This is a genomic window from Dyella telluris (assembly GCF_014297575.1).
Lineage (GTDB): Bacteria > Pseudomonadota > Gammaproteobacteria > Xanthomonadales > Rhodanobacteraceae > Dyella > Dyella telluris.
Window position 1 is genome coordinate 4748374 of the sequence record NZ_CP060412.1, and the last position, 57671, is coordinate 4806044.

Annotated in this window: 38 protein-coding genes (1 of these 38 running past the window's edge); 16 read left to right on the forward strand and 22 right to left on the reverse strand. The window is 65.0% G+C overall.

Features of this window, described 5'->3' with window-relative positions; all coding sequences use genetic code 11:
- From H8F01_RS20700 to H8F01_RS20710, 3 genes are all read left to right on the forward strand, one after another.
- Positions 1–583 carry the 3' portion of a class I SAM-dependent methyltransferase gene (locus H8F01_RS20700; RefSeq protein WP_187056887.1) on the forward strand. Its footprint begins 98 nt before the window's first position, so the window shows 583 of its 681 coding nt (coding positions 99–681); its start codon lies off the left edge, out of view; its stop codon occupies positions 581–583.
- A gap of 126 nt (positions 584–709) precedes the next feature.
- Entirely contained in the window at positions 710–2107 is a 1398-nt protein-coding gene (locus H8F01_RS20705; protein ID WP_187056888.1) for an amidase family protein, read from the forward strand.
- 129 nt (positions 2108–2236) lie between these two features.
- The gene (locus H8F01_RS20710; protein ID WP_187056889.1) at positions 2237–2692 is read left to right on the forward strand and encodes a helix-turn-helix domain-containing protein; all 456 of its coding nucleotides are present in this window, start codon (positions 2237–2239) and stop codon (positions 2690–2692) included.
- Between the two features lie 11 nt (positions 2693–2703).
- On the opposite strand, the gene poxB is transcribed toward H8F01_RS20710, so the two are convergent.
- From poxB to H8F01_RS20735, 5 genes are all read right to left on the reverse strand, one after another.
- On the reverse strand, positions 2704–4440 hold the full coding sequence (gene poxB, locus H8F01_RS20715) for a ubiquinone-dependent pyruvate dehydrogenase (protein ID WP_187056890.1): 1737 nt from the start codon (positions 4438–4440) through the stop codon (positions 2704–2706).
- 54 nt (positions 4441–4494) lie between these two features.
- Positions 4495–4878: a RidA family protein gene (locus tag H8F01_RS20720; protein ID WP_187056891.1), complete on the reverse strand. Its 384-nt coding sequence runs from the start codon at positions 4876–4878 to the stop codon at positions 4495–4497.
- Positions 4879–4983: 105 nt separating this feature from the next.
- Positions 4984–7884, reverse strand: a complete 2901-nt coding sequence (locus tag H8F01_RS20725) for an ATP-binding protein (RefSeq protein WP_222615699.1) — start codon at positions 7882–7884, stop codon at positions 4984–4986.
- Positions 7885–8126: 242 nt separating this feature from the next.
- Positions 8127–8768, reverse strand: coding sequence for a response regulator (locus H8F01_RS20730; protein WP_222615700.1), 642 nt, complete (start codon positions 8766–8768; stop codon positions 8127–8129).
- A complete protein-coding gene (locus H8F01_RS20735; protein ID WP_187056894.1) occupies positions 8768–11893 on the reverse strand; it encodes a sensor histidine kinase in 3126 nt (1041 codons plus the stop codon). Before H8F01_RS20735 ends, H8F01_RS20730 begins: the two co-directional genes overlap by 1 nt.
- A 176-nt stretch (positions 11894–12069) precedes the next feature.
- Here H8F01_RS20735 and H8F01_RS20740 point away from each other — a divergent pair, with 176 nt between their 5' ends.
- From H8F01_RS20740 to H8F01_RS20770, 7 genes are all read left to right on the forward strand, one after another.
- Entirely contained in the window at positions 12070–12456 is a 387-nt protein-coding gene (locus H8F01_RS20740) for a hypothetical protein (protein WP_187056895.1), read from the forward strand.
- Positions 12457–12552: 96 nt separating this feature from the next.
- The gene (locus H8F01_RS20745) at positions 12553–13113 is read left to right on the forward strand and encodes a cytochrome P460 family protein (RefSeq protein WP_187056896.1); all 561 of its coding nucleotides are present in this window, start codon (positions 12553–12555) and stop codon (positions 13111–13113) included.
- Between the two features lie 288 nt (positions 13114–13401).
- The gene (locus tag H8F01_RS20750) at positions 13402–14709 is read left to right on the forward strand and encodes an MFS transporter (RefSeq protein ID WP_222615795.1); all 1308 of its coding nucleotides are present in this window, start codon (positions 13402–13404) and stop codon (positions 14707–14709) included.
- A gap of 53 nt (positions 14710–14762) precedes the next feature.
- A complete protein-coding gene (locus tag H8F01_RS20755; RefSeq protein ID WP_187056897.1) occupies positions 14763–15548 on the forward strand; it encodes a DeoR/GlpR family DNA-binding transcription regulator in 786 nt (261 codons plus the stop codon).
- Between the two features lie 27 nt (positions 15549–15575).
- Positions 15576–16715: an MFS transporter gene (locus tag H8F01_RS20760; protein ID WP_187056898.1), complete on the forward strand. Its 1140-nt coding sequence runs from the start codon at positions 15576–15578 to the stop codon at positions 16713–16715.
- Between the two features lie 9 nt (positions 16716–16724).
- Positions 16725–17108: a VOC family protein gene (locus tag H8F01_RS20765; protein ID WP_187056899.1), complete on the forward strand. Its 384-nt coding sequence runs from the start codon at positions 16725–16727 to the stop codon at positions 17106–17108.
- Between the two features lie 72 nt (positions 17109–17180).
- Complete coding sequence (locus tag H8F01_RS20770; protein WP_187056900.1) at positions 17181–17978, forward strand: HAD family hydrolase; 798 nt, start codon at positions 17181–17183, stop codon at positions 17976–17978.
- Between the two features lie 319 nt (positions 17979–18297).
- Here H8F01_RS20770 and H8F01_RS20775 read toward each other — a convergent pair whose 3' ends face one another.
- The 6 genes from H8F01_RS20775 to dgoD all read right to left on the reverse strand — a co-directional run bounded on the left by H8F01_RS20775 (position 18298) and on the right by dgoD (position 25009).
- The gene (locus H8F01_RS20775) at positions 18298–18561 is read right to left on the reverse strand and encodes a helix-turn-helix transcriptional regulator (protein WP_187056901.1); all 264 of its coding nucleotides are present in this window, start codon (positions 18559–18561) and stop codon (positions 18298–18300) included.
- Between the two features lie 272 nt (positions 18562–18833).
- A complete protein-coding gene (locus H8F01_RS20780; RefSeq protein ID WP_187056902.1) occupies positions 18834–19160 on the reverse strand; it encodes a hypothetical protein in 327 nt (108 codons plus the stop codon).
- A 278-nt stretch (positions 19161–19438) separates the two neighbouring features.
- Positions 19439–20872 (reverse strand): sugar porter family MFS transporter, encoded by a 1434-nt coding sequence (locus H8F01_RS20785; protein ID WP_187056903.1) that lies wholly within the window; start codon positions 20870–20872, stop codon positions 19439–19441.
- Between the two features lie 78 nt (positions 20873–20950).
- Positions 20951–22288, reverse strand: coding sequence for a xylose isomerase (gene xylA, locus H8F01_RS20790; RefSeq protein WP_187056904.1), 1338 nt, complete (start codon positions 22286–22288; stop codon positions 20951–20953).
- Between the two features lie 46 nt (positions 22289–22334).
- Positions 22335–23849: a xylulokinase gene (xylB, locus tag H8F01_RS20795; protein ID WP_187056905.1), complete on the reverse strand. Its 1515-nt coding sequence runs from the start codon at positions 23847–23849 to the stop codon at positions 22335–22337.
- An 11-nt stretch (positions 23850–23860) separates the two neighbouring features.
- Positions 23861–25009, reverse strand: coding sequence for a galactonate dehydratase (gene dgoD / locus H8F01_RS20800; RefSeq protein WP_187056906.1), 1149 nt, complete (start codon positions 25007–25009; stop codon positions 23861–23863).
- Between the two features lie 252 nt (positions 25010–25261).
- Between dgoD and H8F01_RS20805 the strand changes: the two genes are divergently transcribed.
- Positions 25262–26428 carry a XylR family transcriptional regulator gene (locus H8F01_RS20805; protein WP_187056907.1) on the forward strand — a complete coding sequence of 389 codons (1167 nt, stop codon included), beginning with the start codon at positions 25262–25264 and terminating at the stop codon, positions 26426–26428.
- Between the two features lie 203 nt (positions 26429–26631).
- On the opposite strand, the gene H8F01_RS20810 is transcribed toward H8F01_RS20805, so the two are convergent.
- From H8F01_RS20810 to H8F01_RS20830, 5 genes are read right to left on the reverse strand one after another with little or no spacing between them, the layout of a single operon-like run.
- Positions 26632–29145 carry a beta-glucosidase H gene (locus tag H8F01_RS20810; RefSeq protein ID WP_187056908.1) on the reverse strand — a complete coding sequence of 838 codons (2514 nt, stop codon included), beginning with the start codon at positions 29143–29145 and terminating at the stop codon, positions 26632–26634.
- An 8-nt stretch (positions 29146–29153) separates the two neighbouring features.
- On the reverse strand, positions 29154–30758 hold the full coding sequence (locus H8F01_RS20815) for a GH35 family beta-galactosidase (protein ID WP_187056909.1): 1605 nt from the start codon (positions 30756–30758) through the stop codon (positions 29154–29156).
- Between the two features lie 8 nt (positions 30759–30766).
- Positions 30767–32668, reverse strand: a complete 1902-nt coding sequence (locus H8F01_RS20820; protein WP_187059413.1) for a sialate O-acetylesterase — start codon at positions 32666–32668, stop codon at positions 30767–30769.
- 35 nt (positions 32669–32703) lie between these two features.
- Positions 32704–34917, reverse strand: a complete 2214-nt coding sequence (locus H8F01_RS20825; protein ID WP_238481081.1) for a cellulase — start codon at positions 34915–34917, stop codon at positions 32704–32706.
- Positions 34918–34970: 53 nt separating this feature from the next.
- Positions 34971–37958, reverse strand: coding sequence for a TonB-dependent receptor (locus H8F01_RS20830; protein WP_238481082.1), 2988 nt, complete (start codon positions 37956–37958; stop codon positions 34971–34973).
- A gap of 181 nt (positions 37959–38139) precedes the next feature.
- On the opposite strand from H8F01_RS20830, the gene H8F01_RS20835 reads away from it, so the two are divergent.
- The gene (locus tag H8F01_RS20835) at positions 38140–38538 is read left to right on the forward strand and encodes a hypothetical protein (protein ID WP_187056910.1); all 399 of its coding nucleotides are present in this window, start codon (positions 38140–38142) and stop codon (positions 38536–38538) included.
- Between the two features lie 242 nt (positions 38539–38780).
- Here H8F01_RS20835 and H8F01_RS20840 read toward each other — a convergent pair whose 3' ends face one another.
- The 3 genes from H8F01_RS20840 to H8F01_RS20850 all read right to left on the reverse strand — a co-directional run bounded on the left by H8F01_RS20840 (position 38781) and on the right by H8F01_RS20850 (position 42359).
- Complete coding sequence (locus tag H8F01_RS20840) at positions 38781–40412, reverse strand: family 43 glycosylhydrolase (protein ID WP_187056911.1); 1632 nt, start codon at positions 40410–40412, stop codon at positions 38781–38783.
- Between the two features lie 251 nt (positions 40413–40663).
- Positions 40664–41107, reverse strand: a complete 444-nt coding sequence (locus H8F01_RS20845) for a DUF3592 domain-containing protein (protein ID WP_187056912.1) — start codon at positions 41105–41107, stop codon at positions 40664–40666.
- Between the two features lie 316 nt (positions 41108–41423).
- Positions 41424–42359, reverse strand: coding sequence for a DUF2268 domain-containing putative Zn-dependent protease (locus H8F01_RS20850; protein WP_187056913.1), 936 nt, complete (start codon positions 42357–42359; stop codon positions 41424–41426).
- 254 nt (positions 42360–42613) lie between these two features.
- Between H8F01_RS20850 and H8F01_RS20855 the strand changes: the two genes are divergently transcribed.
- The 3 genes from H8F01_RS20855 (at position 42614) to H8F01_RS20865 (ending at position 46726) form a co-directional block, all read left to right on the forward strand.
- Positions 42614–43543 (forward strand): LysR family transcriptional regulator, encoded by a 930-nt coding sequence (locus H8F01_RS20855; RefSeq protein ID WP_187056914.1) that lies wholly within the window; start codon positions 42614–42616, stop codon positions 43541–43543.
- A gap of 417 nt (positions 43544–43960) precedes the next feature.
- Positions 43961–44485: a hypothetical protein gene (locus H8F01_RS20860; protein ID WP_187056915.1), complete on the forward strand. Its 525-nt coding sequence runs from the start codon at positions 43961–43963 to the stop codon at positions 44483–44485.
- A gap of 120 nt (positions 44486–44605) precedes the next feature.
- The gene (locus H8F01_RS20865) at positions 44606–46726 is read left to right on the forward strand and encodes an FUSC family protein (protein WP_238481083.1); all 2121 of its coding nucleotides are present in this window, start codon (positions 44606–44608) and stop codon (positions 46724–46726) included.
- A gap of 16 nt (positions 46727–46742) precedes the next feature.
- On the opposite strand, the gene H8F01_RS20870 is transcribed toward H8F01_RS20865, so the two are convergent.
- The gene (locus H8F01_RS20870; RefSeq protein WP_187056916.1) at positions 46743–47216 is read right to left on the reverse strand and encodes an Lrp/AsnC family transcriptional regulator; all 474 of its coding nucleotides are present in this window, start codon (positions 47214–47216) and stop codon (positions 46743–46745) included.
- Between the two features lie 162 nt (positions 47217–47378).
- Here H8F01_RS20870 and ald point away from each other — a divergent pair, with 162 nt between their 5' ends.
- Positions 47379–48497: an alanine dehydrogenase gene (gene ald / locus H8F01_RS20875; RefSeq protein WP_187056917.1), complete on the forward strand. Its 1119-nt coding sequence runs from the start codon at positions 47379–47381 to the stop codon at positions 48495–48497.
- Between the two features lie 183 nt (positions 48498–48680).
- Here ald and H8F01_RS20880 read toward each other — a convergent pair whose 3' ends face one another.
- Both H8F01_RS20880 and H8F01_RS20885 read right to left on the reverse strand, forming a co-directional pair.
- Positions 48681–55730, reverse strand: coding sequence for a two-partner secretion domain-containing protein (locus H8F01_RS20880; RefSeq protein ID WP_187056918.1), 7050 nt, complete (start codon positions 55728–55730; stop codon positions 48681–48683).
- Between the two features lie 13 nt (positions 55731–55743).
- Positions 55744–57438, reverse strand: a complete 1695-nt coding sequence (locus tag H8F01_RS20885; RefSeq protein ID WP_187056919.1) for a ShlB/FhaC/HecB family hemolysin secretion/activation protein — start codon at positions 57436–57438, stop codon at positions 55744–55746.
- Positions 57439–57671: the final 233 nt, after the last annotated feature.

Sequence of the window (57671 nt, forward strand, 5' to 3'; positions counted from 1 at the left end):
CAATAGCCATGCCTGGAAATGCCCGACACAGTCCGTGCTGCTGCCATTCTTCCGCCAGCACCTCAGTGCCAACCATCTCGATGTCGGCGTGGGCTCGGGCTATTACCTGGCCAACAGCGCGTCGCCGCCGGGGCAGAAGGTGACGCTGCTCGATCTCAACGACAACAGCCTCCGCGCCGCCGCCGCACGCATCGCCCATCTGCAGCCGACCATGGTGAACGAGGATGTTCTGCAACCACGTGGCGCACTGGGTGACCGCCGCTTCGACTCCATCTCGCTGTTCTACCTGCTGCACTGCCTGCCGGGACAGATGGCGCACAAGGGTTCGGCTGTATTCGATCTGCTTCGCCAGCACCTCAGCAGCAACGGCACGCTCTACGGCGCCACCATCCTGGGTGACCAGTCCGGCCACAACTGGATCGGCCGTCGCCTGATGAAGCTCTACAACCGCAAGGGCATCTTCGGCAACCAGCAGGACACGCTGGTGGGGCTGGAGTCTGCGCTCCGTCGTCATTTCGCCAAGGTCACCATCTGGCAGCAGGGCCACGTCGCGCTGTTCCGCGCGGAGATTCCCCTGGGCTGACGCCAGGGCCGCGCCAGTGAACGTTGCCCGCAAGACGCGCACTCGCGTTCTATGCCGGGCACGCGGCGCTGCCTATGCTCGATCGCCTGATATCCATTCCGGCGATCGAGCCACTCAGGAGGCAGCATGACCGAACTCTGGCAACTGTCGGCAAGCGAACTTGCCGCGCAGGTCCGCTCCCGCAACGTATCGGCACGCGAGGTGGCGGAAGATGCCCTTCGTCGGCTCGATGCAGTGAATCCACGCATCAACGCCGTGGTCGAATGCCGCCCCGACGCCGTACTTCGACAGGCGGACAACGTGGATGCCGCACTGTCCCGGGGTGACGATCCCGGCCCGCTGGCCGGCGTGCCGGTCACTGTGAAAATCAATACCGACGTGGCCGGCTACGCCACCACCAATGGCACGCGGCTGCAGGAGCAACTGATCGCCCCGGCCAGCAGCCCTGCCGTGGACAACCTGCTGCGCGCCGGCGCCGTGATGCTGGGACGGAGCAACTCGCCAACCTTCGCGTTGCGCTGGTTCACCAGCAATCTCCTGCACGGCAAGACACTCAATCCACGCGACGCCGGTCTCACCCCGGGCGGCTCCTCCGGTGGCGGCGCCGCCGCCGTGGCGGCAGGCATCGGCAGTTTTGCGGTGGGCTCGGATATCGGCGGCTCGCTGCGTCATCCAGCCTACGCGTGCGGCATCCACGGCCTGCGTCCGAGTTTCGGGCGCGTGCCTGCTTACAACGCTTCGTCGCCGGAGCGTGGCATTGGCCCGCAACTGATGTCGGCCACCGGCCCCATGGCGCGCTCGATCCAGGATCTCTCGCTGACTCTTGCCGTCATGTCCGCCGCCGATCCGCGTGACCCCTGGTACGTGCCATTGCCGCTGGAAGGCAGCCCCACGCCACGCCACGCAGCACTGTGCCTGCGCCCTGGCGGCATGCCCATCGCGCCGGAGGTGGAAGCCGCGTTATGGGAGGCGCGTGACCGGCTGGTGGATGCCGGTTGGCATGTGGAGGAAATCCAGGACACACCCTCCGTGCATGAGGCCGCCGAGATACAGGAGCAGCTGTGGCTGGGCGATGGTTTCGCCGCGCTCGTGGCTGCCGTTGAGCGCGATGGCGACCCCGGCGCGAAAGCGGTTGTCGAGGGTGTGCGTGACCGCGTGGCAGCGCTGCCGCCCGATGTGATGACCAAGGCACTCGTGCGCCGCGCCACCGCAGCCCGGCAATGGCAGGCATTCTTCCAGCGTTATCCGGTGCTGCTGGTGCCGGTATCCGCCGAACTGCCCTTCCCGGACGATCTGGATCTGCAAGGCCGCGAGGGCTTCCAGCGCGTCTGGGACGCACAGCTGCTGTTGCGCGCCTTTCCGGCGGTCGGCCTGCCCGGCCTGTCCGTGGCCACCGGCACGGTAGGCAGCACGCCTATAGGTGTGCAGCTGGTCGCGGCGCGCTTCCGGGAGGACCTCTGCCTGCGCGCAGGCGCCGACATCGAAGCACGCAGCCCGCGCATCATTGCGTACGATCCGGCCTGAAGCTTTCGCCTGCACCGCTTCTCCGGCCGCGCCCCGGAACGATGCGCGGCCTTGCTGTAACACCGCTCACCCGGATACCGAACTCCCTGTCGACACACTCGCGTGTCGATCACGAGCGGGATCGAATCCGTGGCTTATCTGCATGCAGTACATGATGACGGCGACGCGGTTGCTGTCGCGGAGGAAATATCCTCGCCGATGCAGAGCGATGGCGCGCAACAGGGCCTGTCACACCCGGCCATGCGCCGGGTGCTCGATGCCATCCACGGGCGACTGGGCGAAAAGATCACGCTGCAGGAGATTGCTGATGCCGCCTGCCTCAGCCGGTTCCACTTTGCCAGGCTGTTTCGCCGCAGCACCGGGCGCAGCCCGATGGAATACCTGCTGCATGCGCGGCTGGAATACGCCAAGACGCTGCTGCGCCGGGGCGCCATGCCCATCAGTGATATCGCCGCCACCATCGGGTTTGCCGACCAGAGTCATTTGACCCGGCACTTCCGCCGCGCGGTCGGCATGACGCCACGGCAATACGCACGAGGCCACCAGCATGCGCCGCCATCCTTGGCGTATCGCATGCCCGACTGACAACGGCGCAGTCAGCGCCAGAGATTGTGCAGCGCGAGATCCAGCACTTCGTCCGAGCGACCATTCATCACCGCACGCAGCATGTACAGCGAAAAGCCCTTCGCCATCTCCCGCGTGATGCTGGGTGGCATGGCCAGCTCGGTGCGGCTCACCACGGCATCCACCAGCACCGGGCCGTCATGTGCCAGTGCTTCGGCAAGCCCGTCACGGATATCCGAGGGACGCTCAAGACGGATGCCATGGATGCCCATGGACCTCGCCATCGCAGCGAAATCGGGGTTGGCCAGATCCGTGCCCACGCTCAGGATGCCCGTGGATTTCTGTTCCAGCTCCACAAAGCCCAGCGCACCATTGTTGAAAACGATGACCTTCACCGGGAGCTTCTGCTGCGCCAGGGTCAGGAAGTCGCCCATCAGCATGGAAAAGCCGCCGTCGCCGGACAGCGAGATCACCTGCCGCTCGCGGTACGCCGATTGCGCACCGATGGCCTGCGCCATGGCATTGGCCATGGAACCGTGCACGAACGAGCCCATCAGGCGTCGCTTGCCGTTCATCGCCAGGTGCCGCGCCGCCCACACGGTGGGCAGGCCTACGTCGCAGCTGAAGATGGCATCGTCCTGTGCCAGCTCGCTCAGCACGCTGACGATCTGCTGCGGATGAATGTTGCGGCTCTGCGGCGTGATGGCGGCCAGTTCGTCCAGTTCATGCCGTGTGCGCGCGTAATGGGCGCGGGCCTGCTGCAGGTGCTTGTTATCAGGGTTCGCTTCGAGCAAAGGCAGTAGCGCACGAAGGGTGGCGGCCACGTCACCGACCACACCCAGTTCCAGCGAGGCTCGCCGACCGAGGTTCTCCGGGCGGATGTCCACCTGCGCAATGCGCACCTGCTTGCCACGCGGATAGAACTGGCGATACGGAAAATCAGTACCCAGCATCAGCAGTACATCGCAATCGAGCATGGCGTAATAGCCGGACGACACGCCGATAAGACCGGTCATGCCGACGTCGTACGGGTTGTCCCAGCTCACATGTTCCTTGCCGCGCAACGCGTGCACCACAGGCGCCTGCAGGCGTTCGCACAGCACCAGGATCTCGTCGTGTGCACCGGCGCAGCCGGCACCGCACAGCAGGGTGATCCGCCTGCCGCTGTTGAGCAGTGCGGCGAGCTTCTCCAGCACCGGCGGCGCGGGCGTCACCACGGGCGCCGCGGGCAGCAGGTTTTCCGGGCCGGCCATGGGCGCATCGCTGGCCTCCTGCAGGGCTACATCACCAGGGATCACCACCACCGATACGCCGCGCTTGCCCACGGCTTCGCGTATGGCGATCTCCAGCGTGCGCGGCATCTGCTGGCTGCCGGACACCAGCTCGCAGTAGTGACTGCACTCACCGAAATAGGTCTGCGGATGGGTTTCCTGGAAATAGCCCGAACCGATCTCGGCGGACGGAATCTGCGCGGCAATGGCCAGCACTGGCACGCGCGAGCGATGCGCGTCATACAGGCCATTGACCAGGTGCAGGTTGCCCGGGCCACAGCTGCCGGCACACACGGCCAGCGACCCGGTGAGATGCGCCTCGGCACCGGCGGCGAACGCGGCGACCTCCTCGTGGCGCACATGCACCCACTCGATGTCGCCACGCCGTTGCACCACATCGGTGATGCCATTGAGGCTGTCGCCCACCACGCCGTAAATACGACGGATGCCGGCAGCCACCAGAGTGTCCACGAACTGTTCCGCGACGGTCTTGCTCATGCTGGTTTTCCCGTGATGCGTTGAATGTTGATGGAGGGGCTGCGCGGCGCCGGCTCAGTCCAGCACCAGCACGCCTTCGATTTCGACGCGAAAGCCCTGCGGCAGGCCGGCGACGCGCACGGCGGCACGGGCGGGATAAGGCGCCGAGAAGTACTCGCCCATGATCGCGTTGAGACGCGGCGAATCCGCCAGATCCGTCAGATAGACGTTGAGCTTGGCGATGTGCGCCAGGTCGCCGCCGGCAGCCTCGGCCACGGCACGCAGGTTGCGCAGCACCTGGTGGATTTCCGCATCCACGCTGTCATTGACGGGAAGCTGCGTCTTCGGACAGATGGGAATCTGGCCGGACAGGTAAACCGTGTTGCCGCATCGGATGGCCTGGCTGTACGGGCCGATGGCGGCCGGCGCAGCGTCGGTGTGGATGGTCTGGCGTTGCATGGTGGGGCTCCGGTGTCTGATGGCACAGGCAACATAGACAGGAGCGGCAACGCGCTATAGAACGGCAGTGCGCAACCATGGCGCGACGGGCCGTCGGCCTGACCCTCAGGCGTTGCCCACCGCCGGCTCGCACAGATCAACCCACAATGCTTCCAGCGCGCGGACGTCCTTGGTGTCGAAGCCTTCCGTCACCGATTCGTGATACCTCCGCACCAGTGTCATGGCTTCCTGCGAGCGGCCGCTTTTCAGCCACAGGCGCGCAAGATCAATGGCGGCACGCAGGCTCCATGCGCGTGAATCCTGGCGTTCGCTCAAACCCAGCGACTCGCGCAGCAACATTTCGACGGTGGCGCCATCGCCACCCAGTGCATCGACGATACCCGCCTTGAGGCGTAGCAATTCCGGCAAGGCAAAGATGTCGCCGCAGCGCTGGCAGTGTTCGATGGTGGCGTTCACCTGCACAAATGCCTCGGCATGCCGGCCGCACAGGGCCAGCCCTTCGGCAATGGACACTTCGAACGAGGTGGTGAGCAGCTCGTAGTGCATCGAGCGGAGACTGGCCAGGCTTTCCGTCAGCCATTCCACGGCTTCGCGCGGGCGACCTTCCTCGATGGCGATGACGCCCCGGAAACCCTTGATGGCAGCCAGGTATGGCCGGAACAGGTTGGATTCTGCCAGCTGTGAAAGCAGCGCGACATTGGCGTGCGCCTTGTCGAGATCGCCCGTCCACGCGTACACATTGAGCGACCAGATGAGCGCGATGCAGCGTGTCACCGGATGATCCAGTGCCTGCGCCTCCCGGTGTGCCTGCTCCACCAGGCGGCGCGCCTGGTCGGGATAGCCGCGCAACCACAGGGCGCGCGCCAGGGCGATGAACGAGCGGTTCCGGTGGTCGAAGCCGTAGTAGATCGTGCGGCTGCGCTCGGATGGATGGCTGTTGCGCAACGCCTTCTGCAATTCCTCGCAGGCGCCCGCCTGGTTGCCCACCAGCAGGTTGGTGACGCCCACCAGCGACGCGGCTACCGCGATGGCCTCGGGCTGGCCGATGGCCTCGCCCACGTCGCGCGCCTGCTGTGCCCAGACGGTCGACGTGGTGTAGTCACCGATGCGCTCGTCGTAGATCTGCAGGCGGCCGAGGATGCGCAACTGGCTCCAGTGGTCTTCCAGCGCCACGGCGATATCCAGCGCGCGCCGGAGCGCAAGGCCAGCCGCCGGCGTGTTGCCCCGGGTGAACATCAGCACCAGTCCCAGTGCCACCTGCAGCTCCATCTCGACGGCTGTGCCGGTGTGCCGTGCGTCCAGCCACGCCACCGCGCGTTCGCACCAGGTGCGGCACTCCACCATCAGCGAGTACTGCAGGTAGAGCTGCGCGCTTGCGGCAGCCAGCGGCACCGCAATGCCGGCGTCGCCGTGCGGCCCGAAACTCCACTCCAGCGCAGCGCGGATATTGCCGAGCTGTCGCGTCAGGCCACCGGACCGATCGAACACCTCTTCCGGCGTTTCGCCCAGCCCGGTCAGCAGGGTCAGGTAGAACGCCGCGTGCCGGCAGGCTGTCTGGCGCACCTCCTCCTCGCCCCGCTCCAGCAGCTTTTCCTTGCTGTAAGCGCGGGTCATTTCCAGAAGGCGATACCCGCCAGCCGGCTCGGCATGATCCAGCGATACCAGCCCCTTGGCCACCAGTCCGTCCAGCGTGGTGACCGCGGTAACCGGGTCGATTCCAGCGTCGGCAACCACGCGGGAGGCCGATTCCAGCGAGAACGGACCTACGAACACGGAGAGCCGGTCGAAGGTCAGCCGCTCCGTGGGCGACAATAGGCCATAGCTCCAGTCCAGCGTGGCGCGCAGCGTCTGCTGGCGTGGCAACGCGGTGCGGCGTCCCGACCAGCCCAGGCTGAAACGCTCGCCAAGCAGGGCATGCGTCGCGGCGACGCCGTGGCTGGCCACCCGCACGGCCGCCAATTCGATCGGCAGCGCGATGCCTTCCAGTCGCCGGCACATGTCGGCCACCAGCGCCAGGTCGCGTTCGTCCATCCTGAGCGAAGCATTGCCCGCACACGCGCGCTCGGCGAACAACTGGATCGCCGGATAACTCAACAGTGCCTCGGCGGACAGGCCTTCCGATTCCAGCGGAAAGTCCAGCGAGCCCAGCCAGTGCACGTGCTCGTCACGGGCGCGCAGCGGTTCGCGACTGGTGGCCAGCACGCAGACCCGCGGCGCATGCTCACGGATGCGTTCCACGATGGCGGACACGGCATCCACCAGGTGCTCGCAGTTATCGATGATCAGCACCAGCGCCTGTCCCGCGATGTGCGCCAGCAAGACAAACATGGGGTCGTCGGCCTGCACCGGAATACCCAGGGCGCCAGCCAGCGCATAAGGCACCAGCCCGGCATCTTCCACCTGGGCAAGATCCACGAAGCGCACGATGGCATCGCTGCTGGCGGCCATCCGGTGCCCTACATCCACGGCCAGGCAGGTCTTGCCCACGCCACCGGTGCCCACGATGGTGAACAGCTTTGGTGCCAACAGGCGATTGACCAGCAATTGCGCATCCGCGTCGCGGCCGATCAGGTGCGTCCGCGGTGGCAGGCTGCCAGCGCAGGGCGCCGGTTTCGGTATGCCCGTTGCTGCGGCGGCACCGACAGCCTCGTCAGCCGGAAACAATTCAATGGGTGCGACGAAGGCGTAGCCCACGCCCACCTGGGTGGAGATGTAACGATCACCGTTTTCACCATCGCCAAGAATCCTGCGCAGCCCCGCCATGTGAAACCGCAGGCTGCCTTCCTCGACGATGATGTCCGGCCACACGCGCTTGAGCAGTTCACGCTTGGAGATGACGCGACCCGGCCGCTCCACCAGCGCGATCAGCAGATCCAGTGCGCGGCCACCGATATCCACGGCCACGCCATCCCGCAGAAGCAGGCGCTTCCCGGGAACGATGCAGAACGGACCGAACACGGTCCGCCCGGCGCTGCCGTTGAGTGAATCGCTGGATACGGGATCCACGATGGGGTTCCTGTGTGAGGGCTGTGCCGCCCGCGAATGCAGGCCCGGCGCCGTCGTGCGCCTGCTGCCCAGCGCAGCTGACCGGCCTGGGCCGGTCGCTGGCATCAAGGGATACAGAAGCCGCATCGCAGACTATTGCGGATGCCGGCGCCCCTGAAAACGCCCAAAAGTGTGACTCGCCGCCACAACCTTGCGGCGCTCACCGGTGGTTTCAGCTGAAACGGGGCGGCGCCCCTGCACTGCTAGATCTGGATGATGCCTCGCTTGACCGCCGTCACCACGGCGTGGGTGCGGTCCTGCGCATCCAGTTTCGACATGATGCTCTTCATGTGCGACTTGACGGTGTCTTCGCTGATGCCCAGCTCGGCCGCGATCTGCTTGTTGGCGTAGCCGCGGGCCACGGTACGCAGCACCTGCAGCTCGCGCTCGGACAGCATGGTCTCGCCCACGTGCGCCGCGAGGTCGGATGCCACATCCGGCGAAATGACGCGACGCCCTGCGTGCACGGCGCGAATCGCATCGCGCAGCTCCTTGCGCAGCGATGCCTTCAGCAGGAAGCCGCTGGCGCCCAGGCGCAGGGCATTGGACACCTGCACGTCGCCTCGGTAAGTGGTCAGCACCAGGACGCGCGCGTTCGGAAATTCGGCGCGAATGGCGCACATGGCGTCGATGCCGCTCATGCCCGGCATCTGCAGGTCCATCAGGGTGACATCGGGACGATGCTGGCGAAACGCCTCGATGGCCGACTGACCATCGACGGCATAGGCCACGATCTGCATGTCCGACTCACCGGAGAGAGCGAACGAAACGCCGTCGCGCAACAGCGCGTGATCATCGACCACAAGGACCGTGATGGGCCTGGCGTCAGCGGAGGACATGGTCATTACTCTTCATCATCACGGAATTTTCTCACAGATGAGCCGTGCGTTACGAAAAGCAGGCGAAGAATATCCAGCGGTCTGCGCCACCTTCCGGTCGCGCGATGAAACGCCATGGAGGCAGGCACGCTGAGTTCGATCGCCGACCCCGCACCCGCCCGGCTGGACACCGTGAATCGTGCATGCAGATTCACCGCGCGCTCATGCATGCCCTTCAGGCCCCAGTGGCCTGCCGGACCGTTCTCGATCATGTCGTCCACGTCGAAGCCCAGGCCATCGTCCACGATGCTGAGCACCAGATGCTTGCGGCCATAGCTCAGGTTGACGTCGATATGCGTGGCCTGCGCGTGACGGAAGGCGTTTGCCAGACCCTCCTGTGCAATGCGCCGTACTTCATCGCTCGCCGCCGGGTCGAGCAGGCGCGGCGTGCCCTCGATGGTCAGGCTGAAGGTCACGCGGCTATCGCGCGCCAGTTCTTCGCCCAGCTGCTGCAGCGCCTCAGGCAGGTCGATCTCCTGCCACTGGGATGCGCGCAGCTGCGTGACGCGGTCGCGCCCCTCGATGATCACCTCGTCGGCATGATCGAGCGCGCGCTCCATCAGCTCGCGTGCGGGCTGCGTGGGTGGAATGCGCTCCATCGCCGACTGGAAGCGCAGCATCAATCCCTGCACCGCCTGAAGGAAGGTGTCGTGCAGCTCGCGCGCAATACGTTCGCGCTCGGCATGTCGTTCATCGAACAAGGCCCGCATCTGCACCTTGACCTGCGCAAGCCGCCACAGGAACAGCAGCCAGATCAACAGCGCCACCACCACAACCACCAGCAGGACGAACCACGAGGTCTGGTAGAACGCCGGCAGCACGGTGAAGCTGACGCCCGCCGCAGCCTCTACCCATCGTCCATCGCCCCTGCTTGCTGCCACGCGGAAGTGATAAGTGCCGGGCGGCAGGTCCGTGTAGAAGGCTTGCCGGCGCGCGCCCGCATCCATCCAGTCGCGGTCGCGCCCGTCGAGCCGATAGCGGAATCGCAGACGCTGGGGCACGGCCAGCCCGATCGCCGTGTAATCGAACTGTACGTTGCGCGTCAAAGCGGGAAGCCTGATGTCGCCCGACAGTGCATATGGTTTGCGGTCGGCCACCAGCTGCTCGATATGGATCGGCAGCGGGCCCGCCTGTGTCGACTCCGCATGCGGATCAAACGATTGCAGCACCACGCCATCGGCGAACCACAGCGTGCCATCCGGCGCTCGCGCGGCCTTCTGGAAAGGCGCATAAGCTGGGCGAACACCATCGAGCACATCGAAGAGTTGTGCGCTCACACGGTGCGACGGATCGCGCAGGGCGCGCTCGAGGTCGGCGATCTCCACCCGCGCCAGGCCGCAACCCATGTACAGCCACAGTGCACCGCCCTCCCCGCTCACCAGTCCACTCACGGCATCGCAGGGCAGCCCGTCCTTCGTGGAAAGCACGCGTTGCGCACTGCCCCTGATCACCGCCACCCCCTTGCCGCTGCCGGCAATCAGCAGGCCATCATCAGCGACGACCATGCCCTCGACGGCCCGCCCCATGTGCGTGGCGATTTTTTCGCCATCCGCGCCGGAGTGGACAAGATCGCCGGAGGAGAGTCCCATCCACACGCCACCGCGCGGATCCGCCGCAATCGCGCGGATCGGCGGAGAAGCCTGCACATCGCGCTCATCGACGACCCGCCCATCGCGAATGCGCAGCAGCTTTCGCGGATGGGAGCGCACCGATGCCCAGATATCGCCGTCGATATCCTGCGCCAGGGTAAACACCAGCCCGTCAACCGGCTTGCCATCCTTGCCGGGCACGGAGGTGAACTTTCCGGCGTCGTAGATCCACAAGCCTTTATCGATACCCAGCCAGAGTCGCCCCTGGCTGTCCTCCAGCATCGCGGCTACCTGCGTGCCCGGCAGTTCCTTGCCGGCACGCAGCGACTGCACGCGGCCATGATCGAGCACGTCCAGACTGTTGGCCGTGCCGATCCACACCTTGCCATCGCGGCCTGCCATGACGGAGTCGACCTCGTCGACGGCCAGGCCTTCACGGGTCGAGTAGCTCCAGACCTTGAAGTCACGGAAGCGGTCGATGCCGGCCGACGTGGCCACCCACATGTTTCCTTCGCTGTCTTCGAAGAAGGAGTAGATGCTGTCGCTGGTCAAGCCGTCCTTGCTGTCGAAATGATCCACCCGGCCATCGGCGATCCGGTAGATGCCATGGTCGATGGTGCCTACCCATAGCGCGCCGTGCCGGTCGCGAAGCATGGCCTGCACGGAAAGACTGCTGCCGTCGATGCCGGGCAGCGCGAAGGATGTCCATCTGTCGTTGACCAGCTGCTGCAGGCCGAGCCCCGCCCCCGGCATCGGCAGGCCAACCCAGAGATCACCGTTGGGCTCGGGAGCAAGAATCAACACACCCGGCGTACCTGACCTGGCCTTGGCTTCCAGCGGGAACGAGCGCGACGGCGTATGCGGACGCCAGCGCACTACGGCCGTGTCGGTGCCCATCCAGAAGGTTCCGCGATGATCCGTGACCATGCGATCGCAGCAGATGCCCGACACCTCCAGCCCGTCTTCTTTTCCGTGGCACAGCACGCTTGCGCCAGCCACCTCGCACAGCGGCTTGTCACCGCCGGTCAGCAGCCATATCGCGCCGTCCTGGTCCTGGGCGAGCGAAAACACGCCACCGTCGGCGCCGGGATAGCGGGTCAACTGCCCATCTTTCCATCGACTGAGGCCCGCGGCCGTACCGATCCACAGGCTGCCATCGCGCGCGCCGAGCAGCGCGGTGACGAACGGGTTGGCCAGCCGGCTGTCCGTCAACGCATCCAATGGCACGAAGCGGGCGCCATCAAATCGAACGGGGCCAGCCTGCGTGCCTACCCACAGATAACCGTCCGCGGTCTGGCCGAACGGGTAAGCCGGCGCGGGAAGTTCGCCATCCTGCAGGCGCCAGGCGGTGTGCGCGTACTGCGTCAGCAACCTGCCCGGCTCGACGGCATGTGCCGGGCGATTGATTCCCGGCAACAGGCCCAGGGCAAGCGTGAGCCCCAACAGCCAGCAGGCAAAGGCGCGGCCACCCGAGAGAAGAGCCCAGTCCGAAAAGCGCGCCACACGTAACTCCGTTCCAGACAGGAATTGTCTTACGCATGTTCGCCGATGACGACGGGATTGCAACCAGTCAACGACATGGCGCGTTCACGCCGTCGCGGCCGATGACTCAAAAGGGTGATCCGGTGGCTCCCCGGTGGAGGGGCGCTGCACGACCGGCCGGCCTCTAGGCTATTCGCATGCAGCGTCTGTTCTCCATGTTTCCGGTCGGTTTACCCGGTGTCGGCTTGCTCTGTTTGCGTCTCGCAGCAGCTCTGTCGCTTTGGCTGGCCATGCAATCGACACCATTGGGGTTTCCGGCCATGGAATGGGTGCTGGAGGTCGCCGGCTTCCTGTTGGTCATCGGCCTGGCCACCCCAGTCGTCGCCTCCATCAGCGTGCTGCTGGGCATTTACGGGGTGATCGAAAGCGGCGGCCTGGCATGGGAGTGCATGGGCAGCACCGTGCTCGTCGCGCTTGCGCTCGCCCTGCTCGGCCCCGGCGGCTACTCCGTGGACGGCCGCCTGTTCGGACGCAAGAGCGTGGTGCTCAACGGCTCCGGTGAACCACCCGTGCGCAAACCCTGAGCAGCAAGCCCTGAGCCATACGCAACGCAGATCGGCAAAGCGAAAGGAACGGCAGGACAACTCACCCCACCCACCCAAGTCGAGGCAGGTACAGCCATGAAGCGCAAACCCAAGCTCGTGTTGGCAACGGCAGCACTGATGATCACGGCAATCGCCGGCACCACGCTGGCCATGGCCGCCCAGGACAAATACACCCTGAAAGTGCCCGGTGGCCTGGCCTTCGCCGAGTTCAAGGGATACGAGAACTGGCAGGTGGTTTCGGTGAGTGAGGATGGCGGGCGATTCGCCGTGATCCTTGCCAACCCCATGATGATCGATGCCTTCCGCGCGGGCATCCCGGACAACGGCAAGCCCTTCCCCGATGGCGCGAAGATGGCCAAGGTGCACTGGGATACCAAGAAGCTCGAAACCTTCCCGGCCGCGACGGTGCCCGCCACCCAGCACGACGTGGACTTCATGGTGAAGGACAGCAAGCGCTTTGCCGACAGCGGCGGCTGGGGCTACGCCGTGTTCGAGCGCGACCACGCCACCCGAGAGTTTGCTCCCGGCACCGAAGCCAGCAAGCCGCCCCAGTCCAACGATGCGAAGTGCGGGCTCGCCTGCCACACCATCGTGAAAAACCGCGATTACGTGTTCACCCAATACGCCGAGCGGTAAGCAAGTGGACGAAACACCATAGTTCGTACCTTCAGCACCAACTATGGTGTTTCGCATCAACGCGGTGCAGATACATCCCGCGTTGCTGGCTGAGAGTCTCAGGAAAGAGAAGGGATTTTCGAGGCGGGCTGGATGTTCTTGATGCCTCTGCAAAAGCACGAGCTGGCCAGCTACCGCTAGTTTCCTGACGCTTCGCGCAACCCCGCTGTCGGCACCCGTTGCGGCCGCTAAACAAATGCACGTTTATGCACGTTTACATTCTTGTTCGTGCACGTTATAGTGCGGCGTATGAAGTCAGCTACTCACCACTCGCTTGGTGCCGAAACGGCGGCCGCGCCTCATGTGGGGCTGGTGATCCTCGCCCTCGCCATGGGCGGCTTCGCCATCGGCACGACCGAATTCGCTTCCATGAGCATGCTGCCCCTGTTTGCTCAGGATCTGGGTATTGATGCCCCGACGGCGGGGTACGCGATCAGCGCGTACGCCTTGGGTGTGGTGGTGGGCGCACCGGTCATTACCGTGCTGGGCGCACGCATGCCCCGACGCGCACTGCTGGTGATACTCATGGCCATGTTCGCGCTGTTCAACGGACTTGCCGGCGTATCACCTAGCTACCACTGGATGCTGTTGTTCCGCTTCCTGAGCGGCCTGCCGCACGGAGCCTACTTTGGTGTGGGCGCGCTGGTGGCCAGTTCGCTCGTACCGATCAACCGTCGTGCACGCGCCGTGGGTCAGATGTTTCTCGGTCTGACTGTCGCCACGGTCATCGGCGTGCCGCTCGCCAATTGGCTGGGCCAGGCCGTCGGTTGGCGCTGGGGTTTCGCGCTGATCGCACTTTTTGGCGTAGTCACTATGGGCGCCATCTACGCGTTCGTGCCAAAGACGCCGTCGGATGCCCATGCCAGCCCATTGCGTGAGCTCGGTGCCCTGAAACGCCCCCAGGTCTGGATCACGCTTGGCATTGGCGCGATCGGGTTTGGTGGCATGTTCGCCGTCTACACCTACCTCGCCGACATCCTGCTCCGAGTCACGCACGTCACGTTGAGCGCGGTCCCCTGGGTGATCGGCGTGTTCGGGTTGGGCATGACGTTCGGCAACATCATCGTGCCCGCGCTCGCCGATCGGGCGCTCATGCGAACGACCGGCGGCTTGCTGCTGTGGAGCGCGGTGGTGCTCGCGGTATTTCCCTTTGCCGCCGGCAACGTGTGGGCACTCGGTGCCACCGTCTTCCTGATCGGGATGGGCGGTGCGCTAGGGACGGTACTGCAGACACGACTGATGGACGTGGCCGGAGATGCGCAAGGACTAGCCGCGTCACTGAACCACTCGGCGTTCAACACTGCGAATGCGCTGGGCCCGTTTCTTGGCGGCTTGACCATTGCTCATGGCCTCGGCTGGACCTCGCCTGCCTGGGTGGGCAGTGGCCTGGCGCTGGGCGGCCTGATGCTCTGGTGGCTATCCGTCGCACTCGATGGGTCGCGACGCCATCGATCCGCGCGATCGCTCGGTGGCAAGGCCCATGATGACGGCTGGCATGATCGCCAACGACGTGTCGAATCCTCTAACCCAAGGCGCAGTGCTACGGATCGGGCCTGATTCTGCCTCAATCCTCGATTCCCGCGTTTTACGACTGTTCGGACCTCACCACGATGCTCTCCAAGAAACCCGATATCCCGCTTGCCAGACGCGACTTGATCGCCGACCGCCTCGCCAAGGGACAAGCGGTGGTGGCCACGGAGCTGGCTACGGAGTTCGACGTGTCCGAAGACGCCATCCGGCGCGACCTGCGCGCGCTTGCGGCCGAAGGGCGCTGTCGACGCGTCTATGGAGGCGCATTGCCGCTCTCGCCGGCGGACCGCCCGATGGCCGCACGCATGGATGAAGCGCGGGAACAAAAGGCCGCACTGGGCCGCGCGGCCGCAGCAACCATCACCCAAGGCGAGCTCGTCTTTCTCGACAGCGGCAGTACGAACCTCGCGATCGTCGATGCACTGCCTGAGGACTTCGACCTGACGATCGTCACCAATTCAATCGACATCGCGGCAGCAGCGCTCCGGCGCTCGGACCTGAAGCTGATCATGATTGGCGGCAGTGTCGATGTCGTGGTAGGAGGCGCCATCGATGCCACGGCGATATCCGGCATCTCCGATCTGAACATCGGTCGATGCTTCCTCGGAGCATGCTCCGTCTCGACGGCGGGCGGCGTCTACGCCATCAACGCGGCAGATGCAGCATTCAAGCGCGTCCTGGTCGCGGCCAGCCAACACACCACGGTTCTCGCAACGAACGACAAGTTCGAGACGAGCGCACCCTATCGGGTTGCGGCGATAGAAGACATCGCGTGCTTCGTCGTTGAACACGACATGCCCAGCGCTGAAAGCGAGGCGTTGAAGAAGAAGGGCGCCAAGGTTCTCAAGGCCAAGCGCGCCACCTGATCCACATTTACAACGGAGCAACACACTATGATTTCCGCCGACCGGCCGGAGACACGGCTAGCTACGCGCCTTGCTTTCCTGGCAGCGGGCTTTGGTATCGCTAGCTGGGCCCCATTGGTGCCCTTTGCCAAGCATCGACTTGGCGTCGACGATGGGCAGCTTGGCTTGCTTCTCCTGTGTCTCGGCATGGGCTCCGTCATCTCCATGCCGCTGACGGGCATTCTCAGCGCTCGGTTTGGTAGCAAGCCCATCATCATTGCGGGTGGACTCGGCCTGGCCCTAGTTCTTCCGCTACTGTCGCTCGCGAATGCCCCCTGGATCCTTGGCTTGGCCCTGCTGGCTTTTGGCGCATCGCTGGGTTCGCTCGATGTGGCGATGAACGTGCATGCGGTCGACGTGGAGCGGGCGGCCAATCGACCGCTGATGTCCGGGTTCCACGCGCTTTTTAGTGTCGGCGGTTTCGCCGGTGCCACTCTGATGACGCTCCTGCTCTCGTTTCATCTCGGCGCGTTTGCAAGCAGCCTTCTTTGCTCCGCATTGCTCCTGTTGGCGATTGCCGCCGCATGGCCTCGGCTACTGCGCGCGACGAACGCGGAGGAAGGTCCGCTGTTTGTCATGCCGCACGGCATTGTCCTGGTGCTCGCCGGGTTGGCCGCCATCACCTTCCTTGCCGAAGGGGCCATCCTCGACTGGAGCGCGTTGCTCATCACGGACAAGGCCTTGGTGACCAAGGCGCAGGGCGGGCTTGGCTACACGCTCTTTGCCTCGGCAATGACAGTCGGTCGCCTGGGTGGCGATGCGATCACCGCCCGCATCGGCGACCGTGCGGCGCTGATCTGGGGCGGCATCATCGCGATCTCCGGGTTCGTGATTCTGCTGCTCACGCCGGTGCCGTTTATCGCCATGGCGGGTTTCTTGTTCATCGGCCTGGGCGCATCGAACGTGGTGCCGGTCCTGTTCCGACAGGCCGGCTCGCAGCGTGCGATGCCCGCGGCGCTCGCCGTCGCTGCCATCACGACAACGGGATATGCCGGCATCCTTCTGGGACCGGCCGGTGTGGGTTTTGTCGCAAAGGGTGTTGGTCTGCCGATTGCCTTCGCCATGCTGGCCGTGCTGCTTTGCGCCGTGCCCGCGTGCGCCCGTCTCGTCACCCCCCGTTCTGCCTGAGGAATCGTCATGCATATCGCACATACCGCTCTATGGACGCGCGACCTGGAAGCCGCGTCACTTTTCTGGCGAGACTACTTCGGCGCCGAGGTGGGCGAGCCTTACCACAGCCAGCGCCGCGCCGGGTTCGTGTCGCGCTTCGTCACGCTGCCCGGTGGCGGTGCCAAGATCGAGCTGATGACGGGGCCGTGGATCGAAGCGACGCCAGCGGCAGACCATGTCGGCTGGGACCATATTGCCGTGTCGCTCGGTGACGCGGGGGCCGTGGATCGCCTGGCCGAACGATGCCGGACGAATGGTCTTCTCGTGTCGCCGCCTCGCATGACGGGCGACGGCTTCTACGAGGCCGTCATCGCTATGCCGGACGGCACCCCGATCGAAGTGACGTCGTAACAACGCTACTTCGCTGACGCGGCCCCTCTCCTCCGCACACACCCTGCAGACGCACGCACGAAAGGTATTCCCTTGATCAAGGTCCTCTTCTCTGACGTCGATCAGACCATCCTCAACCACGAACACCAGATTCCTGATCCGGTCGTTCGAAGCTTGAAGCGATTCGGCGAGCAGCGTCGCGTCATCCTCGCCACCGCGAGATCGCCTCAAGGCATTCGATGGATCTGCGAAATCTTGGGCATCGAGCATGCGATCTGCTTCAACGGCGCTTGGATCGGTAATCCAGTACAGCAGACATGCCTCTGGGAAACCTCTCTGGACCGGTCTCTCGCGCTATCCATTGTGAAGGCCGCACACGAGGCGGGCGTGCCCTGCCTCTGGTACGGGTCAGATGCGACCTACACCTTAGAGCGGACGGAGCTAGTCGAGCGGGAATCGGAGAACACCAGGGAAGCCGTGGTGGTGGTGCAATCCCTGGACGACTTGCCAGGGCAGCCGTTTAAGGTGATGGGCCTGACAGCCACGCCGCAGGACGGTCGTTTCGATCCGTTACGGACGCGCTTTGCTCCAGATTGCGCCGTTACATCTCCTCATTGGCACGTACTCGAGTTCACCCCAGGATCGGTGTCCAAGGGGAAGGCTGCCGCGCAGCTCGCTGAGCTCTTAGGTGTCCCGGCAACCGCGTGCGCAGCAGCTGGTGATGGCGAAAATGACATCAGCCTGCTGACATGGGCTGGCTTGCCTGTAACGGTCGCCAATGCCATTCCCGAGTGCATCGGCATGGCGAAGTATGTCGGGCTGTCAGCGGACGAAGCCGGCATGGCGGACGTGGTGGACTGGATCGAGCGGGAAAGACTGATCGAAGCCTAGTGGCCTTGATTGGCTGCAAGGGTTACAGCCGGGCCGATCGCAGCCACAGCGCTCGGTACAAACTATGGGAATCCGCGCGGCGTTCCGTAGTCGCAGCCACTGGGCTAAGCAACTGACTATGTTACGGTTCGAAACCGGCTCGTCCCATCAGCACCCATAGTCTGCTCCCCAGCTGGAAGGAAGGAACAAACTATGCGTTCCGGCGGGTACAAACTATGGCATTCGGTCCACAAGCGTCACCCAGCGTGCGGGAACGCTTGCGCCGTTCGTCGATAAGCGTGGACGGGCAAGCGTCATCCCTGCAGCCTGCGGCACATCCTCATGCTGACGTATCGGGCAAGTCCGACGGTCGCCACCATCCCTTGGTGACCGTCACGCCCGGCGCGCTCTCGCGCAGCACCTGCTCAAGGTCGTAGCGAGCCTGCAGCACCAGCCAGTACAACGCGCTGGTGTTCAGCGCGGACGCCAGGCGCACGGCGTCGTTGGCATGCATGGGCGCGCCGATGAGCATGCGGCGGATGTGCCAGATGGGCAGGCCGGAGCGGCGCGCCAGGTTGCTGGCGTTTACGGCGTTGGGACGCATGAAGTCATCGCGCAATACCGCCCCGGGGGAGCGCGGGCGGATGGCGGCATCAACGTGCATGCAGGGGTGAAGCAGAAGCGGAGGCGGCGGTAATGGGTCGAGGCGCATGAACGGCTTTCCTTGGTCCAGCTTTCCTTGGGGTGCACGACACCGGCGAATTCCGCTGACGGAATCCGTGTAGGCAAAAGCCGGGTTGATACGTCCGGTATGGCCGGGTGTGGCGTGTCGGAACGGAGAACGACACGCCACAAGGCTCGATCATTCCGGTCCGCTTACGCGCTCGTCACCTGCCCGCTACCGAGCTGCCGGGCGTACTGCGCCAGACACTGCATGGCCACGGTGATGCCCTGCCGGTAGTAAGTGGCCAGCGGCCGCAGCGGCGGCACATCAAGGTGCCGTACCGTGCGGCGTAACCGCTCGTCTTCCTGGCAAAGCAGCGTGAGCGCATTCAGCGCAAACGCCACGTCGTCCAGCGTGGACAACCGAAGCGATGGCGACGTGTGGTAGGCCGCCGGAGGGTCGGCGGCGGGCGAAGCGCGTGAGGCGTGGCCCACTGGAAGGGCTGGGCACAGGCGTGCCGTATGATCGACGTTAGCCATGATCAACTCCACTTAAGTTGGTGATGGTTAGCGGGTCGTCGGTGGTGGTACACCGGCGGCCCGCGACTCACGGCATCGCTGCCGTGACCGCCCGCAACCTCGTCCGAAGACGCCCGCGAGCAGCAATTCCACCCTAGCCGAGCAGATCAAGCAGAGTCATTGGGGGTTTCCCCTTGCGGCGTGTGGGGTTTATCCAGATTCCTGCAGGCCCGACAGGTGCCCGGCACGCCAGCCATTCTTTATGGCTTTTCTGAGGGCCGCAGACGCGGCCCGCCAGATCAACCTTCCATCTCTTCCAGTTCCTTGCCGCGCGTTTCCTGCACGTAGCGCAGCACGAACACCACGGACAACGCAGCCGCCAAAGCGTAGAGACCATAGGCGCCGGCAAGGCCGATGCTGGTGAGCAGCATCGGGAACGTCACGGTAATGGTGAAGTTGGACACCCACTGCGCGGCGCCCGCCACGGCCAGACCGGAACCACGGATCTGGTTGGGGAACATCTCGCCCAGCATCACCCACATCACCGGGCCCCACGACATGTTGAAGAAGATCACGTAGAGGTTGGCCGCCACCAGTGCGAGCGTGCCTTGCCCGGCCGGCAGGCTGAGCTTGCCGCTGGCGTCGATGCCGCCATGCGCGAAGGCCCACGCCACCAGGGCGAGCGTGATGGTCATGCCCACCGAGCCCACCCACAGCAGCGGCTTGCGACCCACGCGATCCACCAGCATCACCGCCACCAGGCAGGCGCCGATGCTGAGCGCACCGGAGAGCACGTTGATCAACAATGCATCGTTCTCGGAGAAGCCCACCGCCTGCCACAGCACGGCGCCGTAGTAGAACACCACGTTGATGCCCACCAGCTGCTGGAAGGTGGCAAGGCCAATGGCCACCCACACGATGGGGCGCACGCGCTTCGTGGTCTTGTCCAGCAGGTCGGAGAACTTCGGGTTGTGCCGATCCTGCGACAGCGAGGAGCCGATTTCCGCGAGCTTGGCGCGCGCTTCCTGCTCACCGTACAGGCGGGTCAGCACGTGGGTGGCTTCCTTGTCGCGCTTGCGCACCACCAGGAAACGCGGGCTTTCGGGAATGAACAGCAGCGACACCAGGAACAGCGACGACGGCAGCACCTGCATCCAGAACATCCAGCGCCATGCGTCCTGGCCCAGCCAGAGCGTGCCGGTGGAGCCGCCTGCGGCCCGGGCCAGCAGGTAGTTGCTGAGGAACGCACTGAACAGGCCGCTGATGATGGCGATCTGTTGCATCGTGGCCAACCGGCCGCGATAGCGTGCGGGCGCCACTTCGGCGATGTAGGCCGGTGCGATGACGCTGGCCGCGCCCACCGCGAAACCACCCGTGATGCGCGCCGCCACGAACAGCGCCGCGCTGGTTGCCGCGCCCGCGCCCAGCGCCGACAGCAGGAACAACAGCGCCGAGACGATCAGCACCGAACGGCGGCCCCACACGTCGGCCACGCGCCCGGCGAAGAACGCGCCGAAAGCACAGCCCAGCAGCATGGACGCCACCTGGAAACCGATGGCCGCCGAACTGGAGTGGAAGGCCTGCTTGATGCCGTCGACGGTGCCGTTGATGACGCCGCTGTCGAAGCCGAACAGGAAGCCGCCCAGGGTGGCGACGCAACTGATCTGCACGATGAGTCGGGTGTTCTCTGCCTGGTTCGTGGCAGTCGGGCTGTCAAGCGCAACGCTGTTCATGCTGTTGGTATCTCGTGTCGTTTCCGGTCGTCCCCTCCGGCAAGGCGCACCCCCGTGCGCCCTGCCCCCTTGCCACCGTCAACGCAGCAGATACTGGTTGATCAGGTTCTCGTAGCGCTCCTGCTTGCCGCTCTGTCGCGCCGGCTCGCCATGCTTGACGGCGTAGTCGTGCAGATCGGCAAGGCTGAGCTTGCCCTGGGCAAAATCGAGCCCGGAACTATAGTCGAAACTGGCGTAGCGGTCCGCGCGCCACTTTTCCAGCGGCGACTGGTTCAGCAGCGCGTGCGCCACTTCCAGGCCACGCGCAAACGCGTCCATGCCGCCGATATGGGCCAGGAACAGGTCGTCGGCGTCGGTGGATTCGCGGCGCGCCTTGGCGTCGAAGTTCAGGCCGCCCGGCGCCAGGCCGCCCTGGCGCAGCACCACCAGCATCGCGCCCACGGTGTCGTACAGGTCGGTCGGGAACTGGTCGGTATCCCAGCCGTTCTGCGCATTGCCGCGGTTGGCATCGATGCTGCCGAGCAGGCCGTGGTCGGAGGCCACCTGCAGGTCGTGCTCGAAGGTGTGGCCGGACAGCGTGGCGTGGTTGGCTTCGATGTTGAGCTTGAAATCCTTCTCCAGGCCATGCTCCTTGAGGAAGCCGGCCACGGTGGCGGAATCAAAGTCGTACTGGTGCTTCATCGGCTCCATCGGCTTGGGCTCGATCAGGAAGTTGCCCTTGAAGCCGATGCTGCGGCCGTAGTCACGCGCCATGGTGAGGAAGCGCGCGAAGTGATCCAGCTCGCGCTTCATCTGCGTGTTGTGCAGCGAGGCATAGCCTTCGCGGCCACCCCAGAACACGTAGCTCTCACCACCCAGCGCCACGGTGGCGTCCAGCGCGGCCTTGATCTGCACGGCGGCGCGCGCCACCACGGCAAAGTCCGGATTGGTCGCCGCGCCATTCATGTAGCGCGGATGGCTGAACAGGTTGGCCGTGCCCCACAGCAGCTTCACGCCGGTGGCCTTCTGACGTTCGCTGGCCAGGCCCACCATGTGCTTCAGGTTGGCCTCGTATTCACGGATGTCGTCCGCGTCCGGCGCCATGTCAATGTCGTGGAAGCAGTAGTACGGCACGCCGAGCTTGGTGAAAAACTCGAAGGCGGCATCCATCTTCGCCTCGGCGCGCGCCATCGGCGTGGCTTCAGCCTCCCACGGGAAAACGCGCGTGCCCGGACCGAACGGATCGTGGCCCGCGTTGCAGAAGGTATGCCAGTAGCACACGGCAAAGCGCAGGTGCTCGGCCATGCTCTTGCCGCCGATCAGCTTGCCGGCGTCGTAGTGCTTGAACGCCAGCGGGTTGTCCGAGCCCTGGCCTTCGAACGGAATGCGTCCGATGCCGGGGAAATATTCGCGCTTGCCGATGAAGGGGGTGCTCATGTGATCGGAATCCTTGTCGGGGAATGGATGCAGGTCCGGTTGGCCGTCAGGCGGCGCCCGTGACCGGGGAATGGGCGTACAGCGACCTGGCCACGTCGAGGTGGCGCAGGAAAACCTGGTAGTGCTGCCGGTAGGCGTCGACGTTGGCCGGGTCCGGACGCGTCGACAGCCCGGTGGCGATGACCACGTGCTCGCTGGCCAGCGCGGCGATATCCGCGTGGCCGCCACGGGCATGGTCATTCGCCCATGCCGCCTGCAGCGCGGCGCCCAGTGCGGCGCCCTCGGCCTGCAGCGGTACTTCCACGGGCAGGTTGAACACGTCGGCGATCATCTGTCGCCACGCAGCGCTGTGGCTGCCGCCGCCGGTCAGGCGAATCGCATCGAACCGCAGGCCCGTGGCCAGCAGGGCGTCGTAACCGCTGCGCAGCGCATAGGTCGCGCCTTCCATCGCCGCGCGGTAGATGTTGGCGCGCGTCACGTTGCCCAGATCCATGCCGTGCAGGCTGCCGCGTGCGTGCGGCAGGTCCGGCGTGCGCTCGCCGTTGAGGAACGGCAGCATCACCAGTCCACCTGCACCGGGCAGCGTGCCGGCCATCACGGTGTCGCCGTCGCGTGCACTGAAGCCGAACGCACTGGCCACCATTTCCGTGGCCAGCGTGCAGTTCATGGTGCAGATCAGCGGCAGCCAGCCGCCGGTGGACGAACAGAACGCCGCCCAGCGGGCCTCGTCATCTACCACCGCATGGTCCGCATGGGCGAATAGCGTGCCCGAGGTGCCCAGGCTGATGCTGAGCACACCGGAACGCACGTTGCCGGTGCCGATCGCGGCCATCATGTTGTCGCCGCCACCGGCGGAAACTCGCACACCCGGCGACAGGCCCAGCTCTTCGGCAATGCTGTCGCTGATGACAAAGCTTGCATCGGCCGCCACCAGCGGCGGCAGGCAGGCCAGCAGGTCGCGATGGGCATCGGTTGCGGCGAGCATGTCCGCCGACCACTGGCGCGTGCGCACATCCAGCCAGCCGGTACCCGAGGCGTCACCGCATTCCATCCAGCGCTCGCCGGTGAGCCAGAAGTTCACGTAATCGTGCGGCAGCAGGATGGTGGCGAGCTTTGCGTACGCCTCCGGCCGGTGCTTGCGTGTCCACGGCAATTTCGACGCCGTATAGCCGGCCAGGATCGGGTTGCCACCCAGCGCCACGCAACGATCCGCGCCACCGGCGGCAGCCATGATCTCGTCACACTCGTTCTGCGTGCTCGTATCGCACCACAGCTTGACCGGCGCGAGCACGTTGCCGTCGGCATCCAGCGGTACGAAACCGTGCTGCTGGCCCGACACGCCGATGGCGACGATCTCCGCGCGCAACTGTCGCGGCAGTTTGGCGAAGCAGGTACGCACGGCATCGATCCACCAGCTGGCGATCTGCTCGCGGCTGCCGTCATCGCCGGCGATCAGTTCGATCGACTGGCCGTGGGCGGCCACCACGCAGCGCGATTCCATGTCGTAGGCCACGAGCTTGACGCTCTGGGTACCCACGTCGATACCAACAACGAGGTTCATGGGCACGCGCATCACCATTCCGCCACGCTGCCATCGGCATGACGCCATACCGGATTGCGCCAGCGGTGCCCAACCAGGGCTCGCTCGTTGACGTAGGCCTGATCGATCTCGATGCCCAAACCGGCTCCGTTCGGAATGGCCACGTAGCCATCCTCATAGGTGAACACGCTGCGATCGACCACGTAGTCGAGCAGGTCGTTGTCGGCGTTGTAGTGGATGCCCAGGCTCTGTTCCTGGATGAAGGCGTTGTGGCACAGCGCATCGATCTGCAGGTTCGCCGCGAGCGCGATGGGCCCCAGCGGGCAATGCAGGGCCAGCGCCACGTCATAGGCCTCAGCCATGGCGGCGATCTTCAGTGTTTCGGTGATGCCGCCGGAGTGCGACGGATCGGGCTGGATGATGTCCACGCCGCCCGTCTGCAGCACGCGCTTGAAGTCGTAACGCGAATACAGCCGTTCGCCCAGCGCAATGGGCGCGGGCGACAGTGCCGCCAGTTCAGGGATGGCCTCAAGGTGCTCGGAAAGCACCGGCTCCTCGATGAACATGAGCTTGTACGGGCGCAGCTCGCGCATCAGCACCTTGGCCATGGGCTTGTGCACGCGACCGTGGAAATCCACGCCCAGGCCGATATCCGGGCCCACCGCATCACGCACGGCCTGCACGTTCTCCAGCACGCGTTCCACCTTGGCGTAGGTATCCACGTACTGCATTTCCTCGGTGCCATTCATTTTCACGGCGGTGAAGCCGCGTGCCACGGCTTCCCTGGCGGCTCGCGCGGTATCGGCCGGGCGGTCGCCGCCGATCCAGGAATACGTGCGGATGCGGTCGCGCACCGGGCCACCGAGCAGTTCGTGCACGGGCACGCCCAGCTGCTTGCCCTTGATATCCCACAGGGCCTGGTCGATGCCGGCCAGCGCACTCATCAGGATCGGGCCGCCGCGATAGAAGCCGCCGCGATACATCACGTTCCAGTGGTCTTCGATGCGGCGCGGATCCTTGCCGATCAGGTAATCGGACAGCTCGTCCACGGCGGCGGCCACCGTCTGCGCCCTACCCTCCACGATCGGCTCGCCCCAGCCACTGACGCCAGCGTCCGTGTCGACGCGCACGAACAGCCAGCGCGGCGGCACGATGAAAGTGGTGATGGCGGTGATCTTCATGCTTGCTTGCGTTCCGGCCCCTGGCCTGCGGAGTGGCGACACCGGCCGCCCTCCTGGCGCCCGGGAGGGGCGTCCATACGGCTACCCCGAATACCGCCGGGATGCTGCAATCAGGCCGTGGGGGCCGCAATTGCGAAATCCGCCAACAAGGCAGGTTTTTTTCCCTGTCGCGTTGCGTCATGCCCGGTGCCGCCGGAACTGGTAGCGTCGGGCTTCCTGGGCCCTTTCCTACGCGGCCCCTATTGCCAGACCATGTCTCCACATCGCATTGCCCTACTCTTTAACGCGAATAAGGTCTACGACCGGCAAATCATTGCCGGCATTGGCCAGTACCTGAAATCCACGCGCGTGGAGTGGGATCTCTTCATGGAAGAGGATTTCCGCAGCCGCACCCTTGGCATCCACCACTGGCGCGGCGACGGCATCATTGCGGACTTCGACGATCCCACCGTGGCCGAGACGCTGGCCGACATACCCATCCCGGTGGTGGCCGTGGGCGGCTCTTATGTCGACGCCAGCCAGTACCCGGCGGTGACGCCCTACGTGGCCACCGACAACGTCAAGCTGGTGCGGCTGGCCTATGACCATCTGATCGAACAGGGCCTGCAGCGCTTCGCCTTCTACGGCCTGCCGCCCAACCCCGGCAACCGCTGGGCGCAGGAGCGTGAATCGGCGTTCCTGCGGATGATCGAGGCGGATCGGCTCGAGGGGCTGGTTTACCGTGGCTCGTCGACCAGCGCAGGCGGCTGGGGCCGCGCCCAGGAGGACATGGCCACCTGGGTGAAGTCGCTACCCAAGCCGATCGGCATCATCGCGGTGACGGACGCCCGCGCACGCCAGCTGCTGCAGGCCTGCGTGGTGGCCGACGTGCCGGTGCCGGAACAGATCGCCGTGGTGGGCATCGACAACGACCCCATGGCACAGCTGCTCAGCCGCATCCCGCTCACTTCGGTGACGCAGGGCGCGGAGGAAATGGGCCGCATGGCCGCGCAGGTATTGCACCAGATGCTGCATGGCGGCGTGACCGCGGGCACCCGCGTGCTGGTGCCGCCGGTGGGCCTCAATATCCAGGCCAGCAGCCTGCACAAGCCGATGAAGAGCCCGCACGTGATGCGTGCCTGCCACTACATCCGCCAGTACGCCTGCCTGGGCATCAAGACCGAACAGGTCGCCGATTACGTCGGCATTTCCCGCACCCTGCTGGAAGAGCACTTCAAGCGCGAGCTCAAGCAGACCGTGCACCAGACCATCCTGGAGCACAAGCTGGAGATGGCCCGCAGCATGCTCAAGGACACCTCGCGGCCGCTGGCCGACGTGGCGGTACGCAGCGGCTTCACCTCGCTGCAGTACATGTACGCGGTGTTTCGGCGCGAGTTCAATTGCACGCCGCGGCAGTTCATCGAAAACGCGCGCTCTTGAGCGACGCGGGCATTCAGCCCTAAAACACAGGCCATCCCTGGCCCGATCAAGCGCCGGCCCCGGGGAGGGCCACATGGCCTGGCGCGAAACCTTTGCCGGGTCGCGGCCACCCGTTGCACACGCGCCGGAAAGCCGGGCGCGTCGAGCTGGCTGGATGAAACTCGCCCCGGCGCACGCGCACCGGGGCGAGGAACACCGCGCGACTACTTGCCGATGGACAGGTCCGCGCTCAGCGGCGTCTGGTCGGAGGCATCGCCCACGTAGACGGTGAAACGGCCCGGATCGACCGTCCAGTCATGCTTGTCGGCGTCGTACCAGGCGAACGCGCGGCGATCCAGCGTCAGGCTGACATGCTCGGTCTGCCCCGGCGACAGCCGCACCTTGCGGAAGGCCTTCAGCTCCTTCGCCGGACGCGCCACGCGTGCTGACGGATCGCCCACATAGACCTGCGCCACCTCGGCGCCTTCGCGCGCGCCGGTGTTGCGCACATCGAACGACACCGTGACATCGCCATTCGCCGCCACACCCGAAAGCGCGAGCTTGCTGAAGGCGAAGCTGGTGTACGACAGGCCATGGCCGAACGCGAACAGCGGCTGCGCATCGCGCGGATGGCTGGTGTACCAGCGATAGCCGAGGAACACGCCCTCGCCGTAGCGCACCGTGGGATGGCCATCGGCGGCAGGATGCGCGTCGTAGAAATCGTGCGTCGGGTTGTCCTGCCAGTGGCGTTCGAAACTCATCGGCAGCTTGCCTTCCGGCGAACGGTTGCCGAACAGCACTTCGGCAATCGCCTGCCCGCCTTCCTGCCCCGGATACCAGTTCTGCAGCAGCGCCGGCACGTGCTCCAGCCAGCCATCGGTGGCGTAGGCGCCGCCGGAGGTCACGGTGACCACGGTGCGCTTGTTGACGGCGGCCACGGCCTCGATCAGCGCCTCCTGGCCCCACGGCAACTGGAACGTGCGATCGAACGCCTCGCTTTCGGAGGTGCCGTCAAAACCCACCGCGACGACGGCGGCATCCGCCATCGCCGCCATCTTGCGCGTTTCCTCGGGGATCATCGCGTCCACCGCGATGGCACCCAGGCTCATGCGGCTGTAGCTCACGTCGGGGCGATAATCGAGGCGGATGTCTACTGCCTTGCCCGCGGTCATCGGCAGCACCACGTAGTGCGGCGCCTGGCCTTCGAACACCGGCTGCTGGATCACCGGCTTGCCGTCCACGTACAGCGTGTAGCTGTCCTTGCTGGCCGCCGCGGTGAGGAACAGGAACTTGCCGTTGCGATCAGGCACGAAGCGACCGGACCAGCGGATGCTCTGGCGCTCGGTGGCCGGCGTGGTCCACAGCTCAGGCTTCCACTGATCGACCTTGGCGTTGACCACGCGCTCCAGCGGCTTGCCGGCGAAATCCGGGTTGCCGAAGGTTTCGCGCGTCAGGCCAGTCTTGCCGTCCGCCGTCACGAATACTTCCTTGCCGAACACATCAGCCGTGCTGGGCAGGCCACGGCTGTAGAGCACGTTGACCTTGTCGCCGACGCGATCGCTGATGCCCGACAGGATGCTCTGCGTGCGGAACGTATCGATATGCGAGCTGCCGCCGGCACTGGCCGCGCCCGGATAAGCCATGGGGCCGATCACGGCCACGGATTTCATGTGCGCGGCGTCCAGCGGCAAGGCCTTCGCGTCGTTCTTCAGCAGCACCAGCGATTCGCGTGCGCCTTCCAGCGCTGCGCTTGCCGAGGAAGGATCCATCAGCGGAATGTTGAAATCGCGCTGCGGACGATCGAGGAAGCCAAAGCGCACGGCAGTACGCAGCAGGCGGCGCGTCTTGTCATCCAGATCGGCGGTGGACAGCGAACCATCACGCAGTCCCGCTTCGATCAATGCCGGCTTCATCGCGTCCGGCGCGGGCATCTCCAGATCCAGTCCGGCCTTGAACGCCTTCACGCCATCGTGCGCGGCCTCCCAGTCGGACATGTACAGGCCATTGAAACCCCATTCCTGCTTGAGGATGTCGTGGGCGATGCGGCGGTTCTCGGCCAGGTAGTCGCCATTGACGAGGTTGTAGCTGCTCATTACCGCGCCGACGTGGCCTTCCTTCACGGCCATCTCGAAGGCAGGCAGGTAGATCTCGCGCAGGGTGCGCTCGTCGATCAGGCTGTCCAGGTGGCGGCGGTCGTACTCGGAATTGTTGGCAGCGAAATGCTTGACGGTGGCGACCACGCCCTGCCCCTGCACGCCCTGGATCAGGCCCACGGCGATCTTGCCGGCCAGCAGCGGATCTTCGCCGTAGTACTCCATGTTGCGGCCGTTCTGCGGCGCGCGATACATGTTCACGCCGGGGCCGAGCAGAAAGGCGATGCCACGCGCTTGTGCATCGCGTCCCATCGCCGTGCCCACGCGCTCGGCCAGCGCCGGATCCCAGCTGGCCGCCAGTCCGATGCCTGCCGCATAAGCCGTGGACGGGCCCGGTGCACGCACGCCGATCGGGCCATCGGACATGGCCAGGCGCGGCAGGCCGATGGCCGGCACGTCGCGCGTATAGAAATTATCGACGCCGCCGAGCAGGGCAACCTTCTGCTCGATGGTGAGCTTGCCGAGCAGATTCTCGACGCGCTGCTCCACGGCGGCGGTGTCGGCCGCGGGCACGGCATCGCCGCTGCTGGCAGCAGCGGACATCCCCAGCGCGCAAAGCGCCAGGGCAAGCATGGTCTTGCGCATGAACTACCTCAGTACGTGGCCAGCCTGACCCGCAGCACCTGCGGCACGCTGGTGAAATTCAGGCCGTAGTCGGTCTGGTCACCGTTCCACAGCCGCCTAAAGATCCACTTGCCATTCTCGTAGTGGCCTTCCTCGACGCGATCGAGCAGGAAGCGTCCGTCCTTGCCGCGACGCCCCGGCTCGAAACTCACGCGCACGTTGTGCCCGGTGACGAGGTATTCGTTCTCGCCCAGCTGCGCCACGATGGCGCCGCCATCGGTATCGGCATTGCCCTTGGGCGGATCCATGCCGAACTGCAGTTGCCCGTAACCGAACTTCACCTTCCAGTCGCCCAGGTCCAGCGTCTGCTCGTGCGTGTCCGTGGGCTCGGAAGCACCCCACAACTTGCCCGCCAGCGCGGCGGCGGCGATCTCGCTGCCCATCGGCGCCAGTGCGCTGTAGTTCACGCCGAACGCATCCACCGCCGCGTCATCGAGCTTGTGCGCACCCAATGGGTAGTTGGTGTACTTGGTGTAGTCCATGCCGAAGGGCGAGAACCCGATGCCGCCATGTCCCAGCGTGGCGTATACATAGCGCGCATAGCCAAGGGCATTGCCGGTTTCGGCCACGAACAGCGGGTTGTCCTTGCGCGCGTAGCGATCGAGCACGGCGGTGTAGCGCGGGTAGTCAGGCAGGTAGATATCCGGTGCCAGCAGATCCAGCGATGGCGCGCCGGCCTTCCAGATGTCCAGCACGTTGTCGGTCGGGCCACCGCTTTCGTAGCCACCGGCAGGACCGGGATGGAACGGGTCGCGCAGCGCGGCATTGGTGTACATAGGCAGGTTGTAGACCGCCTTGCCGGCCGCAGCCACCTGGTCGATGAAGCGCGCGATGGACCATGCGTGGAAGAACTCCCCGGCATCCTTGCCGAACACCTGGCTCCAGTTGCCGGCCGGCTTGCCGGTGGCATGCAGCAGCGTATCGGGCACGGCACCGGCAAACAGTTTGTCGGCCCCCGGCGAGTGATCTCGATCGGTGCCATAGGTGCCCGATTCGTTCTCCACCTGCACCATGATCACGGTGTGCTTGTCGCCATCGGCGGCGCGCAGGTGCGTCATCAGCTGCACGAAGGCCTTGCGGTCCGCCTCCATGGTGGCGGCCGCGTGCGGCGACAGCGAATTGAGCATCTTGCCGGTAGCCGTCACCAGTCGCGGGAAGCGCTGGTTGTCCAGCTTCACCCACGACGGCGCATAGCTGGGGCCGTTGTTCTTCCACGTGGCAAACCACACCAGCACCAGGCGCACCTTGTGTTCGCGCGCCTGCGCAAGCAGCGTGTCGAGGAAGCTGAAATCGAACTGACCTTCCTTCGGCTCGACCTGCTCCCACGCGATCGGCACGCCTACCGTATTGGCGTGCATGCGCTCGATGGCGGGCCACACTTCCGGCAGCACGTCGGGCCAGGCGCTGGAGTTGTTCACCTGCCCGCCAAGCATCAGGTACGGCTTGCCATCCACCAACAAGGCGTGATGGCCATCCTGATGGACGATGCGCGGCAGTTCGCTGGCCTGCGCGCCCAGGGTCACCAGGGCAGCGGCCAGCACCAGGGCGATACGGCGTGTGAGCGTCGTGCGCATGATGATCCTCAGGGTGACGGCGCGGTGCGGAATGGCGACGCCGGCAGGCCGTCACCATTGGTCAGGTTGGCGTCGACCGGGTTGTCGCTCCAGCCGTAGCGCACCGATGCCGGGTGCGCCACTTCCTTGCTGGAGACCACCACGCTGCCGCCTTCGATACGCGCCTGGGCATGCTGGAAATGGCCATCGGCGCCGGCAACCTCAAAGCCGCCTACCGCGTTGCCGCCACCACGCACTGCCAGCGGCGCGCCTTCCGGATCGAACGACACGACAGCCTTCGCACCATCGGCGCGCCACTCGCGATAGACGGGCCCCGAATACACGATGGCATCGCCAAACACCACGTGACGCGCGGCCAGTGCCAGCCGGTGTCCCACGTCCTGCTTGTTGGTGGGATGGATGTCGTCCGGATTGCCGACATCGATGATCACGGCCTGACCGGTGTGCGGCAGGGAAAGCACGGCCGACTGCGACTCGCGCAGTTCCGCCCACGGACTTTGCGCTGGCGTGTCACTGCCGCTCTTGTAGTTCGCCAGCTGCACCCAGATGAACGGCAGCTCCGGCTGGTTCCAAGCCGTACGCCAGGCCTGGATCATGTCGCCGAACTTCTGGCGATAGGCCATGGAATCAGGCGCCCACGCATTGGACTCGCCCTGATACCAGACCACGCCACGCAACGGATAACCCAGCAAGGGCTGGATCATGCCGTTGTACAGCAGCGTGGGCGTCAGGTGGCGCGTTGGCGTGGGCACCAGGGTCACGTTGGCGGTATGAAAGCGCCAGGTGCCGGCGAGCGGACGGCGCTCGCCCTTGGCGGTCTGCACATACAGCGCGGCAGCATCGCCGTGCATGCCGCCACCGTTGCCAAGATCATCCACGCGCACGGCAATACTGTTGCTGCCGGCATGCAGCGCACTGGCCGGCACTTTGTAGACGCGCGGCGCATTCCACTGCTTCACGGTTTCGCCGACCAGCCGGCCATTGACGTAGCTGCGATCGGAATCGTCGACGGCGCCAAGGCTGAGCGTCACGCCCTGTGCTGCCTCTGTCGCGCTCAGGGTGAACGCGGTGCGATACCAGGCCACGCCATCCATGTCGTAGTAGCCCACGGTTTCCCAGTAAGCCGGCACAGGAATGTCGGCCCAGTCGGAGGTATCGAGCTTCTCCGCGGCCCATGCCGGCTTGCCGGCGGCATCCACGACATCGCCCTGCATGGAGGGCCAGCGCGAAATGCGCTGACGGGTCTGATCGAGCTTGGCCTCTTCGACGTCGTCGGCCTTCTTGATTCTGGCGGCCAGCGCCGGCACGTCCACCTTGCCGGTGCGCGCATCGGTCCACGCTTCCACGCTGCTGCCGCCCCAGCTGCTGTTGATCAGGCCCTGCGGCACGCCGGTGCGCGCCTTCATGTCGCGCGCAAAGAACCAGCACACGGCAGAGAAGTTGCTCACCGTCGACGGGCTGGCCGCCACCCAGCTGCCACCCTCGAGTCGATCCTGCGGCTGGAGCGACCAGCTGTGCGGTATCTTGAAATGACGGATGGCCGGATCGTTCGCCCGGGCCTGCTCGGCCGCAGCATCACGCACCTCGGCCATGGTGAACTCCATGTTCGACTGACCGGAGCACAACCACACGTCACCCACCAGCATGTCGCGCAGCACGCGATGCTCGCTGCCGTCATCGATGTCCATGGCGAACGGACCGCCCGCGGCGTGACGGGGGAGCGTGGCATCCCAGCGTCCCTTGGCATCGGCCTTCGCGATGGCATGCGCACCATCGAAGCCCACTGTGACCTTCGCGCCGGGCGCGGACCAGCCCCACACGTGCATGGGCATGTCGCGCTGGAGCACGGCACCCTGCGAGAACATCAACGGCAATTCGAGCTTTGCCTGGGCCGCCACCGGCAGGGACATCAGCAGCGCCAATGCAGCGCCGGCATGCACATGTTTCAAGGCGTGGACTCCAAGGGTTCGCCATAGATCAGGCCGCGCCCACTGGTCGCGGCATAGAAACGTCCAAATACGCGCGGATCGCCGATCAACAGACTGATGCGACCGTAGCGATGCGCGGCATCGTCGACCCGCTGCCACTGCTGGCCGCCGTCGATGGAACGGAAGATGCCCTGCTGCCCGCCTCGCCGGCCGGCAACGAACACGGTCGGTTCGCTGCTGCCGCCGGCCGCCTTGCCGAAGCCGAACGCATCCACGCCGGTGATGCCGGGCAGACGCTGCAGCACGCGCCCCTGCGCATCGCCGTGCAGCAAAGGCAGATCGCGCGCGGTAAGCCACAGCTCGCCCGCCTTCACTGGCGACGCCTTCAGTTGCACCTGGCCATGTCCACGAGCGGCATCGCCAAACTCCCCCGGGATAGGCGCAAAGCTGGCGCCGCCATCCTGACTGGCGAACAAGGCGCCGGTCTGCGGCGAGAACGCGTAGAAACGATGGCTGTCGACGCGATCGCTCAATACTTCCAGGCGCTCGCCCAGCCCCTGCGCCGCTTGCCAGTGCTGGCCGCGATCACGGGTGACATAGACGCGCCGTGCGTCGTGCGGCGCCCACAGCACCGCAGCGCCATCGGCAGACACGGCGATGCTCCCTGCGCCCTCGCCTTCCGGCGGCTCGCTGGCGAAGGCCTGCCAGTGCTGGCCGCCATCCTCGGACCAGGCAGCGCGCACCGCCGAGCCAAACGGCTGGCGCAGCCGTCCACTGCGCACGATCAGCGACGGACGCTGTTCGGCAAAGTCGATGCTTTCGCCATTGGCGTAACGCGGTGGCGGGGTGAACTGCAGCGGTGCCACGTCGAGATCGTCGTGGCGGAAACCATCCAGGTCGCCCACGGCGCTGAGCAGGTGCGCGCCTTGCGGCGGACTGATCATGCCCAGCGGCACGACTTCTTCCAGGCCGCGATCCTGGAACCACCAGTGCACGGTGCCGCCCTTGTCGAACCCGCGCATGTCGCGCGACGCCCAGATGCCGTAGCCGGTGACGAACATCACGTGATCGGCATCGAACGGATCGATCGCCACCGTGGTCATCCAGTGCGGCGTGTGCGCACTGGTCCACTGTGCGTTGCTGTGGTCAAACGACGAGCGGGCGAAAATCTCGTTCCAGTGTCTGCCACCATCGATGGTACGGAACAGCACGTCATGCGGTTCGTAGCGATGATGCGTGCTGGCAATCAGCACGTCGGGGTTGGAGGCATCCACGGCCACGTCACCCCAGCCGAATCCCGAAGGCGTGCTCTTGCTGGATACCGGCGTGATGTCCGTCCAGCGATTGCCCTTGGGCTGCCAGCGCCACACGGCGCCGTCGCTCATGGTATCGGGGCCGGGTTCGTCGCCGTAGCTCAGCACATAGCTGCCATCACTGGCGCGATGCATGTGGCTGGGACGCAGGCCCGTGGGCTGCCCCGGAATGGCACTCCAGCTGCGTCCACCATCGGTGGAGCGGAACAGGCTGGTCTCACGCGTGGAGACGCCTGCATACAGCACCGGCGTCGGCACGCCCGGCTTGCCGCTGGCAGGCTCGAACACCACGAACACGATGCCGATGGATTGCGGGCGCCAGCTGTTGGTCGCCGTCGCGGAAGGCGACGTCGCCACCGCGGGGAAACTGTCGTCCTTCGACCAGTGTGCGCCATGGTCGTCGCTGCGCCAGAGGCCGGCGTCGCGCGAGCCCAGGAAAAGCACGCGGCCGTCATGCGGGTCTACTGCGAGGCGCTCGCCATTGCCGCGACCCAGTTCGTTGCCACCGAGCTTGAAGGGCAGATCCGCACGCTCGAAATGCGCGCCGCGATCATGCGAGCGCAGCACGGCGGCGTTGCCTGCCGTCGGCGTGGTGTAGGTGCCTGCGGCGAGGTAGACCCATTCCTTGTCGGAAGGGTCCAGCGCCAGGCTGTCGATGCCGAGCAGGTTGGTGTCCTTGGCCTCGATCCAGTCGGTGAGCGACACCCACTGCCCGCTGGCCTGATCCCAGCGATAGGCGCCACCGACATCGGTGCGCGCGTAGACCAGGCCACGCTCGGCGGGATGAAACACCAGCCCGCTGACATAGCCGCCGCCACCGATGCGCACGCTGGCGTAGCGATAGGCCACGTCGCCCTCGCCAGCCTGCGCTGCGGTGCAGGCGAACAGCGCCAGCACCGCAAGCAGCGTCTTCCCCATGGACAGCCGGGTTACCCGGCTGCGCACGCTTGCCTCTGCGTTCCTTGCCATCATCAGAAGGTGGCGCGGAACACCAGCTCGTATCGTCGGTCAGCGACGAACCAGCTGCGGGTGTACAGGCGCGTATCCACCGTGCCGTCGGCGTAGCTGGTCGGCCCCATCAGCACCTTGGTCTGGGCGTTGTTGAGGTTGTTCATCTGCAGGCCCACCTGCATGTTCTTGTTGATCTTGTAGAAGATCGAGCCGTCGAGCTGGCCGAAGCTGTCCGACCACGTCGGCAGATGCGTGGCAGCGTCGCTGGTGGTGAGCAGGTAGCGCGAGCGCCAGTTCCAGGCCAGTCGCACCGACCACGGACCGTACTCGTACATGCCGATGAAGTTGTAGCTGTTCTTGGACAGGCCAGCCAGCGGCAGTGCCACACCGGTCACCGTGGTGGCCGAGTAAGGATCGGTCGCCGAGTTCACGCCACCCTGGCTGTCCACGTAGGTGTAGTTGGCCTGCACGCCCAGGCCCTTGAGCCAGCCCGGCAGGAAATCGAAGAACTGCGAGTAGCCAACTTCCGCACCTTTGATCTTGCCCGTGCCGTTGTTGTACGGGCGCGTCACCAGGTAATCCTGACCGCTGTAGGTCTCGGTGCGCGTCTCGGTGCTGATGTAGTCGGAGATGTCCTTGTAGAACAGCGTGGTGTACAGCGAGCCGGTCGGTGCGAAGTACCACTCCAGCGCGGTGTCGTACTGCGTGGCCACCATCGGCTTCAGGTTCGGATTGCCCGCGATGCCGGTCCACTGCGTCACCGCCGTGTTGTCCGCATTGAGCGTGGCCGACAGCTGCAGGTACGGCGACAGCTGGTTGAAGTCCGGACGCGTCATGGCCTTGGACGCCGCGATACGCCACTGCAGGCTATCGGTGAACTTGAAGCGCAGGTTCAGGCTGGGCAGCACGTTGTTGTAGTCGCCGCCGCCGCTGTTGGCGAAATACTGGCCGGTGTACTGCGCTTTCAGTTCATCCGACACGCCCGCCTGCGTCAGGTTGGGGTACTGGCCGTAGCCCGCGGCATCCGTGCTGGTGTGCACGAAGCGGACGCCGATGTTGCCATCCACGGGAATGCCGAGCGCGTCGTCATTGCCGAAGTACAGGATGCCGTAGGCGCCCTGCGTGTCTTCGCTCTGGTTGTTGACGTTCTGCGGACCGTAGACGTCGTTCGGCGACCAGCCCCAGGACACGCCGATCGAATGCAGCAGCTGGTAGGCCTCCTGATAATTCATGGCCAGCGCGTCGGACGGCGCGTAGACCGAAGGCACCTTCACCTTGCCGCGGAAGAAGTTGTTGAAGTTGTACATCACCGCCTGGCTGGGCAGGTAGTTCGCCATGTCGGCCAGGCCCGAGGGACTGTCGATGGTGGCCCAGTTGTCGGTGATCACGCCCCAGTTGTAACCGGTGGTCTTGTTGGTTTCGTCGCGGTTGGTGGTGCGCACGCCGAAACGCATGTACTTCAGCCAGCTGTTGTCCTCGAAGTTGTATTCGAGGTCGAGGCGGTAAGCGCGCTCCATGCCGCGCTGGTCTTCGTGGTGATCCATCGCCGCCGCCCAGAAATAGTTGGCGGGGTTGTTCACATAGTTCGACGGGTTGACCGAGATGCTCGGCTTGGCACCGTTGGAGTCGTCCAGGTACAGGCCCGGCAGATAGGTGGCATCGAACACCGTGAAGTCCAGCGACTTGCTGGTCGACTTCACGAACTGCATGTCACCAGAGAGGATCATCTGGTCGGAGATGTTGTACTTGAACGCCGAGGACCAGTCGGTGGTGATGGTGCGCTGCTGGGCGTAGCGGTTATCGCTGTTGAAGCGCACGCCATCGCCGGTGAGGTTGCCGCGCCACGAATCCGAGGTCAGCCAGCCGTTCTGGAACACGCCTTCCGGGTTGTAACCGAAGGTGGTGCCGGTGGCGGGCGAAATGGCGTTGGAGGTGTCGTTGAAGAACGCCGCATGCTCGTTCCAGTTCATGCGGTAATCCGAGCGCAGCGCCTGCGTGCTCAGCTCCAGGTCACTGTTCGGGCGCCACTGCAGCGCACCGGACAGACCGATGCGGGTGCGACCGAAATCCAGCGTGCGCCAGTCGGCGCCGCCCGGCACGTACACGGTATTGAGGTTGGAGCCAGCCAGCACGGCGGCATCGGTGCGCTTCACGAACGGCTCGTTCTGGATGCCGTCGGTGCGCGTGGCCAGCTGCGAGTAGGCCACGTCGAACAAAGCGCCGAATTCGCCGTGGTTTTCGGTCTGCCAGCGGTTGCTGTACAGGAACGACGTCGAGGGCTTGCTCTTCTGGGACAGGTCGCCTTCGTTGATGCCACCGGTGAAGCCGATCAGCTGGCCCGGTGCGTCGAACGGCATGCGCGTGCGCAGGTTCACCGTACCGCCGATGCCGCCTTCGATGATGTCGGCCGACGGGTTCTTGTACACATCGACGCCGGCCATGAGTTCGGCCGGCACGTCTTCGAAGCTGAGGCCACGGCCGCTGTTGGCGGAGAACACGTCACGCCCGTTCAGCTCGCCGCGCACCTGGGTCAGGCCGCGAATCAGCACGCCGCTGCCTTCCGCCGACGGATGGTCCGGGTCGCCCGGGGAAATGAAGTGGTCCACGGTGACGCCGCTGATGCGCTGCAGGGTTTCCGTGACGCTGCGATCGGGCAGCGCGCCGATGTCGACGGCGGTGACCGAATCCACGATCTGGTCGGCATTGCGCTTGAGATCCTGCGCGGACGCCAGGCTGGCGCGCACGCCGGTGACGGTGATGCCGTCGAGGTTCTTGGCATCCTTGGCGCTGGTGTCTTCAGCTTTTTTCTTGTTCTTCGCATCGGCGGGCTTGGCCTGGTCGCCGGACTGGCTCTGTGCCTGGTCCTGGGTCGCAGCGGCCTGCTGGGCGCGCGCGTTCAGCGGCGTGTAGAGCAGCGCCATGCCGATCGCCACGGCGACGGAAAGGCGCGCCAATGGCAAGGAATGTTGAGTCGCACCGGCGATTTTCCCGTGCACGGTCTGGATCATGGTCAAAGCTCTCCCCGTCTTGTCGTTGGCCATCGGCCGAAACCGCAGGCTGCGTACTCCCGGACCCCCACGATCCGGTGGCTGCATCAGGCCGATTCACGGACCCGGGGCAACCTCACGCGCTCTGCTTGGTGGTGGCGCATGCTGAATTGCGCTGTCGCGGCACACAATTACGAAATTGATGGGCGCGAATAACGTTTCTTCATTTGCGGTTGCCACATCGGGCCGTTCAAACGGCACGCCACTGCGGATTTCCGAGCCGCTTACCGCCCGGAAATCGCAATTCCACCGGCGTCCCAAGCCGGCCAGAGGCTGCCTGGCCGCCCTCACCCTGCTTGTGCGCAACCCTGCCGCAAGCTTCCTGGCGCCAGCACCGGCGGCGGGAGCCATCACGCCGCAACAGGCCCAACTGCGCTGGCAAAAGGCCACAGAAGGCTATGCGCCGGCACGGGCCGCGCTGGTGGCCAAGGTGGAGGAAGGTGCCGCGCTGGGGCCGATCCGACCCGATGGGGCAACACTGCGAAATTACCGGGAACCGGCGTGGCTCGACAACGCCAGATTTGGCATTTTCGTTCGATAAGGCCCTATGCCGTGCTGGCTTTGCCCGCGATGGGCGCGAGCAACCTTCAACGATTGCGGCGGTAAGATCGATTCAGATGTGAACGTTCCCGCCTATTCGGGTCCTTATGGCCCACGCAGCAACGCATCGCACTGAACGATGACCAGCACGCGGGTCATGGCTGGGCCCAAGTTTCAAACGCCTTGCGAGCCGACCCCGCGCCTGACGCCACTGCCGCCAGGCACGGAAATCAGCGAGGGATATCAGGCGATGGCGCGATAGGTGAAGTTGCGCATCAGCACACTGCCCTCGCCCGCGCTGTAGACGCCGATCTTCAGGCTGAGGAAGCCGCCGAAGGTGTTGTGGTGGAGCCCGGAGACCTCCATGCGCAGGCCATGCAGCTGCCAGGTTTTTCCGCCATCCACCGAATAGTGGTACGTCACCACATTTTCCTGATTGGTCACGCGGATACGAATGCTGGATGCTTGCATCGGCACGCGCATCCAGGGCTGTTCCTCGGCGTATTCAAAGGTTTTCAGCACGTGCTCGCGCTGGGAAAGACCGACGCCGACGAAAGCCTTGCCGTTGTAGAACAGCAGCAGGCCGCCTTCGGCGCCACCGGTCAATTCGAGCGTCACCTCGGCCACATAGCTGCGATCACCCGGCAGGCAGGTCAGCGGCGAGCAATCCACCGGCGAACCACCCTTGGCGGCCAGGCGCAGGCCACCCGCCTCGTAGTTCAGCCGCCTGGTTTCTTCAGGCTTGGGGTCGAACAGGCTCCACTGCACGCCAAACTTGCGGCTGCTGAAATCGTCCGACAGGGCCAGGCCGTTCGGCCCGCTCACGCCACCCTTCGGCTTGGGCAGCGGCCGCGAGAGATCGCCACCCCTGGCCTTGAACCAGCCATCGGCGGTCCATTCGATGGGTTCGAGCAAGGTCTGGCGGCCCAGCGTGCGGAAGCCGTTCTCGTAGCCGTGATAGACCATCCACCAGTCGCCCGCCGGCCCTTCGACCAGCGTGGCATGCCCGCGCGACCACCACGGTTCCGCTGCACTGACCGTACGTACCAGCGGATTGTGCGGGCAATGCTCCCAGGGGCCATGTATGGAACGGGAGCGCGCCGCGATCACCATGTGACTGGTCGGCGGGCCGGCCGTGCCACCTACCGCCGTCACCAGATAGAACCACTTGCCGTGCCGCAGCAGCTTCGGGCCCTCGGGAGCAAAGTCCTCGACGACCCAGTCATCGGGATAGCGCCAGGGGCTGTAAGCCGGTTCCAGCTTGCCGTCGGCGGCCAGGCCATCGTCGGTAAGCCGCACGCGGCGGATGCCATTGACGAACAGGTAGCGCTTGCCGTCTTCGCCCACGATGTGGCCCGGATCAATGCAGCCATCGATATGCAGGTCGATGGGGTCGCTCCACGGCCCTTCGATGTGATCGGCCCAGATCACGTACAGCGCCCAGCCGCGATCGCCCGCACTGGCCGGGATATAGATGAAATAGCGACCGTTGTGCTTGCACAGGTCCACCGCGAACACGGTGCCCAGCGGTTTGGTCAGCGCGGCGGTCACCGGCGCCCAGTTCACCAGGTCGGTGGAATGCCAGATCACCAGCCCCGGGCACGCATAGAACGACGTGAACGTCATGTAGTAGTCGCTGCCATCCTTGAGGATGGTCGGATCGGGATGATCACCCGCGACGATCGGGTTCAGGTAAGTGCCATCGCCGAGGTCAGCCATGCGCTGCCCTTCGATGCCGGCGCGCTGCCGGGCGGCCTTGCCGCCGGGTTGCGGAGCAGCCTGCGGCCCCGCGATGGCTGTGCCCATGGAGAACGGCGCAGCGGCCGCTCCTGCCAGCATCAGCTTGATAGCATCTCGACGCGAACCATCCACCATGAAAACTCTCCGCCACGCGCAATCCACAAGCGCCCGATTGTGCATGGCGAAGCGCCCCGACCCGCTTATGAAAGTCGCCGCGAGCGATTGTTTTTTTTAATCGTGCACACGTGGCACGTCTCCACGCCACGGGGAGCGTCCACACCATTCCAGTTACGGGAAGGCAGCCTGGCGGCTGCCGGGGATGTTCAATGGAAGCCGTCGGGGGACGTCAGGGACCTTCGCCAAGCTGATCACTGACGCCTGCGTGGTCAACCTATGCCCGTTTTTTTCCGAGGACTGAAGCAGGCAAAGATCATGATCAAAAAAACGGCCAGCACGACCGTTTCATGCCACCCCCAGACAGCAAGCTCGACCACTGATGTCCCAGGATCAGCCGGGTCGTAATACACCGTCAGGCGGCCGGTTGAACCCATCGTCATGGGCCGATCATTGCGCGGCGGCTCACTCACTGCCGCATATTTTTTCCCCGCAACCACATAGGTGTATGCAACACCCGGCACCATGATTTTTTGCATGCTCTTTCCGGATATCCAGCGGGGCACCATGATCGAAGTGACCGCCGCTGCCTCCGTGGATGGCCATGAACGCTGAGCTTCCAGCTGATAGATCTGGTAAGCAAGCACACCGCCGAAGGTGAGCAGAACCATGCCTTGGAACAGGCGTATCGACAGATATACGAGCAGGAAGCGCATTCGTTGTTACCGCATTTCAGGTGGATCCGCATGAACGTGGAGCCAGGGGCGGCCCACAAAGCCCTTATCCCAGCGCTCTCTCCGGCGCAGGCCGGAATGACGAGCCATAAAACGCGAGGCGTCTTTCCAGCAACTCCAATGCACGATTCAAGCCAGGCGACGCTGGCGCCCAGGGTCAAACTGCACAACGGGCCGCCATCGTAAGGTTCCGTCACCGGGCAATCGACCAGACCCGTCCGAATTGCGAGTTGCGCTCGCTGTCCGAGGGCGAACCCTTGCACGGCCCTGGCCTCACGTCGAACGGCGCAGAAGATCCCTAGGGCAACGGAATGCCGGGATACCAGCCGCTTTTGGCCAGGAATGCCTTGGGGTCGGACATGCCAAGAATTTCGCGCAGGGCCTGACGCTTGTCGGCTGCATGCTGGTAATAGGCTTTGGCGATGCGGTAGCCGACCCAGTAGCCCATGTCGCCGGGCTTGGTCAGCGTGCCGTTGTAGAGCCACGCGGAAAGATCGGTGTTGTCTTCATCCGCGGCGAAGCGGGTTTCGATCTCCTTCTCATGCCCCCTGGCCATCGCCGCCAGGTGCGCGTAGGACACGCGGCCGGCGATCTGTTCGCCGACAAACTCGGCAGAGCCTTCAATCAGGGACGCCTCCAGCACCGTTGGCTTGGCATCATCGAATACACCAGGCGCCAGCTGCGCCTGCTGCACATGCGCGTATTCGTGGGCAAGCACGTAGACGAAACGGTCTTCCAGATTGGCGTCGAGATAGCTGATGGCGCACAGGGCTTCCAGCCCGACCATGACGCCGGACGCATCGGCAATGGCCACCGGTTTGCCGCGCCCCACGGCAATGGTCAGCGGCGCGGAACGTGCCGATGGGTCGAGCTGCATCAGCTTGTCGAGCGCCACATCCAGCCGCTTGCGTGCCTGCGGCAACACCGCCATGCAGCGTTTGGCATCCGCATACATGGCCGGATGCGCCGCGATGGCATCGGCAATGGCTTTGCTGGTGGTGTGGCGCTGCTCGAAAAAGCGATGCAGGCCATCCGACCCGTGGTCGACATAATCACGCTGGATCGGGTCGACCGTCGGATGCCCGCCGGCTGCGTCGTAGACCTTGTAGAAGAGGTAGACGTCGTCGATATGGATGGCGGGTGTCGAAGAGGCTTCGACGGGTGCGGCGGGCGCCACCTGGGTCCATGCCATCGCGAACAAGATCGCGCCTACCTGCCTCATGGTCTTCTTCATCCGCGCCTCGCGAGGGAAAGAACCAGCTGCCACTTGCCGACGAACCCGATAATCCCGCCATTTCAGGGCATTGCAGGGCCCTGACAACCGGATTTCCCGGCACTTCATCACGCGACCGGTGCAGCTCCTAGTACCATAAGTCACCACACGGCACCGCCAGCCCCTCGGGTTTGCGCGTCCGCTTGCTTGAAGGCGGCTCTCGGGACGAGAGCCTGCATTCCCCACCCCCGCATCGGCAACACGATCTTTCCATCATGGAACCCTATCGATTCGGCGACATCGCTGCGTTCGTTGCCGCCGTCCGGTCCGGCAGCTTCACGGCGGCCGCCAGCGGACTGGGCCTCACCCGTTCCGCCGTAGGCAAGAGCATCACGCGACTGGAAAGCCAGCTTGGCGTGCGGCTGCTCCATCGCACCACGCGCAAGCTCAGCCTCACCGACGAAGGCGCCGTCGTGTATGACCGCTGGCGGCAGATCCTGGATGAGCTGGAAGACGTGGACGCCACCATGGCGCTGCGGCGTAGCCGCCCCACCGGCACGCTGCGACTGATGGTGCCGCCCTCGTTCGGACGACGCCACATCATGCCGGTGATCCACGATTACCTGAAGCAATGGCCGGAGCTGCGCGCGGAGCTATGGTTCACCGATCGCTACGTCAGCGTGATCGACGAAGGCTTCGACCTGGCGATACGCATCGGCGCACCCAAGGATGACTCCATGGTGCTGACGCGCACGGTGGCGTGGCAGCAGTTCATGGTCTGCGCATCGCCCGACTATCTTGCGCGACGCGGCGCACCGCAGACGCCGGATGACCTGGCCAGCCACGACACCATCGTCTACATCAACGCCGAACGGCCGCGCCCGTGGCGACTGCAGACCGCTGATGGCCCTTATGTGCATGAAGGTCCCGGTCGCATCAGCGTCGACAACTCCGATGCGATACGCGAATCCGCACTGGCCGGTATGGGTCTGGCGCATCTGGCCAACTACGTGATCGGCGACGACCTGCGCGCAGGTCGGCTGGTCGAGGTACTGCAGGCCTATCGTCCGCCGCCGGACCCGATCCGGCTGGTCTATCCCAGCAAGCGGCATCTCACGCCACGCACACGCGCCTTCATCGACTTTCTGGTGGAGCGGTGGGCCGATGGCGTGCCATGGGAACCGGGCAGCTCGCCCGCGCCCTGAACTGGAGCGGGCGGCTCGTCTCACACGCACGCCGCGAGCATTGGGGACTGGCAGGACCGTCTGACGGGCGCCGCAGGTGATTTATCGATGATGGCGATTCCGTGACACTGGCGCCCCTCGCCGCTCCCCGCACCTTCGAGCAATGACTGCTTACGTGTTTACCGCGCAACCCATGCGCTGCACAGGCCGCGCCATCCATCCGGGTGCCGCCACCGGCTGACACTCCCCCTCCGCTTTCCCCGAACCGACAGGTAACGCATCACGCGGCAACGACTCGCCGCGCGGGCTTCCGCGCCCCGGATTCGTGCCTGCCCACGCATCGATGGCCCCGGGAACACACGTTGCCCGGCGAACCGACGCGTCCACCCCGCGCGACACGCGCCGCGCCCCACTGCTGCCCCAGAGAGAAACTCCGCCATGCACACCTCATCCCGCCTGATCGCCTTCGCCTGTGTCGTTGCCACGCTGCTGCTCACCGGCTGCCATGCCACCGTCGACGCGCGCTGGGCCAGTTCCGACGACACGGTCGACCACTGGAAGAAGGCCATGCCGAACCTGCCGGTGGAAGTGCGCGGCGCCCTGCCCGGCACAACCCATGAACAGATCGCGCAGGCCATTCCCAACGCCAAGGTAATGAGCACCCATGATGTCGACCCCACTGCGGCACGACTGGTGGTGGAACTGGGCCAGCGTGCAACGCCGCGCGATGACGCCTACTGCGCCGCGCCGGCCTCGGCTATTGCTGCGGGCAATGCACCGGCGCAGCAGACCATGACCTTGACCATCTGCGATGGCGCCCGCCTGGTGGCAACCTCGAGCCGCCCGATCGACCCGGCCAAGGCGTCAGTACCGGAGCTGGCCAGTCGCGTGGCCAGCCTGAAGAAGCTCGCGCTTATCGGCATCTCGCGCGAGCAGATCGACGCGTACCAGATCCAGGGTTGACCCCGGAGCAGCAGCTCGCCTGCCGCAGCACACCCGCGCATGCCGCACGCCCTTCGTGTGGCATGCGTCGCCTCGTCGTCCCGGTTTCGCCACATCCACCTCTCGCACAGCAAGGACACGATGAGCACGGCAACCATGGATCGCCCGACGCCGCTCCCACGCTCGCGCATGGCCCTGTTTCTGGCAGGCGAACGACAGTCATGGATCTTTGTGTTCAAGTGCCTGCTGGCGCTTTACCTCACGGCGTGGCTGTCGATGCTGCTGCAACTGCAGCAGCCGGCGACGGCGATGATCACGGTGGCCATCGTGATGCATCCCCAGCGCGGCATGGTGCTGGCCAAGAGCTTCTATCGCGCCATCGGCACGGCCGCCGGCAGCCTGTTTGCGCTCCTGCTCATGGCCATCTTTCCGCAGCAGAGCGAACTGCTCGTGCTGTGCCTGTCGCTGTGGGTGGGCTTGTGTTCCGGTGGTGCAGTCCTGCACCGCAACTTCATGGCCTACGGCTTCGTGCTGGCGGGATACACCGCGGCCGTGGTGATCCTGCCGGCGGTCAGCGACCCGCATCGCATCTTCGACTCGGCCATGCTGCGCGTCAGCGAGGTGATGCTGGGCATCGTCGTGGCCGCACTGGTCAGCGACATCGTCTGGCCGGAAGACGTCCGCGCCGCGCTGCGAAGGACAGAGCGCGAACATTACGAGGATTTCATCGCCTTCGCCCGCGAAAGCCTGTCCGGCAAGATGCCGCGCACCCAGTTGGAGCAAGCACACCTGCGTTGCGTGCGTGCCGCCGTGCAGCTGGAGGATATGCGTGCATCGGTGATCTTCGAAGATCCGCAGGCACGCGTCCGCAGCAGCCGCATGCGGCTATTGAATCTGCGTTACATGGCGGCCGCCACCAGCATCCAGTCGCTGCTTCACCTCATCCATCGGCTGGAGCGCAGCCAGCACGGCCGCACGGCGCGCGCACTGATGCAGCTCTACGCCCCGGTGGGCGACGCACTCGCCAGCACCGCCACGCTCACCACCCGTCTTGACGCGTGCCAGGCACAACTGCCCACGCTTGCAGCACAGCTGCGCGCCACGCTACGCCAGCAACCGGATCTGCTATTGCAGTTCGACAGTGGCGCCACGCTGCTGCAGCGCTTCGCCGGCGAACTGCGCGATTTCGTGGCGCTGGATGCCAGCCTGCGCGATACACCGGGACGCCTGCGCGGCGCCACGGAGCGCGTCGTCTTCAAACGCTCCAACGACCGTGGCGCGGCACTGATTGCCGCCACGCGCACCTTTCTCACCATGGCCGGCCTGGGTGCGTTCTGGCTGGCCACCGACTGGCCTTCGGGCACCACCGCCATGCTGCTGGCCACGCTGTTCAGTGGCCTGCTCGCCACCATGAGTACGCCGGTGGCGGCCACCACCAACACATGGGTCGGGTTCGCACTGGGCGCCGTCGCCGCCTATGTGTCGTCGTTCTGCCTGCTGCCCGGTGGCGACGGTTTCACCATGCTGGTGCTGGGCACCTTGCCGCTATTGATGATTGGCCCCTACCTGACGACCCGCAACGCCACGCTGCCTGGCGTGGGGGCCGGATACACCCTGGGTTTCGTGTTGATGCTCGCGCTGAAGAACCCGATGGTCTACGACCCGGAGCATTTCATTAACGAAGCACTGGCGTCGCTGTTCGGCCTGATGATCACGGGCACCGCCTTCATGGTGATGCCCGCCGTGGTCGGCAGCCGGTGGCTGCGAAGGCGGCAGATGCAGCAACTGCGCCGACAGGTGCAACGGGCGGCGACAGCGCCCTTGCCCGGCCTACTCTACGCCTTCGAGAGCGGCAACCGCGACCTGTTCCACCAGATCGTGCAGCACACCCGGCATGGCAGCGCCGAGTCACGCAGCCTGATGTCCTGGGGGCTGGCGATCCACGAGTGCGGCCGCGCGTTGCTGGAGTTACGACAGGACCTGCAGCACCACGCCTTGCCGGTGCGCGTGCGTGCATCGTCCTTGCGTGCGGTACAGGCACTGGCGCAGCTGTATGACCTGCCGGGCGCCGAGCAGTGGAACCGCGCCGACCACGCGGTGGAACGCGCCATCGTGCAGGCCCGTCGCGCCCTGCCGCGCGCGCGCACCAGCTGCCATCCCGTGCTCTCGCATCTGCTTCAGCTGCGCAATGCCCTGCGCGATGACGAGTCGGCACTGGCTCCCTACATCGCCACTGCGGCAAAGAGCACTCCGTCCCGGTAAGCGCAGCGCCTTCCCATCACACGGGCAGCATGGTGGTTTTCTTCACCGTGCGCAGCGCCAGGGTGGATTGCACACGCACCACGCCAGGCAACTGGGTGAGGATTTCGGTGTGGATGCGCTCGAAATCCGCCGAGTCCGCGTATGCCACGCGCACCATGTAATCGGCGGCACCAGCCAGCAGGCAGCACTCGGTGACCTCCGGATGGTCGTGGATGGCGGCCTCGAACGAGTCCAGTGCGGCACGCCCCTGCTGGTCCAGCGTGATCAGCACGAAGGCCGTGCCCGGCATGCCGGCGATCTTCTCGTCCACCAGCATCACGTAGCGCGAAATGAGCCCGCATTCCTCCAGCAATTTCACGCGGCGCAGGCACGCCGAGGGGGACAAATTGATCTGTTGCGCGAGCTCCAGGTTGGTCAGTCGACCGTCCTGCTGGAGCAGCCGGAGGATGGCCCGATCGCGGTCGTCGAGGGCGATTTCGGAATGCTGCATAAAATTTCACGATGCGCAGGAAAAGTCGCCAGACATTCTACATTGACCGCCACGGCAATGAATAATCGGCAATTTATTGCTTGATATCTAATTCATACTGCTGCACCGGCGCCACCCCTGGTGGACCCGCAAATCCTTCCTACCCAGCTAGAGAGCCAAGCCATGCGCATCGGTGTGCCGAAAGAAATCAAGAACCACGAATACCGCGTGGGCCTTATCCCGTCCTCCGTGCAGGAGCTGGTGCACAACGGCCACCAGGTGCTGGTGCAGGCCGGTGCCGGTCTGGGCGCAGGCATCACCGACGCCGACTACGTCGCGGCGGGCGCCACCATGATCGAGAGCGCGGACCAGATCTTTGCCGACGCCGACATGATCGTGAAGGTGAAGGAGCCGCTGGCCGTCGAGCGCAAGAAGCTCCGCAAGGGCCAGATCCTGTTCACCTACCTGCACCTTGCCCCGGATGCGGAGCAGACCAAGGACCTGATCGACTCGGGCGCCATCTGCATTGCGTACGAAACCGTGACCTCGCCGAACGGCTCGCTGCCGCTGCTGACGCCGATGTCCGAAGTGGCTGGTCGCCTGGCCCCGCAGGTCGGCGCGCACTCGCTGGAAAAGGCCCAGGGTGGCCGCGGCGTGCTGCTCGGCGGCGTGCCGGGCGTGCCGGCGGCTGAAGTGGTGATCCTGGGCGGCGGCGTGTCCGGCACCCATGCAGCCACCATTGCCGTGGGCATGGGCGCCAAGGTCACCGTGGTCGACCGTTCGGCTGACGCCCTCAAGCGTCTGGCTGCCCAGTTCGGCACTGCCATCTCCACCGTGTTCTCCACCCGCGCCGCCATCGAAGAGCTGGTGCGTCGCGCCGACCTGCTGATCGGCACCGTGCTGGTGCCGGGCGCCGCTGCGCCGAAGCTGGTGACGCACGACATGGTGCGCACGATGAAGCCGGGCTCGGTGATCGTGGACGTCGCCATCGACCAGGGCGGCTGCGTGGAAACCTCGCACGCCACCACCCACTCCGACCCGACCTACGTGGTGGACGGCGTGGTGCACTACTGCGTGGCCAACATGCCGGGCGCCGTGGCCCGCACGTCGACCTTCGCGCTCAACAGCGTGACCCTGCCCTTCACCCTCGCACTGGCCAACCAGGGCTGGAAGAAGGCGCTGGCGAACGACGTGCACCTGCGCAACGGCCTGAACGTGAGCGAAGGCCAGGTGACCTGCGAGCCGGTGGCCCTGGCTCACAACCTGCCGTACGTGAAGGCTGAAACCGCGATCGGCCTGTAAGGCGACGCCAACGCACTTTCCTTCGCCAGCCGAAGGAAACGCGATGAAGCCATCGGGCGGGCACCTTCGGGTGCCCGCTTTTTCATGTGCGGCGCCGGAAGACGGAACCACCCGGCAACAGCCCCTCACCGCAGCATCGCTGACGGACACGACGCAACTCGCGAACGCCGTGCCTTCCCGCGCTCACTCGTTCCGGCACTCCGCCGCGCGCCGCGGATCACACGCCTCCAGCCCTGGCGGCAGGCGAATGCCCGTGGGCACGACGCCATAGCCCACGGAGCCGCCGGTGACCTGACTCGCGTCAATGTAGGCGTCCTGGCGGTTGTAGCCAATCACCGCACTGCCGATTGACGAGGTGGAAGACAGGTTCGTGGAAGACGAGCCCGCTTCCGGCAGCGGATTACCCTGCCGGTCCAGCGCGTAGAAATACGCCGGCGGAAGTCCGATGACGTCGACCACATAAGGCAAGGTGCCGAAGGCGTAAATGGGCGCGGACGACAGGCCAATATGCTCGCTGGCTGCAAACGTGCCCACGCTGTCGTACAGCGGCGTGGTGCCCAACTGCAGCAGACTGCCATCGAGCACGGCCAGATAAAGCGGCGAGGTGCCCGCATCCACCGTATAACTGCTGCCACCCACCGAGGCCAGCGTCAGCGTCTGTCCGTTGGTCAGGCTGAAACCGGCGGGCGACTGGAAACCGCCCAGCGTGCCGATGTGATTGGTCACCGGCTGGCCCTTCGTGCCCAGCGCTGTCACGCCACCGGCACTGCCACTCAACGTGGTGGCCACGATGTTGCCTGCCGGACCCTCGTTGATCGCCCCTGCCGCCTTGAGCGTCACGGCAGTGCCGCTCACCGTACCCGTGATGTCGAGATCGCCAGCCTGGGTCACCAGCAGCACATTGCCCGTGCTCAGCAAGGGACCGCCGACGCTCAGCCCGCCCGCATTGGTCAGGCTGAAGCCATTGGCATTGAAGCTGCCGATACTGCCCACCCTGTTGGCACCGGTCAGGCTGGTGGCGCCGGAAGAACTGCCGGTCAGGCTGGCTGCAGCCACCGTGCCCGCACCCTGACTGATCGAACCCTGGCTGCTCACCAGACTGAGGTTGTTTGTGGCCGTGACGGCGTGACCCAGGCTGATGCCGCCACCTCCCATCAGGGCGATGTTGGCACCACCCAGGTCGCCTGCCGTCGTCAGCATGCCGTTGCCGGACATCAGCAGCAGATCGGCGTTGCCGGTGGCGATCGCCGAAACGGGCAAGTACAGCGTTCCACCCAGCGACATCAGACTGACAGCGCCGTTCGCGCCATTGGTCAGCGATGCGATGTGTAAATCGCCGGCATTGGTAATCGCAATGCCCGTGCCGATCGCCGTTACCGGACCGGTCAACTGGTTGCCCGCATCGGTCAGCACGATGCTGTCGTTGCCCGCGTTGAAATAGCTGCTGCCGGTCACATGCAACGCCCCCACCTGCCCGATCGCCGGATCGGTGCTGGTGGCACTCAGGTTGCCGTTGATCTGGCTTGCGCCGAACACCAGTGGACCTTCATTGACTATCTCGGTGTCGCCACCGGTAATGCTGACAGCGCCGATCAGTCCGTTCGCACGATGGGTCAGCGTGATGGCGTTGGTTCCCGCATTCAAGGTGGTGGCACCCTGCACCTGCAGGGAGCTGCTCTGTGTAATGGCCATGCCGTTGGTAAAGCTGAAGTCGCCACCGCTGCGGTAGGAACCGAGGTTGCCGACCTGGTTGGCCTGCGCAAGGGTGGTCGATCCACCGGAGTCTCCCGCAAGCGTACCTGCCGTCAACGTGCCACCCGTCTGGGTAATCGAACCTGCAGCCGCATCCAGCACAACTGTCTGGCCACTCACCGCATTCGCCAACACAAGATCGCCACCGACACTCATCGCAAGATAGCCGGCGCTGCTCAGCACACCCGACACCGTCAATGCACTGGCATCCACCAGGCTGAAATCGCCGCCGCTGCTGTAGTTGCCCAGGCTGCCGATGGCATTGCCACGCTGATTCAGCGCGCTCGCGCCCGTGGAAGAACCACTAAGCGAGTTCGCCACCAGTGCGCCACCGGACTGTTTGACTGCGCCGCCACTTGCCACCAGCGAAACATCGGTGCCATTCACCGCACCTTGCAGCGTCAGGTCACCACCGCTCGTGGACAGCGCCACCCGCCCGACACTATCCAGCGGACCGCCGACAAGCAGGGCACCTGTATTGGCGAGGCTGAAGCCGTTGGCGGTAAAGCCAGCAAGTTGCCCGACCCGGTTCACCCCGGTGAGCGTGGTGGCACCCTGCGAGCTACCGGTCAGCACCGGTGTGCTCAACACGCCGGCGGTCTGGCTGATGGCCCCGCCGCTGGCGACAAGACTCAGCGACTGCGTCGCCGAGATGTCGTTGGCGAGCGCAATGCCCTGAGCTCCCGCAAGGGCGACATGGGCGCCACGGAGAGCGCCACCGGTCACCAGCGAACCGCCCAGCGCGGAAAGCGTCAGATCCGATGTGCCGGTATCAATGACGGCACTCGGCAGATAAAGCGTGCCGCCCGAGACCAGGCTAACGGCTCCATTGGCGCCATCGCTCACCACCCCCAGGTGCAGGTCGCCGTTGCTGCGAAGTGCAATGCCGGTACCGGTGACGCTGACGCTGGAGCCGAAGGTATTATCCGCGTCGGCCAGACTGATGGCGCCAGTACCTGCTGCCGTGTCGGCGGTAAACGTGCTCGTACCCGTCACGCTCAACGGAGCGGACTGATTGATCGCTGCGCCGGTACTGGAGGTGCTCGCCACCAGGTTGCCCGAAACGTTGCTGGCACCGAGGGTCAGTGCACGCGCATTGTTGATCGCGGTGTTTCCGCCGATAAGGCTCACCGCCCCCTGCAGCTGATTGGCGTTGCCGAGCGTGATGGCATGGTTGCCAGCGTTGAGCGCGGTTGTTCCCTGCACGGCCAGCGTGCTCGTACCCGACTGCACGATGGCTGCGTCATTGCTCAGGCTGAAATCACCGCCACTGCTGAAGTTGGCGATGCTGCCGATGCTGTTGCCCGCCTGCGTGAACGTGGCGTTGCCACCTGACTGTCCACCCAGGCTGTTCGCGCTGATGGCCGAGCTTGCGCCCTCGCTGATGTCGCCGACGGCCTTCAGCGTGAGGTCGGAAGCCTGGATCAGGCCATTCAGTTGCAGATTGCCACGGGTCACGGCCAGAGCCGCACCGCCCGTACTATTGAGCGTCCCCGTGGTGACCAGTGACTGGCCATTGGTCAGGCTGAATCCGCCAGCCGTGAAACTGCCGAGCACGGCCAGGTTGTTGGCCTGGTCCAGCGAGGTACTGCCGCTGGAGGAACCCGTGAGCGAACCGGTTACAGCGATATTCCCGCCGGCGCCCTCGGTAATGGTGCCCGCCAATGCGCTCAGCGAGAGATTCGTGACACTCACCGCACCATTCACGGCCAGGTTGCCGTTCTGGACCATCAGCGTGGAGTTCGCGCCGTCCATCGCGCCGTTGAGCTTCAGGTCGCCATGGGAGATGGTCAGGCCAACGTCACCGGCGCTGCTTAGCGGACCGGTGACGGTCAGCGTCTGGCCGTTGCCCATGGCGAAACTGCTGGCGCTGAATCCACCGAGCTGTGCCACTTGATTGGCAAGACCGAGCGATGTTCCGCCGAACGAACCACCTGTCAGCGTGTCTGCGGTGATCAGGCCATTACCGTTCTGGCTGATCGCGCCACCGCTGCTGGTCAACGATACGGTATGGGTTGCGGTGACGGCGGATGACAACACCAGGTCATTGAGCGACGACAGCGTGACGTTCCCGCCGGCCAGGTTCCCCGGCAGCGCCAATGAGCCACCGCCGGCCTTTAGCACGAGGTCACCCGACCCGGTATTGATCGAACCTGACGGCAGCGACAGGCTGCCATGGGTAGAGATCAGGCTCAGCGACCCGTTGGCGCCGATCCCCAGGCTGCTGATGTTGAGCGAGCCCAGGTTGGTCGCCGAAACATTCGCACCGTACAGGCCAACGCTCATTCCGAGCGAATTGTTGGCATTGTCCAGCGCAATGGAACCCGAGCCCGCATTGAACATGCTGGCGCCCGACACGTTAAGCGACGTACCGGATGACTGACTGATATCAGCGTTGTCCGTCGTTGCGGCAAGACTGCCCAAAATATCGCTGCTGCCCAAGGTGAGCGCGGCGGCATTGTTGATCGCGGCATTTCCACCGACCAGGCTTACCGCTCCCTGCATCTGGTTGTTGCCGGTCAACGTGATGGCGCCGGTGCCAGCATGGAAGGTGCTGCTACCCGTCACGGTCAAAGGGCCGATCTGGGTGATAGAGGCGTTGCCTGTACTTGCGCTCAGTGCCCCAGTCACCGTGCTGGCACCGAAGATCAAGGGCCCGACATTGTTGATCAGCGTATCCCCGCCCGCGAGGCTTACCGCGCCCTGCAGCTGGTTGCTGCCACCCAGCGTGATGGCGCCACCTGCCGCATTGAAGCTGCTCGTTCCTGACACGCTCAACGCGCCACTCTGGGTGATCGCGCCGCCAGTAGTGATGGCAGACAGGTTGCCAGAGACGGTGCTGGCACCCAGGTTCAGCGGCATGGCATTGTTGATCACGGACGTGCCGCCAGCGAGGCTCACCGCGCCCGTCAACTGGTTGCCATTGCCAAGCGTGATGGTGTTGCCGGTGGCATCAAGCGTGGTGTCGCCGCCGACGTACAACGTGCCATTCTGGGCGATGGCCCCGTTATTTTTCAGGTCCAAGGCACCGCCAATGCGGAAGTTGCCGAGGTTCGTGATGCTATTGCTGCCACCGGTCAGCGTCGTATCACCTTGCGAGCTAACTGCCAGCGTGGTCGCCGACAAGCCGCCTCCAGTCTGAGCAACCAACCCGTTGCTGGCATTCAGCGCAACAAGGCCTCCACTCAGCGAGCCACTCAAGAGCAAGCTGCCATTCTTGGATGTCAGCGAAATGCCGCCCGAACTGCTCACCACCCCCATCACGTTCAATGTGCCGGTATTGGCGAGACTGAGGCCGGAGGATGTGAAGGCCCCCAGTGATGAAATGGCATTGTATTGCGCCATCGACGCAGACCCCGTCGATGAACCGATCAACTGATTCGCCGTCAACGTGCCTGCCGTCTGGGTGATGGACTGCCCCTGGAGATCCAGGGTGCCGCGCGCAGTGACAGCGCTCATCAACGCAAGATTGTTGCCGCTCGTCAGACCGACATTGCTGCCGCTCACCATGCCCAGCACATTCAGGTCACCGGCACTGGTGGACAGGCTTATATTGCCGGTGCTGATCACCGGCCCGGCGACGGTGAGCGCCCCACCATTGGTAAGACTGAAGCCGCCGGCGCTGAAACTGTTCAGCTGGAAAATACTGTTGCCCATGCTGTTCAGCGTCGTGACCGACGTTGACTGGCCCGTCAGCAAAGGGGCAGTTATCGAGCCACTGGTCTGAGTGATGCTTGAGCCGACCAGATTGAGGGTGCTCGACGCGGCTACATCGGCATTCACGGTAAGGCTGCCAGCCCCTGTCAGCGACACGTTAGCGCCCCCGCTCACCACCCCATCGATGGACAGGCCGCCACTAGTGGTGGTCAGGCTTACATTGCCATTGCCCGTGCCACTCAGGGATCCCGTGACATCAAGCGCACCCGCATTGACGAGGGTGAAGCCTTTGGCCGAGAAGCCGGTGAGCGAGTTGATCAGGTTGGCCTGCCCCAGCGTGGTGCCCTCTACCGAACTTCCACTCAGGCTATTTGCGGTGAGCACGCCGCCGCTCTGGCTGACGGCGCCACCACTGTTGAGCGACAGCGACTGCGCACTGACGTTACCGGTGAAGGTGAGGTCCGAACCCGTGCCCGAGGTCGTCAGCGCCACTGCGCCGTTTGACGCACTGAGCGTGCCCACCTGCAATGCTGAACCGTTGTTCAGCGTGAAGCCGCCATGGGAGGTGAAGTTGTCCACCGACTGGATCATGTTGCTGTTCGACAGCGTCGTGCCGCCGATGGACTCGCCGGTGAGCAGGGCCGCCGTGACCACGGAGCCGCCACTCTGCGCAATGCCAGCTCCGGAGGTCAGCGTGACTGCGCTCGCACCCGCATTGACGGCGCCGCTCAAGGCCAGCGAGCCGCCGTTGAGCGAGATGCCGCCACCGGACAAACCGGTCGTGGCAATCGTCCCGCCTGCGGCAACCGCCTGATCACTGCTGATCGCCACGTTGCCGGCCGCAGCGCCCGTAGCGCCATTGGCGGAGATCGTGTTTGCATTGGCGACGGCACCGCCGCTGCCGATGAGTTGCACCGTGCCGCCCACACCACCATTGATGTTGCTGACACCATTCGCCTCGACGATGCCGGTGTTGTTCACCATCTGGGTGAACAGGCCTGGGGTTGCCGAAGCCTGCAGCACCACCATGCCGCCATCCGACTCCAGTGTTCCGGCGTTGCTCACCGCCGTGCCCGAGCCGTTGGACAGCGCCCCTGTCAGCGTGACATTGATCAGGTTGTTGCCGTCGAAATCCAGCGTGGCGTGATCGGCGCCATCCAGGAAGATGTGGCCTCCGTTGGCAACGATCATGCCGTCGCTGTTTACGCCACCGCCGATCAGCACCACCCCGCCACCGGTGGCGGCAGTGATCGTGCCGTGATTGACCACGCTGCCTGTCAGGCTGCTCGCGTCAAGGTGAAAGCTCTGCGCGCCACCGGCCAGCGTCGTCGGATCCATGTCCAGCGTACTGGCCACCAGGCCGCCCACGTTGAGGCTGGCCGTACTGCCGAACACAATGCCGGCGGGATTGACCAGGAACAGCTGCCCGTTGGCGCTGAGGTTGCCGAAGATCTGCGAGGCCGTCGGCGAGGACGAGCCGATGCCGATGCGATTGAGCGCAATGGCGTTGGCACTCGGCTGCATGAAGCTGACCGTGGAACCTTGGGCGATGTCGAAACTGGACCAGTTCATGGCGAGCTGGGCGGAGCTCTGGGTCACGGTCAATGTGGTGCCTGTGGTGTTTACACTGGCCACGCCACTGACGATGCTGCCGCCCGTGGGCAGCGTGCCGGCCGCGGGACCGGCCGCCACCGCCTCGCCACAAGGCCACAACGAAGCTGCCGCGATGCCCAGCAACGACAGGCTGAGCGGCAGCAACTTGTGCTTCAGGCGACTGGTGGAGGGAGATGCGGCGCGTAGCGTGCGGTCATGCATGCGATTCATGGTCATCTCCCTCTCAGAACGTAAAGCCGAAACGGGCGTACACGTGGTAGCCCTTGCCGTCGGAGGCATTGAGCGAACTCAGCGCCTTGGCCGCGTCCACGTGCAGCTCGAAACGGTGAAAGCGCGGCAGGCGGAACACGAAGCCCGCACCGATATCGCTGACCTCTTTGCTGGTCACGCCATTGAGGCGATTGCCGCCCACGGGCCAGCCGCGGGCATAGTCGACAAAGGTTTCCAGCTCCAGCAGCTCGCGCCACGGACGGGCATGAAACGGCGACACGGCATCGGCAAAGCCCGGGGCGTCCACGTGATACTCCACCGAGGTGTAATAGCCGCGATCGGCCAGCACGTCGGCAATCGGATAGGCACGGACGTTGTCCGGCCCACCGATCACAAACTGTTCCATCGGCGTCAGAGCATCATCGGTGTACTGGCCGGAGAACTTGAAATACAGGCGTTGCGTTGGCGTCAGAAACTGCAGGCGCGTATAGGCGAGCTTGGCCACGGTGAAACTGTCGTCGTGTCCTGGGCTCACCAGGTCCACCTGCGAAGGAGAGCGATTACTGATCGACTGGCGCACAGCCACCTGCAAGAGGTCGACTCCATGGAACCGCGTGTCCGTGTGATTCATGGAGAACCCGAGTTCGGCCACGTCGAATCGCTCGTCGGACATCAGCATCACGCTGCTGTTGAGCTTGGACTCTTCGCGAATCAGCCTGAACGTACCCAGCGCCTGCAGGTTGGGCGTGTTGATGAACTTCCAGTCGGCGCCGCCGTACCAGGTCGAGGTGGGGCCATGCACGTGCAGCGAGGCAAAGACGCCGCTATCCACTTCAAGCTGGCTGCGCGTGCCACCGAACACGGCCGTGAGGCCTGACACCGGCAGGATGGGCGCGCGATAGCTCAGCGAACCAAACAGGCTCTGCGCGGGAGCGAAGGCGTAGTCGAAATTGGCGTTGAAGACATCGCCATAACCCAGCGGGCTGTTCCAGGTCAGGCCCGCCTGCGCGTGATAGCGGCCCGTCACATCGGTGCCGTAGTTGTTGCCACCAAGCGTGAACACGTACGGACGCTTGTCTTCCTGCGCCACCATGATCAGGTCGGTTTCGCCGGTGTGTTCCCCCGGCTGGAAGGTGGAGGTAATCGCCACACCCGGAAGATCGCGCGCGTACAGCAGCGCCGTATCCACGTCATCCTTCTGCAGCGACTGGCCTTTGAGGTGCTCGGCGGGTGCCGCGATGATGCGCGCGCTGTAATGCGAAGCCCCCTGCACCACCACCTTGCCGATGGTGCCTTCCAGCACCCGGATTTCGACGACCTGATCAGGCCCGACCGACTGCGCCGGCACGACAGCCTGCGCCACGATAAAGCCGCTCTTGCGGTAGCGCTGGGTGATGACGCCGGCCACCTCATTCATCTGCGCAACGCTCAGCCGGGGTTGCCCCGCCGCGCCGGTCAGCCTGGTGTACTGCTCGTCTGCCAGCGCCTGCATGCTCGCCGGCGTGATGTGCGCAGACGCATGCTCACCTACGCCGGTCACACGAAAACCGCGCACGACGATCGTCGCCGAATGCGCGTCGCCCGTTGCCGATATTGCAGAAGCGCTGTGGTTGCCTGACGTCGGCGATGCCGTCGCGTCGTCCCTGTCCTGCGCATAAAGTTGCCCACTGCCCACGGCCAAAGCCAGGGCAGCCGCAAGGCATGCCATTCGCACTGTGGATTCCCCCTGTAGAAACCGCTTCGCACCGCAGCCCCTGCGCCGCGATGACCGGGGACCCTTCCCCCGAAAGAGCCGGATAATGCATTAGTGCGTCACGAATGGCACGTGCCGCGTCGCGCGGTGATCGACAAACACGCCGCACGCCGGCCGCTTGCGCAAGTACACCTACAACTTATGGCCAAGTCCCGCCCGGATGGACGGACGGCAAAACACCCGCGCCG

Coding starts and splice junctions, on each gene's coding strand:
- H8F01_RS20705 (WP_187056888.1), top strand. CDS start 710: ATGACCGAACTCTGGCAACTGTCGGCAAGCGAACTTGCCGCGCAGGTC.
- poxB (WP_187056890.1), bottom strand. CDS start 4,440: ATGAGCAAGACCGTCGCGGAACAGTTCGTGGACACTCTGGTGGCTGCC.
- H8F01_RS20720 (WP_187056891.1), bottom strand. CDS start 4,878: ATGCAACGCCAGACCATCCACACCGACGCTGCGCCGGCCGCCATCGGC.
- H8F01_RS20730 (WP_222615700.1), bottom strand. CDS start 8,768: ATGACCATGTCCTCCGCTGACGCCAGGCCCATCACGGTCCTTGTGGTC.
- H8F01_RS20740 (WP_187056895.1), top strand. CDS start 12,070: ATGCAGCGTCTGTTCTCCATGTTTCCGGTCGGTTTACCCGGTGTCGGC.
- H8F01_RS20745 (WP_187056896.1), top strand. CDS start 12,553: ATGAAGCGCAAACCCAAGCTCGTGTTGGCAACGGCAGCACTGATGATC.
- H8F01_RS20750 (WP_222615795.1), top strand. CDS start 13,402: ATGAAGTCAGCTACTCACCACTCGCTTGGTGCCGAAACGGCGGCCGCG.
- H8F01_RS20755 (WP_187056897.1), top strand. CDS start 14,763: ATGCTCTCCAAGAAACCCGATATCCCGCTTGCCAGACGCGACTTGATC.
- H8F01_RS20760 (WP_187056898.1), top strand. CDS start 15,576: ATGATTTCCGCCGACCGGCCGGAGACACGGCTAGCTACGCGCCTTGCT.
- H8F01_RS20765 (WP_187056899.1), top strand. CDS start 16,725: ATGCATATCGCACATACCGCTCTATGGACGCGCGACCTGGAAGCCGCG.
- H8F01_RS20775 (WP_187056901.1), bottom strand. CDS start 18,561: ATGCGTCCCAACGCCGTAAACGCCAGCAACCTGGCGCGCCGCTCCGGC.
- H8F01_RS20780 (WP_187056902.1), bottom strand. CDS start 19,160: ATGGCTAACGTCGATCATACGGCACGCCTGTGCCCAGCCCTTCCAGTG.
- H8F01_RS20785 (WP_187056903.1), bottom strand. CDS start 20,872: ATGAACAGCGTTGCGCTTGACAGCCCGACTGCCACGAACCAGGCAGAG.
- xylA (WP_187056904.1), bottom strand. CDS start 22,288: ATGAGCACCCCCTTCATCGGCAAGCGCGAATATTTCCCCGGCATCGGA.
- xylB (WP_187056905.1), bottom strand. CDS start 23,849: ATGAACCTCGTTGTTGGTATCGACGTGGGTACCCAGAGCGTCAAGCTC.
- dgoD (WP_187056906.1), bottom strand. CDS start 25,009: ATGAAGATCACCGCCATCACCACTTTCATCGTGCCGCCGCGCTGGCTG.
- H8F01_RS20805 (WP_187056907.1), top strand. CDS start 25,262: ATGTCTCCACATCGCATTGCCCTACTCTTTAACGCGAATAAGGTCTAC.
- H8F01_RS20810 (WP_187056908.1), bottom strand. CDS start 29,145: ATGCGCAAGACCATGCTTGCCCTGGCGCTTTGCGCGCTGGGGATGTCC.
- H8F01_RS20815 (WP_187056909.1), bottom strand. CDS start 30,758: ATGCGCACGACGCTCACACGCCGTATCGCCCTGGTGCTGGCCGCTGCC.
- H8F01_RS20820 (WP_187059413.1), bottom strand. CDS start 32,668: ATGTCCCTGCCGGTGGCGGCCCAGGCAAAGCTCGAATTGCCGTTGATG.
- H8F01_RS20825 (WP_238481081.1), bottom strand. CDS start 34,917: ATGGGGAAGACGCTGCTTGCGGTGCTGGCGCTGTTCGCCTGCACCGCA.
- H8F01_RS20830 (WP_238481082.1), bottom strand. CDS start 37,958: ATGATCCAGACCGTGCACGGGAAAATCGCCGGTGCGACTCAACATTCC.
- H8F01_RS20835 (WP_187056910.1), top strand. CDS start 38,140: ATGGGCGCGAATAACGTTTCTTCATTTGCGGTTGCCACATCGGGCCGT.
- H8F01_RS20840 (WP_187056911.1), bottom strand. CDS start 40,412: ATGGTGGATGGTTCGCGTCGAGATGCTATCAAGCTGATGCTGGCAGGA.
- H8F01_RS20845 (WP_187056912.1), bottom strand. CDS start 41,107: ATGCGCTTCCTGCTCGTATATCTGTCGATACGCCTGTTCCAAGGCATG.
- H8F01_RS20850 (WP_187056913.1), bottom strand. CDS start 42,359: ATGAAGAAGACCATGAGGCAGGTAGGCGCGATCTTGTTCGCGATGGCA.
- H8F01_RS20855 (WP_187056914.1), top strand. CDS start 42,614: ATGGAACCCTATCGATTCGGCGACATCGCTGCGTTCGTTGCCGCCGTC.
- H8F01_RS20860 (WP_187056915.1), top strand. CDS start 43,961: ATGCACACCTCATCCCGCCTGATCGCCTTCGCCTGTGTCGTTGCCACG.
- H8F01_RS20865 (WP_238481083.1), top strand. CDS start 44,606: ATGAGCACGGCAACCATGGATCGCCCGACGCCGCTCCCACGCTCGCGC.
- H8F01_RS20870 (WP_187056916.1), bottom strand. CDS start 47,216: ATGCAGCATTCCGAAATCGCCCTCGACGACCGCGATCGGGCCATCCTC.
- ald (WP_187056917.1), top strand. CDS start 47,379: ATGCGCATCGGTGTGCCGAAAGAAATCAAGAACCACGAATACCGCGTG.
- H8F01_RS20880 (WP_187056918.1), bottom strand. CDS start 55,730: ATGAATCGCATGCATGACCGCACGCTACGCGCCGCATCTCCCTCCACC.
- H8F01_RS20885 (WP_187056919.1), bottom strand. CDS start 57,438: ATGGCATGCCTTGCGGCTGCCCTGGCTTTGGCCGTGGGCAGTGGGCAA.